The 52,376-nt window shown below is 72.2% G+C and carries 42 protein-coding genes (1 of these 42 only partly in view); 22 read left to right on the plus strand and 20 right to left on the minus strand.

All coding sequences use genetic code 11. The features are described from left to right. The 4 genes in view from ACIQKA_RS19000 to ACIQKA_RS19015 are tightly spaced (at most 5 nt apart) and all read left to right on the plus strand, a layout consistent with a single transcriptional unit that may run on beyond the window. Nucleotides 1-987, plus strand: partial view of a protoporphyrinogen/coproporphyrinogen oxidase gene (locus tag ACIQKA_RS19000; RefSeq protein WP_402541632.1) — the 3' portion only. 366 nt of this gene lie to the left of the window's left edge; 987 of the gene's 1,353 nt are visible here — the last part of the coding sequence; the start codon falls outside the window, past its left edge; it ends in the stop codon at nucleotides 985-987. Beyond that, complete coding sequence (locus ACIQKA_RS19005) at nucleotides 984-2,600, plus strand: AMP-binding protein (RefSeq protein WP_391094463.1); 1,617 nt, start codon at nucleotides 984-986, stop codon at nucleotides 2,598-2,600. Before ACIQKA_RS19000 ends, ACIQKA_RS19005 begins: the two co-directional genes overlap by 4 nt. A gap of 5 nt (nucleotides 2,601-2,605) precedes the next feature. Then, nucleotides 2,606-3,580 (plus strand): class I SAM-dependent methyltransferase, encoded by a 975-nt coding sequence (locus ACIQKA_RS19010; protein WP_402541633.1) that lies wholly within the window; start codon nucleotides 2,606-2,608, stop codon nucleotides 3,578-3,580. Further along, a complete protein-coding gene (locus tag ACIQKA_RS19015) occupies nucleotides 3,577-4,563 on the plus strand; it encodes a UbiA family prenyltransferase (protein ID WP_383155730.1) in 987 nt (328 codons plus the stop codon). The genes ACIQKA_RS19010 and ACIQKA_RS19015 overlap by 4 nt, the downstream gene beginning before the upstream one ends. A 13-nt stretch (nucleotides 4,564-4,576) precedes the next feature. On the opposite strand, the gene ACIQKA_RS19020 is transcribed toward ACIQKA_RS19015, so the two are convergent. Both ACIQKA_RS19020 and ACIQKA_RS19025 read right to left on the minus strand, forming a co-directional pair. Next, the gene (locus ACIQKA_RS19020) at nucleotides 4,577-5,404 is read right to left on the minus strand and encodes a PaaX family transcriptional regulator C-terminal domain-containing protein (RefSeq protein ID WP_402541635.1); all 828 of its coding nucleotides are present in this window, start codon (nucleotides 5,402-5,404) and stop codon (nucleotides 4,577-4,579) included. Between the two features lie 123 nt (nucleotides 5,405-5,527). Continuing rightward, entirely contained in the window at nucleotides 5,528-7,150 is a 1,623-nt protein-coding gene (locus ACIQKA_RS19025) for an AMP-binding protein (protein WP_383155735.1), read from the minus strand. Between the two features lie 264 nt (nucleotides 7,151-7,414). Between ACIQKA_RS19025 and ACIQKA_RS19030 the strand changes: the two genes are divergently transcribed. The 3 genes from ACIQKA_RS19030 to ACIQKA_RS19040 all read left to right on the plus strand — a co-directional run bounded on the left by ACIQKA_RS19030 (nucleotide 7,415) and on the right by ACIQKA_RS19040 (nucleotide 10,753). Beyond that, nucleotides 7,415-8,686 carry an acyl-CoA dehydrogenase family protein gene (locus tag ACIQKA_RS19030; RefSeq protein WP_402541636.1) on the plus strand — a complete coding sequence of 424 codons (1,272 nt, stop codon included), beginning with the start codon at nucleotides 7,415-7,417 and terminating at the stop codon, nucleotides 8,684-8,686. Then, nucleotides 8,683-9,096: a RidA family protein gene (locus ACIQKA_RS19035; RefSeq protein WP_121832529.1), complete on the plus strand. Its 414-nt coding sequence runs from the start codon at nucleotides 8,683-8,685 to the stop codon at nucleotides 9,094-9,096. Before ACIQKA_RS19030 ends, ACIQKA_RS19035 begins: the two co-directional genes overlap by 4 nt. Nucleotides 9,097-9,193: 97 nt before the next feature. Next, nucleotides 9,194-10,753 (plus strand): MFS transporter, encoded by a 1,560-nt coding sequence (locus tag ACIQKA_RS19040; protein WP_383155740.1) that lies wholly within the window; start codon nucleotides 9,194-9,196, stop codon nucleotides 10,751-10,753. A 17-nt stretch (nucleotides 10,754-10,770) separates the two neighbouring features. Here the strand turns inward: ACIQKA_RS19040 and ACIQKA_RS19045 are convergent, their stop codons facing one another. The 3 genes from ACIQKA_RS19045 to ACIQKA_RS19055 are packed head-to-tail and all read right to left on the minus strand — an operon-like array spanning nucleotide 10,771 to nucleotide 12,063. Continuing rightward, the gene (locus ACIQKA_RS19045; protein WP_402541637.1) at nucleotides 10,771-11,544 is read right to left on the minus strand and encodes a hypothetical protein; all 774 of its coding nucleotides are present in this window, start codon (nucleotides 11,542-11,544) and stop codon (nucleotides 10,771-10,773) included. A 49-nt stretch (nucleotides 11,545-11,593) separates the two neighbouring features. Next, the gene (locus ACIQKA_RS19050; RefSeq protein WP_383155745.1) at nucleotides 11,594-11,824 is read right to left on the minus strand and encodes a hypothetical protein; all 231 of its coding nucleotides are present in this window, start codon (nucleotides 11,822-11,824) and stop codon (nucleotides 11,594-11,596) included. Beyond that, on the minus strand, nucleotides 11,821-12,063 hold the full coding sequence (locus ACIQKA_RS19055; protein WP_383155747.1) for a hypothetical protein: 243 nt from the start codon (nucleotides 12,061-12,063) through the stop codon (nucleotides 11,821-11,823). The genes ACIQKA_RS19050 and ACIQKA_RS19055 overlap by 4 nt, the downstream gene beginning before the upstream one ends. Before the next feature lie 203 nt (nucleotides 12,064-12,266). Between ACIQKA_RS19055 and ACIQKA_RS19060 the strand changes: the two genes are divergently transcribed. Both ACIQKA_RS19060 and ACIQKA_RS19065 read left to right on the plus strand, forming a co-directional pair. Beyond that, nucleotides 12,267-13,109, plus strand: coding sequence for a helix-turn-helix domain-containing protein (locus ACIQKA_RS19060; protein WP_383437611.1), 843 nt, complete (start codon nucleotides 12,267-12,269; stop codon nucleotides 13,107-13,109). Continuing rightward, the gene (locus tag ACIQKA_RS19065; protein WP_383437608.1) at nucleotides 13,091-13,303 is read left to right on the plus strand and encodes a DUF397 domain-containing protein; all 213 of its coding nucleotides are present in this window, start codon (nucleotides 13,091-13,093) and stop codon (nucleotides 13,301-13,303) included. The genes ACIQKA_RS19060 and ACIQKA_RS19065 overlap by 19 nt, the downstream gene beginning before the upstream one ends. Nucleotides 13,304-13,366: 63 nt before the next feature. Here ACIQKA_RS19065 and ACIQKA_RS19070 read toward each other — a convergent pair whose 3' ends face one another. Then, nucleotides 13,367-14,896, minus strand: a complete 1,530-nt coding sequence (locus ACIQKA_RS19070; protein ID WP_353796556.1) for a UDP-N-acetylglucosamine 1-carboxyvinyltransferase — start codon at nucleotides 14,894-14,896, stop codon at nucleotides 13,367-13,369. Nucleotides 14,897-14,947: 51 nt separating this feature from the next. Further along, nucleotides 14,948-15,304 carry a VOC family protein gene (locus ACIQKA_RS19075; protein WP_383437604.1) on the minus strand — a complete coding sequence of 119 codons (357 nt, stop codon included), beginning with the start codon at nucleotides 15,302-15,304 and terminating at the stop codon, nucleotides 14,948-14,950. A 476-nt stretch (nucleotides 15,305-15,780) separates the two neighbouring features. Between ACIQKA_RS19075 and acnA the strand changes: the two genes are divergently transcribed. Continuing rightward, nucleotides 15,781-18,507 carry an aconitate hydratase AcnA gene (gene acnA / locus ACIQKA_RS19080; RefSeq protein WP_383155760.1) on the plus strand — a complete coding sequence of 909 codons (2,727 nt, stop codon included), beginning with the start codon at nucleotides 15,781-15,783 and terminating at the stop codon, nucleotides 18,505-18,507. A gap of 82 nt (nucleotides 18,508-18,589) precedes the next feature. On the opposite strand, the gene ACIQKA_RS19085 is transcribed toward acnA, so the two are convergent. Next, entirely contained in the window at nucleotides 18,590-19,498 is a 909-nt protein-coding gene (locus ACIQKA_RS19085) for an FG-GAP repeat domain-containing protein (protein WP_383155761.1), read from the minus strand. Nucleotides 19,499-20,064: 566 nt separating this feature from the next. Between ACIQKA_RS19085 and ngcE the strand changes: the two genes are divergently transcribed. From ngcE to ACIQKA_RS19135, 10 genes are all read left to right on the plus strand, one after another. Continuing rightward, nucleotides 20,065-21,507, plus strand: a complete 1,443-nt coding sequence (gene ngcE, locus ACIQKA_RS19090; RefSeq protein ID WP_391094721.1) for an N-acetylglucosamine/diacetylchitobiose ABC transporter substrate-binding protein — start codon at nucleotides 20,065-20,067, stop codon at nucleotides 21,505-21,507. Nucleotides 21,508-21,613: 106 nt separating this feature from the next. Further along, the gene (locus tag ACIQKA_RS19095; protein ID WP_383155765.1) at nucleotides 21,614-22,543 is read left to right on the plus strand and encodes a carbohydrate ABC transporter permease; all 930 of its coding nucleotides are present in this window, start codon (nucleotides 21,614-21,616) and stop codon (nucleotides 22,541-22,543) included. After that, on the plus strand, nucleotides 22,543-23,481 hold the full coding sequence (locus ACIQKA_RS19100; RefSeq protein WP_383155767.1) for a carbohydrate ABC transporter permease: 939 nt from the start codon (nucleotides 22,543-22,545) through the stop codon (nucleotides 23,479-23,481). Before ACIQKA_RS19095 ends, ACIQKA_RS19100 begins: the two co-directional genes overlap by 1 nt. A gap of 224 nt (nucleotides 23,482-23,705) precedes the next feature. Further along, nucleotides 23,706-24,917, plus strand: a complete 1,212-nt coding sequence (locus ACIQKA_RS19105) for an ROK family transcriptional regulator (protein ID WP_121831246.1) — start codon at nucleotides 23,706-23,708, stop codon at nucleotides 24,915-24,917. 122 nt (nucleotides 24,918-25,039) lie between these two features. Then, complete coding sequence (locus ACIQKA_RS19110; protein WP_383155770.1) at nucleotides 25,040-26,104, plus strand: sugar ABC transporter substrate-binding protein; 1,065 nt, start codon at nucleotides 25,040-25,042, stop codon at nucleotides 26,102-26,104. A 307-nt stretch (nucleotides 26,105-26,411) separates the two neighbouring features. Then, the gene (locus ACIQKA_RS19115) at nucleotides 26,412-27,200 is read left to right on the plus strand and encodes an ATP-binding cassette domain-containing protein (RefSeq protein ID WP_376232146.1); all 789 of its coding nucleotides are present in this window, start codon (nucleotides 26,412-26,414) and stop codon (nucleotides 27,198-27,200) included. Then, nucleotides 27,197-28,516: a sugar ABC transporter permease gene (locus ACIQKA_RS19120; RefSeq protein ID WP_383155772.1), complete on the plus strand. Its 1,320-nt coding sequence runs from the start codon at nucleotides 27,197-27,199 to the stop codon at nucleotides 28,514-28,516. Before ACIQKA_RS19115 ends, ACIQKA_RS19120 begins: the two co-directional genes overlap by 4 nt. A gap of 499 nt (nucleotides 28,517-29,015) precedes the next feature. Further along, on the plus strand, nucleotides 29,016-30,938 hold the full coding sequence (gene dxs / locus ACIQKA_RS19125) for a 1-deoxy-D-xylulose-5-phosphate synthase (RefSeq protein WP_383158908.1): 1,923 nt from the start codon (nucleotides 29,016-29,018) through the stop codon (nucleotides 30,936-30,938). A 200-nt stretch (nucleotides 30,939-31,138) separates the two neighbouring features. Continuing rightward, nucleotides 31,139-32,617 carry an amino acid permease gene (locus tag ACIQKA_RS19130; RefSeq protein WP_383158939.1) on the plus strand — a complete coding sequence of 493 codons (1,479 nt, stop codon included), beginning with the start codon at nucleotides 31,139-31,141 and terminating at the stop codon, nucleotides 32,615-32,617. A 97-nt stretch (nucleotides 32,618-32,714) separates the two neighbouring features. Continuing rightward, a complete protein-coding gene (locus tag ACIQKA_RS19135; protein ID WP_383447263.1) occupies nucleotides 32,715-33,797 on the plus strand; it encodes a hypothetical protein in 1,083 nt (360 codons plus the stop codon). Nucleotides 33,798-33,864: 67 nt separating this feature from the next. Here the strand turns inward: ACIQKA_RS19135 and ACIQKA_RS19140 are convergent, their stop codons facing one another. Next, complete coding sequence (locus ACIQKA_RS19140; protein WP_383158913.1) at nucleotides 33,865-34,929, minus strand: LCP family protein; 1,065 nt, start codon at nucleotides 34,927-34,929, stop codon at nucleotides 33,865-33,867. Nucleotides 34,930-35,075: 146 nt separating this feature from the next. Here ACIQKA_RS19140 and ACIQKA_RS19145 point away from each other — a divergent pair, with 146 nt between their 5' ends. After that, a complete protein-coding gene (locus ACIQKA_RS19145; RefSeq protein ID WP_391097145.1) occupies nucleotides 35,076-36,260 on the plus strand; it encodes a hypothetical protein in 1,185 nt (394 codons plus the stop codon). On the opposite strand, the gene ACIQKA_RS19150 is transcribed toward ACIQKA_RS19145, so the two are convergent. The 11 genes from ACIQKA_RS19150 to ACIQKA_RS19200 all read right to left on the minus strand — a co-directional run bounded on the left by ACIQKA_RS19150 (nucleotide 36,237) and on the right by ACIQKA_RS19200 (nucleotide 51,092). Further along, the gene (locus ACIQKA_RS19150) at nucleotides 36,237-37,841 is read right to left on the minus strand and encodes a glycosyltransferase (protein ID WP_383158917.1); all 1,605 of its coding nucleotides are present in this window, start codon (nucleotides 37,839-37,841) and stop codon (nucleotides 36,237-36,239) included. The genes ACIQKA_RS19145 and ACIQKA_RS19150 overlap by 24 nt on opposite strands. Beyond that, nucleotides 37,838-38,662 (minus strand): Ig-like domain-containing protein, encoded by an 825-nt coding sequence (locus ACIQKA_RS19155; protein WP_383158919.1) that lies wholly within the window; start codon nucleotides 38,660-38,662, stop codon nucleotides 37,838-37,840. Before ACIQKA_RS19155 ends, ACIQKA_RS19150 begins: the two co-directional genes overlap by 4 nt. A gap of 9 nt (nucleotides 38,663-38,671) precedes the next feature. Then, nucleotides 38,672-39,475, minus strand: a complete 804-nt coding sequence (locus ACIQKA_RS19160; RefSeq protein WP_383158921.1) for a rhamnogalacturonan acetylesterase — start codon at nucleotides 39,473-39,475, stop codon at nucleotides 38,672-38,674. A gap of 50 nt (nucleotides 39,476-39,525) precedes the next feature. After that, nucleotides 39,526-41,019 (minus strand): SDR family NAD(P)-dependent oxidoreductase, encoded by a 1,494-nt coding sequence (locus ACIQKA_RS19165; protein WP_402541643.1) that lies wholly within the window; start codon nucleotides 41,017-41,019, stop codon nucleotides 39,526-39,528. 67 nt (nucleotides 41,020-41,086) lie between these two features. Further along, entirely contained in the window at nucleotides 41,087-43,081 is a 1,995-nt protein-coding gene (locus ACIQKA_RS19170; protein WP_383184980.1) for a hypothetical protein, read from the minus strand. A gap of 267 nt (nucleotides 43,082-43,348) precedes the next feature. After that, entirely contained in the window at nucleotides 43,349-44,392 is a 1,044-nt protein-coding gene (locus ACIQKA_RS19175) for a signaling protein (protein WP_402541644.1), read from the minus strand. 147 nt (nucleotides 44,393-44,539) lie between these two features. Further along, a complete protein-coding gene (locus ACIQKA_RS19180; RefSeq protein WP_391097142.1) occupies nucleotides 44,540-46,669 on the minus strand; it encodes a 3-hydroxyacyl-CoA dehydrogenase NAD-binding domain-containing protein in 2,130 nt (709 codons plus the stop codon). After that, nucleotides 46,666-47,880 carry a thiolase family protein gene (locus ACIQKA_RS19185; protein WP_383158934.1) on the minus strand — a complete coding sequence of 405 codons (1,215 nt, stop codon included), beginning with the start codon at nucleotides 47,878-47,880 and terminating at the stop codon, nucleotides 46,666-46,668. Before ACIQKA_RS19185 ends, ACIQKA_RS19180 begins: the two co-directional genes overlap by 4 nt. Nucleotides 47,881-48,098: 218 nt before the next feature. Continuing rightward, nucleotides 48,099-49,382 carry an HRDC domain-containing protein gene (locus ACIQKA_RS19190; RefSeq protein WP_383158937.1) on the minus strand — a complete coding sequence of 428 codons (1,284 nt, stop codon included), beginning with the start codon at nucleotides 49,380-49,382 and terminating at the stop codon, nucleotides 48,099-48,101. An 81-nt stretch (nucleotides 49,383-49,463) separates the two neighbouring features. Continuing rightward, nucleotides 49,464-50,129, minus strand: coding sequence for a response regulator transcription factor (locus tag ACIQKA_RS19195; RefSeq protein WP_015037008.1), 666 nt, complete (start codon nucleotides 50,127-50,129; stop codon nucleotides 49,464-49,466). Between the two features lie 270 nt (nucleotides 50,130-50,399). Further along, nucleotides 50,400-51,092, minus strand: coding sequence for a DUF3000 domain-containing protein (locus tag ACIQKA_RS19200; RefSeq protein WP_383444424.1), 693 nt, complete (start codon nucleotides 51,090-51,092; stop codon nucleotides 50,400-50,402). A gap of 91 nt (nucleotides 51,093-51,183) precedes the next feature. Here ACIQKA_RS19200 and hemE point away from each other — a divergent pair, with 91 nt between their 5' ends. Continuing rightward, the gene (gene hemE / locus ACIQKA_RS19205) at nucleotides 51,184-52,260 is read left to right on the plus strand and encodes a uroporphyrinogen decarboxylase (RefSeq protein WP_383150925.1); all 1,077 of its coding nucleotides are present in this window, start codon (nucleotides 51,184-51,186) and stop codon (nucleotides 52,258-52,260) included. Nucleotides 52,261-52,376: the final 116 nt, after the last annotated feature.

Genomic DNA, 52,376 nt, shown 5'->3' on the forward strand with positions numbered 1-52,376 from the left:
CGCTTCCTCGCCCGGAGCGGCCGGCACCGGGCCGCCCTCGACCACGACCACCCCGAGGACACCCCGCTCGGCGCCGACACCGTGGCCGCCGCCGCGCGCCCGTACCACCCCGACCTCCACGACCGCCTGCTCCAGCCGCTGTCCGGGGCCTTCTTCGGCTGGGACGCCGAACGCAGCGCCGCCGCGCCCCTGGTCGGCCTGCTGCTCGCGGTCGGACCGGTCTCCGCCTGGCGCACCTACCGCGGCGGCATGGACCTGCTCGCCACCCGCCTCGCCGCCGGCCTCGACACCCGCTGCGGCCACCGCGTCGAGCAGGTCACCGACCGCGGCGACCACGCCCGGCTCACCGTCGACGGCACCCCCCTCACCGCCCGCGCGGTCGTCCTCGCCGTCCCCGCCCCCGTCGCGCTGCGGCTCACCGACGGCGCCGACCCGGACGCCACCGGCTACCCGGCCGCCTCCACGTACCGGCCCATGTACAAGGTGAGCTGCGCCCTGGACCGGCCGCTCGCCCCGCGCGGCGGCGCCTACGCGCTGCTCACCCCGGAGTGCGAGGAGCCGGTGCTGTCCTGCCTCATCGCCGACCACCTCAAGTGCCCCGACCGCGCCCCCGCCGGGCGCGGCCTGATCAGCCTGCTCGCCTCCCCGCGCCGCATCCCCGAACTCGTCGGGGCGGGCGAGGAGGAGGCCGTCCGCCGGCTCACCGCCGCGGCGGAGCGCTACGTACCCGGACTCGGCGCGTCCCTCACCGCCACCCACGTCCACCACTGGCCGCAGGCCATGCCCGAGCTCACCCCCCGGGCCCTCGCCCTGCGCGGCGCGTTCCTGCGCCGCCCGGCCCGCGCCGTCGAGTACGCGGGGGACTGGGTCGCCGCCCGCCCCTCCAGCGAGGGCGCCGCCCGCTCGGGCGCGCTCGCCGCCGCCCGCGCCCTCGCCCACCTCGCCCCGCGCCGGGGCCGTACCCTCCGGCAGGAGACCGCCGCATGACCCCCCACGACCTCGGCGTCCTCTTCGACGACCTCGCCGACGCCGGCGCCCCCACCCGCTACCACCTCGACCGCCCCTTCGACCTCGCCCCGGCGCGGACCGGGGCCGGCGCCACCGAGTGGACCGTCCCCGAACTCGCCCTGCTCGTGCGGGAGACGGCGGGCGCCCTCGCCGCCGCCGGGGCGGGGCCCGGCGAACGCGTCGCGATCGTCAAGGCGAACCACTGGGACTACGACCTGATCGCCTGCGCCGCCGTCCGCACCGGCGCCGTCCCCGTGAAGCTCTCCGACCACCTCCCTCCCGCCGCCCTGCGCGTCCTCCTGGACCGCTGCGCGCCCCGCGTCCTGGTCACCGACCCCGAGGTGCTCGGCCGGGACCCGTCGGCGGACCTCGCCGGGACGGCCCGCACCACCGTCGTCCTCGGCCCCGGCGGCGGCGGGCTCCCGCCCGGCACCGTGCACATCGACGACCTGGCCGGGCACCCCGACCCCGGCCCGCACCCCCGCGACGACGACGCGCCCCTGGTCGTCGTCCACACCAGCGGCACCACCGGCGTGCCCAAACTGGTCGCGCACACCACCCGCACCCTGATCCACCACCTCGCCCGGTTCGAGACCCGGCCGGTCCCGCGCATCGGACTGCGCCGCGACGACAGCCTCTTCAACGCCAGCTCCCACGCCCACGGCCGCACCATCTGCTGGACCGCCGTCGCCCCCGTCCGCGCGCCCCGCCACATCACCCTGGACTCCACCGGCCGCCCCGAGACGACCGACCTGCTGCTGCGCGCCCACCCGCCCACCGTCGTCGAGGCGCTCCCGGCCCGCTACGTGCGCCTGCGCCCGCTGACCCGGCGCCTGGACAACCCCTTCCGGGACGTGCGGACCTACATCAGCACCTACGACGCCGTGCACCCCCCGGTCGTCCGGGCCTACCTCGCGGCGAGCGCACGGCGCCGGCCGCTGTGGATGCAGGGCTGGGGCCAGAGCGAGACCGGCCCGCTGACCTTCGCCTTCCACACCCGCCGCTCCGTGGCGCGGGCCGCCGACGGCACCCCGACCACCGTGCGCGACCTCGGCCGCCCGATCCCCCTGAAGACCCGTCTGAAGGCCGTCGACCCCGCCACCTTCCGCCCGGTGCCCCCGGGCACCCCCGGTCTGATCCTGTGCCGCACCCGGGCGCTCGCCCCCGACTACCCCGGCGAGCGGGAGCGCTGGGAGGCCAAGGTCCACGACGGCTGGTGGAACACCGGGGACGTCGGGGCGATCGGCCGCGACGGCGGCGTCCGGCTGCTCGACCGCGAGGTCGACCACCTGCCCGGGTTCAGCTGCCTGCGGACCGAGGACGTCCTGGAGGACCGGCTGCCCGAGGCCCTGGAGTGCGTCGTCCTCGCCCGGCCCGACGCGGCCCCGCTGCCCGTCGTGGTCACGGAGGACGGCGTCCTCGAACCCGCCCGCTGGAAGGCGGCCGTCGCGGACCTGCCGCTGCTCGCCGACCCCGTCGTGCTCGGCTGGGACGAGGTCCCGCGCACCGCCACCGGGAAGGTCCGGCGCGTGCCCCTCCTCGAACGGCTGACGGGCAGCACGGAGACCTGCGGCACGGGCCGGTGGACGTGAGGCCGGTGACCGTGGGCCCGGCGGACGTGGTGGGGCCGGTGGACCCGGTGGGCGCCGGACCGCGGGAGCCGACGGCGGACCCGGCGGACCCGGTGGGCGCCGGACCGCCGGAGCCGACGGCGGGCCCGGTCCCGCCCCCCGCCACCCCCCGCGGCTACGTCTTCGACAACGACAGCCCGCACAGCGCCCGCCACCACGCCAGTCTCGAAGGGGCGCTCGACCCGCTGACGCTCGGTCACCTCCGGGACGCGGGCGTGGCCCCCGGCATGCGCTGCCTGGAGATCGGGGCCGGCGCGGGCAGCGTCGCCCGCGCCCTGCTCCGGCTCGTCGCCCCCGGCGGCACCGTCACCGCCACCGACCTCAAACCCGGCCGGATCGCACCGGAGCCCGGCCTCATCGTGCTCGCCCACGACGTCGTCACCGACCCGCTGCCCGGCAGCGGTTACGACGTCGTCGTGGCCCGCCTGGTCCTCCAGCACCTGCCCGAACGGCAGGCGGTCCTGCGGCGCCTCGCCGGCGCGCTCGCGCCCGGCGGCCTCCTCCAGGTCGACGAGTTCGACGCCGGACACGAACCGTGCCTGCTCGCGCCCACCGAGGACGACGCCCGGCTCTACGCGCGCTTCACCGACGCCAAGGCGGCCCTGATGCGCGCCTCCGGCGGCGACCCGACCTGGGGCCGCCGGGCGGCGGCCGCGCTCCGCGACGCGGGCCTGACCGGCATCCGGATCCGCCCGCACGTGCTGGTGCGCGCCCCCGGCACACCGGCCCTCGGCCTCCAGCTCCACCACCTCGCCCAGCTCGCGCCCCGGCTCCTCGACGGCGGCTTCGCCCCCGCCGAACTCGACCGGCTCGACGCGCTGATGCGCGACCCGGGGTTCGCCGCCGCGACCGGCGTCCTCTACTCCGTACAGGGCCGCCGTCCGGCCCCGTCGGGGCACCCACCGGAACACCGCACCACAGACAGCTCCGAGGCGACATGACCGACTCCACGCTCACGACGACCACCGCGCCCGCCGGACCGTCCGGGCCCCCCGTCCCCGCGGACGGCAGGCTCAGGACCTACGCGCGGCTCGGCAAGCTCGACGTGTACGACTACTACCTGGGCACCTTCATCGTCCTGTCCGCCGTCGTGCCGCTCGCCGGCGCGCTCACCGGGCGCACCGCCGCGCTCTTCGGCGTCTTCCTCGCCGGGCAGGTCCTCCTGCTGATGGCGATGACCGCCTTCGACGACGTCACGGGCTTCCGCGACGGCAGCGACATCACCAACTACGGCCCCGACCACCCGCTGCGCAACGTGCGCCGCAAGCCGCTGGTGGCCGGGGCGCTGACCGTCCCCGAGGCCCTGCGGTTCGCCTGGACCTGCGCCGTCCTCGCCGCCGCCCTGTTCGCGGTCACCGCCCTCCTCGCGCCGCACCGCCCGGCCTGGACCGCGATCGGGCTCGTCGTCCTGTGGGTGGTGACCCTCCAGTACTCCTACGGCGTCAAGCTCAGCTACCACGGCTTCCAGGAGGTCTACCTGGTCGCCCTGGGCTTCGCGCTGGTCGTCCTGCCGTACGGCATGGTCACCGGCCGGGCCACCGGCCTCCTCCTGGTGCAGGCCGTCCTCTTCGGCTTCGGCCCGCTGATGTTCGGGGTCTACTCCAACACCAACGACGTCGACGGCGACCGCGCCGTGGGCCGCCCGACCGTCGCCGCCCTGGTGTCGGAGCGGGGCAACGCCCGGTTCGTCGGCGCGCTGTCCCTGGCCGAGTTCCTGACGGTCGCGGGCGCGAGCGCGACGGGCGTCGCCCCCTGGTGGTTCGTCCTCCTGATGCTGCCCGCCTCGCTGCTGCGCCTCCGGCAGTACCTGCTCGGCTTCCGGAGCGGCGACGTCATGCGGGCCCGGCGCACCGGCTTCGCCGTGCACCGGCTGGGCGTCGTCCTGATGTGCGTGTCCCACCCGCTGGCGGCGGCCCTCGCGTGACGCGCCCGGCGTCCTACTCCTCGTACCCGGCCAGGAAGGGCCGGACGAACTCCGCCCCCCGGTCCCGCAGCAGTTCGTGCAGGGAGGCGAAGACCTCCGCCGAGCGGCGGCCCGGCCAGTCGCCGGGCAGGAGCTCCGCCGGGAGGACCGGGTCCGCGTAGGGGAGGCGGCGCCAGGAGTCGAGGGCGAGCAGGTAGTCGCGGTAGGCGTCCCCGGGGTCGCCCGGGGACGTCCGCCACGTGCGCAGGACCGGCTCGTGGACGGCCAGGAACTCCTCGTGGAGGGCGGCGATCGCGGGCAGGTCCCACCAGCGGGCCGCCGCCTCCGCCGTCGCCGCGTACCCCAGGTGGTCGCCCCGGAAGAGGTCCACGTACGGGGAGAGGCCGAGCCGCTCCAGGGTGTTGCGCGTCTCCTCGTACAGGCGCGCGGGCGCGATCCAGACGCCCGGCGCCGCCGTCCCGAAGCCGAGGCGGGCGAGCCGGGAGCGCAGCAGGTGCCGCTTGTGCCGCTCGGCCTCGGGCACCGAGAAGACGGCCAGGACCCAGCCCTCGGCCAGCTTCGGCTCGCTCCGGGCGTAGATCCGGCGGTCGCCGTCGTCCAGGAGCCGGCGGGCGTCCTCCGAGAGGGCGTACCCGGCGGCGCCGTCCGCCGTCCGGCGCGGCAGCAGCAGGCCGCGCCGCTTGAGGCGCGACACCGAGGAGCGCACCGAGGGCGCGTCCACGCCGAGGACGGCGAGCAGCCGGACGAGCGCGGCCACCGGCGTCGGCGAGCCGTCGGACGTGCGCCCGTAGGCGCCGTAGAGGGAGACGATCAGGGATCGGGGGGTGTGCTGCTCGGCCACGTGATCACTTTAAGCGGTGGGTGCGTGGGATGTGCACACGTCAGGTGAGGCCGCACCGGGTGCGGGCGGCGCCGGACCGCGCCGGACGCCGGCCGCACCGGCCCCGTCGGCCGCCGGACCGGGTCACACCGGCTCCCGCAGCCGGAAGCGCTGGAGCTTGCCCGTCGCCGTGCGCGGCAGCGCGTCCAGGAAGACGATTTCGCGGGGCGACTTGTACGGGGCGAGGCGGGCCCGCACGAAGGCCCGCAGCGCGGCGGCCGTGCTCGCGTCGCGCGGCACCCCGTCCCGCACCACCGCGTACGCCACGACGACCTGGCCGCGCAGCTCGTCCGGGCGGCCCACCACGGCCGTCTCCACCACGTCGGGGTGGTCGAGGAGGACCTCCTCGACCTGCGGCCCGGCGATGTTGTACCCGGCCGAGATGATCATGTCGTCGGCCCGGGAGACGTACCGGAACCAGCCGTCGGGCTCGCGGACGTACGTGTCGCCCGTGACGTTCCAGCCGTCCCGCACGTACTCGCCCTGGCGGGGGTCGTCCAGATAGCGGCAGCCGACCGGGCCGCGCACCGCGAGCAGCCCCTCCCGGCCGTCCGGGACCTCCCGGCCCTCCCGGTCGACGACCCTGGCGTGCCAGCCGGGGACCGGGCGGCCGGTGGTGCCGGGGCGGATGTCGCCGTCGGCGGCCGACAGGAAGATGTGGAGCAGCTCGGTCGCGCCGATGCCGTTGATCAGGCGCAGGCCCGTCCGGGCGTACCAGGACCGCCAGGTCGCCTCCGGCAGGTTCTCCCCGGCCGAGACGCAGCGGCGCAGCGAGCCCGTGTCCGGGGCGGCGCCCTGCGCCAGCTCGCCGAGCATCACCCGGTAGGCGGTCGGGGCCGTGAAGAGCACCGAGATCCGGTGCCGCTCGATCGCGGCGAGGAGCTGCTTCGGACCGGCCTGTTCGAGGAGGACCGCGCTCGCGCCGGCCCGCAGCGGGAAGACGAGGAGCCCGCCCAGGCCGAAGGTGAAGGCGAGCGGCGGCGAGCCGGCGAAGACGTCGTCGGGCAGCGGGCGCAGGACGTGCGCGGAGAAGGTGTCGGCGACGGCCAGGACGTCCCGGTGGAAGTGGACGCAGCCCTTGGGGCGGCCGGTGGTGCCGGAGGTGAAGGCGATGAGGGCCACGTCGTCGGCGGCGGTCGGCACGGCCTCGTACGGGCCGGGGCGGCGGGCGGCGAGGGCGAGCAGGTCGTCCGGTCCCGCTCCGCCGAACGGGGTGATCCGGAGGCCGGGGACACGGGCCGCGAGCAGCTCGTCGAGGGAGTGGGCGTCGCAGAGCGCGTGGGTGCAGCGGGCCGCGTCCGCCATGACGGCCAGCTCGGGGGCGCGCTGCTGGGCCAGAACGGTGACGGCGACCCCGCCGGCCTTCATCACGGCGAGCCAGCAGGCGGCCAGCCACGGGGTGGTCGGCCCGCGGAGCAGGACCCGGTTGCCGGGCACGAGCCCGAGGTCGGAGGTGAGGACGTGGGCGATCCGGTCGACCCGGTCCCGCAGCTCTCCGTAGCTCCAGACCACGCCGTCGCCGTCGTGGAAGGCGGGCCGGCCGGCGCCGAACCGCTCCACCGTGCGGTCGAGGAGTTCCGTCCCGCAGTTGAGCCGGTCGGGGTACGCCAGCTCCGGAAGGCCGAAGAGGAGCCGGGGCCACCGCTCCGGCGGCGGCAGCCGGTCGCGGGCGAAGGTGTCGAGGTGCGCCGAGGGTGTCAGCTCCATGAGTCCGTCCCCCTGTCGTGGTGGGGTCGCCCGTCGCTCCACGAGCGTATCGTGTCGGTGACGACAGTCAACGGTCCGCGACAAGGGTGGCCGGAGCCGCCGGGACGGGGGTGCCGGGAGGTGTCGGTGCGGGAGCGCCGGACACCACCGGGACGACGGCGCCCCGGGGCGCCGGTACGAGGGCGCCGGAAGGCGGCGCCGCGACGGAGGCGCCCGGAGGCGGCGCCGCGACGAGGGCGCCGCAGGGCGCCGGAGAGGGCCCGCATGCCCGCATTCTCGCTCGAACCGGAACAGACCACCTGGTGTGCGGAGCTCCGCGCCCTCGCCGCCGAGCACCTGAGGCCCCTCGCCGAGAGGGGCGAACCCGGCCGGGTCAACCGTCCCCTCGTCGCCGCCCTCGGCGAGCTCGGACTGCTCTCCCGCCTCTTCGGGGCCGGCGCCCTCGACCTCTGCCTCCTGCGCGAGTCCCTCGCCCGGGTCTGCACCGAGGCCGAGACCGCCCTCGCCCTCCAGGGCCTCGGCACCCACCCCGTCGCCGCCTTCGGCACCCCCGCCCAGCGCGCCCGCTGGCTCCCCGGGGCCACCGCCGGACGGGCCGTCGCCGCCTTCGCGCTCTCCGAGCCGGACGCCGGCTCCGACGCCGCCGCGCTCGCCCTCGACGCCGTCCCCGACGGGCGCGGCGGCTGGCACCTGCACGGCGAGAAGCGCTGGATCTCCAACGCCCCCGAGGCCGACTTCGCCACCGTCTTCGCCCGCACCACCCGGGGCGCCGGCGCCCGGGGCGTCACCGCCTTCCTCGTCCCCGCCGACCGCCCCGGCCTCGGCGGCGAACCGCTCGACATGCTCGCCCCGCACGCGCTCGGCACCCTCGTCTTCGACGGCGTCCCCGTCGGCCCCGACGACCTCCTCGGCGCCCCGGACCAGGGCTTCCGGGTCGCCATGCGCACCCTGAACCTCTTCCGCCCCAGCGTCGGCGCCTTCGCCGTCGGCATGGCGCAGGCCGCCCTGGACGCGGCCCTCGCCCACACCGCCGCCCGCCCCGCCTTCGGCGGCGTCCTCGCCGACCTCCAGGCCGTCTCCCACCGGATCGCCGAGATGGCCACCCGTACCGAGGCCGCCCGGCTCCTCGTCCACGCGGCGGCGAGCGCGTACGACCGGGGCGACCCGGACGTGCCACGGCGCTCCGCCATGGCCAAGCTCCTCGCCACCGAGACGGCCCAGTACGTCGTCGACTCCGCCGTCCAGCTCCACGGCGCCGCCGCCCTCCAACGCGGCCACCTCCTGGAACACCTCTACCGCGAGGTCCGCGCGCCCCGGATCTACGAGGGGGCCAGCGAGGTCCAGCGCACGATCATCGCCAAGGACCTGTACGCGCGTCACCGCGAGGAGGCCCGGGGCCACGAGGAGGCCCGTGGTCCCGGGGAAGCCCGTCCCTCCGGGGAAGCCCGTGGTCCCGGGGAAGCCCCTGGCCCCGGGGAAGTCCGTCGCGCCGGAGAACAGGGACACGCCTCCCCCCGGAAGGAGCCGGCCCCATGAGCCTGCACCGCCACAACCCCGCCGACCTCGCCCCGCCCACCGGCTTCAGCCACGCCGTCACCGCCACCGGCACCCGCTTCGTCTTCCTCGCCGGACAGACCGCGCTCGACTCCGACGGCACGGTCGTGGGGGAGACCCTCCCCGAGCAGTTCACCACCGCCCTCGCCAACCTCCTCACCGCCCTGCGCCACGCCGGCGGCACCCCCGCCGACCTCGCCCGGGTCACCGTCTACGCCACCGACGTCGAGGACTACCGCGCCCACGCCCGCGAACTGGGCGGCATCTGGCGGAGGCTGGCGGGCCGTGACTACCCCGCGATGGCCGTGATCGGAGTCGTACGCCTCTGGGACGAACAGGCCCTGGTGGAGCTGGACGGCTTCGCCGTCCTGGACGAGCCCGCGCACGCTTGATCAACTGGTCGCCCCCCGGGGCCGGGCTTAGTGTCGAAAGGGTGGGCCGACCGGCCCACGGCCCCTCCCGTGAGGGCGTTACGCGCCATGAACGCTCATGCCTAGCACCCCGAAGCCGACGGCCCCCGCGGCGACGGCACCCCGCGGAAGCGGCGGAGACGGCAAGGGCATCGCCCTGTTCGTGATCGCCTCCTGCCAGCTGATGGTCGTCCTCGACATCACGATCGTGAACATCGCGCTCCCGCACATCCAGAGCGCCCTCGACTTCTCGACCACCAGCCTGGCCTGGGTCGTCAACGCCTACACGCTCACCTTCGGCGGCCTCCTGCTCCTCGGCGGACGCTGCGGAGACATCCTGGGCCGCCGCCGGGTCTTCATGTTCGGCGTGCTGCTCTTCGGACTGGCCTCGCTCCTCTGCGGGCTGGCCCAGAGCGAGTGGCAACTCCTGGCCGCCCGCGCCCTCCAGGGCGTCGGCGGCGCCATCGCCTCGCCGACCGCGCTCTCCCTCATCACCACGACCTTCGACGAGGGCCCCGAACGCAACCGCGCCTTCGGCGTGTTCGCCGCCGTCTCGGCCGGCGGCAGCGCGATCGGCCTGGTGGCGGGCGGCATGCTCGTCCAGTGGCTCGACTGGCGCTGGATCTTCTTCGTCAACGTGCCCATCGCCCTCGTGATCGCCTTCCTGACGCCCCGCCACGTCAAGGAGTCGGAGCCGCGCCCCGGCCACTTCGACCTCGCCGGCGCGCTCACCTCGACGATCGGCATGGTGGCCCTGGTGTACGGGTTCATCCGCGCGGCGGACAAGGGCTGGCGCGACCCGTACACGATCGGCTCGTTCGTCGCGGCGGTCGTCTTCCTGGCCGCGTTCATCCTGGTCGAGCGCCGTTCCCGGCAGCCGATCACCCCGCTGCGCATGTTCGCCGACCGCAACCGCTCGGGCACCTACGCCATGATGCTCTGCCTGGCGGCGGCGATCTTCGGCATGTTCTTCTTCCTCACGCTCTTCGTGCAGCAGGTCCTCGGCTTCAGCCCGCTGCGGGCGGGCCTCGCGTTCCTGCCGGTCAGCGCGATCATCGCGGTCGGCGCCGGACTCACGTCGAACCTGCTGCCCCGGTACGGTCCGAAGCCCTTCATGGTGACGGGCTCGGTCCTGGCCGCGGCGGGCCTCTCCTGGCTGACCCTGACGGACGTGCACTCCACCTACCTGGGGAGCATCCTCGGCCCGATCCTGGTCTTCGGCATGGGCATGGGCCTGATCTTCGTCTCGCTGACCATCATGGCCCTCTCCAACGTCGAACCGCGCGACTCGGGCGCCGCGTCCGGCCTGCTCAACGCCATGCAGCAGGTCGGCGGTTCGCTCGGCCTGTCGATCCTGGTCACGGTCTTCGGCACGGCCAGCCGCAACGAGGCGGAGAAGCAGGTCCCGGCCTTCCTCTCCCAGGCGGGCCCCCTGGAGAAGGCCCGGTTCGCCGAGACCGGCCAGCTCCCGCCGCCCTGGGGCGACCAGGTGCTGACCTCCGGCGTCTCGGCGGGCTTCGTCACGGCGGCCGTCTTCGCCGTGGTCGGCGCCCTGGTCGCCCTCTTCGTCATCAAGGTCCGCCCCTCGGACATCGAACGCCTCAAGGGCGGCGGGGGCATGATGCCGGGCGGTGGCTGAGCGGCAGGGGGCGGCGGCTAGGGCCTCAGCCGGGCGTACGGCTCCTCGGGGCAGGCGGCGTCCGGCGGGGCTAGCTTGAGGTAGGCGGTCGCGTACTGCGGGTTCTCGATCTCCTTGCCGGGCGCCGGGTCCTGGAAGCAGACCCGCCAGGCGCTCGGGTCGGCGGGCAGCGTGACGTCGGTGTAGACGCTCTCGGGCCGGACCTTGCGGATCCCGACCTCCTTCAGCATCTCCCCGGCCCGCGCGAAGTCCGTCCCGGCGACCCCCGGCATCGACGGCCAGGAGACCTCCTCGCCGTCCGCGGCGGGGCAGGGCGAGTCGACGCGCACCACCCCGAGGTCGAGCACGGGCCGCCCTCCGCCCCGCTGCCCGCCCGCCGTCTGGAAGCACACCTTCCACCCGTCCGCGTCCCACTGCCCGTCGTTCCTGTCCGAGGCGTCGTGCGTCACGACGTCGTACCCGGCCCCGTCCGCGGCCTCCCGCGCCTCCTTGAGCACCTTCCCCACGAGCTGCGGTGGCCCGGTGGGCGTCGGCGGACCGGTGGAAGGGGCGCCGGTGTCCGCGGCCCCGGCGGAGGAAGGGGAGGCGGAGGCCTCCGGCCGGCCGCCCCTCTTGGCGTCCCCGGCACTCCCTCCCGGCTCCCCGGACGGACCGCCGAACAGCACGAGCCCGCCCGCGAACACCGCCAGCACCCCGAGGGCGACGGGCCCCGGCCGCCGCCACCAGGGGTGTGCGGCGGGCGGAGGGGACGGGGACGGGGACGGCGGGGGCACGGGCGCATAGGGGTCCACGCCGGGATCGTAGGCCCGCTCCCCGGACCACCGCCGACTTATGCCCGGATCAGCGGCCGCGCCGGCTGCGCGCGTTGGCCTCGGTGACGAGGGCGCTCAGCAACTCCGCGCCCGTGAGGGGATGGAGGTCCGCCGGGGAGACGTCCCACGGGATGCCGCCGGCGAGCGGACGGAGCCGGAGGCGCGGGCCGTCCGCACCCGTGACGCGGCCCACGAGGTTGCGGGCGGTGTCGAGGACGACCGCGCCGACGCGGGGGAGGTCGTGGTCCTCTCCGGTCACCGCGCGAGCCCGTTCAGGATCACCTCGGCGAGCGCGTGGGCGACGGGCGCGGAGCAGACCCCGAGGTGGACGAGGGCGTAGGAGGCCTCGCCCTCGCGCTCGTCCGGCCACGGGCTGCGGATGTCCATGGCGGGGAGCTGGACGCCGGCCCGGGAGAGGGCGGTTGCGAGGGCGTCCCGTGCGTCCAGGGCCTCCTGGATCTTGGGCGTGGTGCTCGGTTCGCGCGGGGTGGGTGCCATGGGTTCACTCCTCGTGGGTCGGTTCCGCCGTTTCGCGGACCCGTTGACGTGCGCCGGATTACGCTGCGTAGTCCAGGTGTGACGAGGATGTGCCCGGACGCGGGTGGGCCGGGTGTGGACGGGGGAGTGCTTCCGCGGCGCACGGCGCCGGTTCCACACCTTCCACACCGCCGGTCCGTACGAGCGACGCGGAGGGCGACGCAATGCCGCAGCGACGAGTGGTCAGCGGCCGGAGCCAGGAGCCGCGCCAGCGGTTCGCGGAGGAGCTGCACAGGCTCCGGACGGCCCGGAAGCTGAGCCTCCGGCAACTCGGCGAACGGGTGGGCTGGGACTGGTCCCTGTTCGGCAAGATGGAGAAGGGCGAGACGCTGGGAAGCCCGGACGTCGTCCAGGGCCTGGACACGTTCTACGAGACGCCGGGGCTGCTGCTGGCGCTGTGGGAACTCGCGGCGGGGGACAAGTCCCAGTTCAAGGAACGGTACCGGCGGTACATGACGCTGGAGGCCGAGGCGGTGAGCCTGTGGCACTTCGCGGTGAGCGTGCTGCCGGGGTTGTTGCAGACGGCGGGGTATGCGCGGGAAGTTCTGGCGGCGGGTGGATACAAGGGGAAGGAGCTGGAGCAGCAGGTCGAAGCACGAATGAGTCGGAAAGTGCTGCTGGAGGGGGAAGACGTTCCCCCGTTCCGGACGATCCTTTCGGAGGCGGTGCTACGGACGCCGGTGCGGGACGCGCGTGAGTGGCACGAGCAACTTGAGCACCTGTTGGAGGTGGCGGAGCGCTCGGACGTGACGTTGCAGATCCTTCCTCTGCGCGCCGGTGTGCACGGCCTGAACAGCACCGCCGTGATGTTCCTGCGGCTGCACAGCGGGCGTACCGTTGCGTACACGGAGAACGCCCACCACGGCGAGCTGATCGAGGAGAGCACTTCGGTCGAGCCCTTGCAGCGTGCGTACGATGCGATGCGTGACCTGGCGCTTTCTCCGGCCGAGTCGCAGAAGTTCGTTCTGGCCTTGTTGGAGGAAGTACCGTGCGACGCATCGACCTGAGTGCTGCTTCTTGGCGCAAGAGTTCCTACAGCAACTCCGACGGCGGCGAATGCGTCGAGGTCTCCGACGACTTCGCCCCCCTCGTCGTCCCCGTCCGCGACAGCAAGTCCCCGCACGGCCCGGCCCTCGTGTTCCCTGCGGGCGGCTGGTCCTCCTTCGTCGCGGCGGTCAGGGGCGGGCGGCTGAATCGCTGAGCGCGTGGCGACGGCCCCCGCGAACCTTCGGGAGCGCGGGGGCCGTCGGCGTGTCCGGGCCGGTCAGATGTCCCGGAAGATCTCGATCTGCGCCCCGATCGAGTTCAGCCGCTCCGCCAGGTCCTCGTACCCCCGGTTGATGACGTACACGTTCCGGAGGACCGACGTGCCCTCGGCGGCCATCATCGCGAGGAGGACGACCACGGCGGGGCGGAGGGCCGGCGGGCACATCATCTCGGCGGCGCGCCAGCGGGTCGGGCCCTCGACGAGCACGCGGTGCGGGTCGAGGAGCTGGAGGCGGCCGCCGAGGCGGTTGAGGTCCGTGAGGTAGATGGCCCGGTTGTCGTAGACCCAGTCGTGGATCAGGGTCTTGCCCTGCGCCGTGGCCGCGATGGCCGCGAAGAAGGGGACGTTGTCGATGTTCAGGCCCGGGAACGGCATCGGGTGGATCTTGTCGATCGGCGCCTCCAGCTTGGAGGGGCGGACCGTCAGGTCGACCAGGCGGGTGCGGCCGTTGTCGGCGTTGTACTCGGGCGAGCGGTCGTGGTCGAGGCCCATCTCCTCCAGGACCGCGAGCTCGATCTCCATGAACTCGATCGGCACCCGGCGGATCGTCAGCTCCGACTCGGTGACGACGGCGGCGGCCACCAGGCTCATCGCCTCGACCGGGTCCTCGGAGGGGGAGTAGTCGACGTCCACGTCGATCTGCGGCACGCCGTGCACGGTCAGGGTGGTGGTGCCGATGCCGTCGACCCGTACGCCGAGCGCCTCCAGGAAGAAGCAGAGGTCCTGGACCATGTAGTTGGAGGAGGCGTTGCGGATGACGGTCGTGCCGTCGTGCCGGGCGGCGGCCAGCAGCGCGTTCTCGGTGACCGTGTCGCCGCGTTCGGTCAGGACGATCGGGCGGCCGGGGGAGACCGAGCGCTCGACCTGCGCGTGGTAGATGCCCTCGGTGGCCGTGACCTCCAGGCCGAAGCGGCGCAGGGCGATCATGTGCGGCTCGATCGTGCGCGTGCCGAGGTCGCAGCCGCCGGCGTACGGCAGCCGGAAGCGGTCCATGCGGTGCAGCAGCGGGCCGAGGAACATGATGATCGAGCGGGTGCGGATGGCGGCCTCGGAGTCGATGGACTCCATGTCCAGCTCGGCCGGCGGCACGATCTCCAGGTCCACGCCCTCGTTGATCCAGCGGGTGCGGACGCCGATGGAGTTGAGGACCTCCAGGAGCCGGAAGACCTCCTCGATGCGGGCGACCCGGCGCAGGACCGTGCGGCCCTTGTTGAGGAGCGAGGCGCAGAGCAGCGCGACACAGGCGTTCTTGCTGGTCTTGACGTCGATGGCGCCGGAGAGCCGGCGGCGGCCGACGACCCGGAGGTGCATGGGGCCCGCGTATCCCAGGGACACGATCTCGCTGTCGAGGGCCTCGCCGATCCGGGCGATCATCTCAAGGCTGATGTTCTGGTTGCCGCGCTCGATCCGGTTGACGGCGCTCTGGCTCGTGGCCAGGGCTTCGGCGAGCTGCGTCTGGGTCCAGCCGCGGTGCTGCCGGGCGTCACGGATGAGCTTGCCGATGCGTACGAGGTAGTCGTCTGCCATGGCGTCACGTTATCTCAGATATGAGATGAAGATCGGACTCGGGGTGGGCCGTCAGGGTGAAAGGCCGTGGGCGGTCGGGTGACGCGGCTCGTACAGGGGGAGTTCGGTGCCGCTCGGCAGCCGGACGGCCGCGAGCAGCCCCCAGCCCCGGTCGCTGATGGCCCGTGAGATCTCCGCCCCCCGGTCCTCCAGGGCCGTCAGGGTCCGGGTGAGGTCGTCGCACATGAGGTACATCTCGTGCCTCGGCCCGTCCTCCGCGGGATGCATCGCGATCTCGGCGGGCGGCAGCTTGAAGACGAGCCAGCCGCCCCCCGCGTCCACGTGCTGGAACCCGAAGACGTCCTGGAGGAAGACGCGGTCCGCCTCGGCGTCCCGGCTGTAGAAGGTCACGTGCACGCCGCTGAACATGCTCCGATCGTCGGCGCCCCGCGCCGGGGCGGCCAGTCGTCCGCGTCCGTACGGGGCACGGCGGGACGGTCGCACGGGGCGCGGTGGGGCTGCCGGACGGGCGGGACGGGGCGTCCGTACGGGGTACGGCGGGACGGTCGTACGGGGCGCGGCGGGGCGGCCGGACGGGGCGGGCCCCGCGTGCCCGGCCCCGCCGCCTCCGGCGGTCCCGTCCTCCGGCCGTGGCGCCCGTCCCGCCCGGCGGGCGCGCGGCGGAGCGCCGCGCGGGGGCGACATCACGCACCTCGCGGGCGCCCGGGCATGACCGGGAGACCGGGATGCACTAGAGTTATCTCGACATCGAGATAACTGCTTACGGCGCACCGTGGCCGCCCGACTGGTAAGGGTTACCTAACTTAGCCCTACCTTAACGGATCCGCGAGGGGTCGTGGCGGCAGCATGACGGTAGTACGCGCACATTGATGAAGGAGACTGTCGTGTCGGCGAACAGCTTCGACGCCCGCAGCACGCTGCGCGTGGGCGACGAGTCGTACGAGATCTTCAAGCTGGACAAGGTCGAGGGCTCCGCGCGCCTCCCTTACAGCCTGAAGGTCCTCCTGGAGAACCTGCTCCGCACCGAGGACGGCGCGAACATCACCGCCGACCACATCCGGGCCCTCGGCGGCTGGGACTCGCAGGCTCAGCCGAGCCAGGAGATCCAGTTCACGCCCGCCCGCGTGATCATGCAGGACTTCACCGGTGTGCCCTGCGTCGTCGACCTCGCCACCATGCGCGAGGCCGTCAAGGAGCTCGGCGGCGACCCGGCGAAGGTCAACCCGCTCTCCCCGGCCGAGCTGGTCATCGACCACTCGGTCATCGCCGACAAGTTCGGCACCAAGGACGCCTTCGGCCAGAACGTCGAGCTGGAGTACGGCCGCAACAAGGAGCGCTACCAGTTCCTGCGCTGGGGCCAGACCGCCTTCGACGACTTCAAGGTCGTCCCGCCCGGCACCGGCATCGTCCACCAGGTGAACATCGAGCACCTGGCCCGCACGGTCATGGTCCGCAACGGCCAGGCGTACCCCGACACCCTCGTCGGCACCGACTCGCACACCACCATGGTCAACGGCCTCGGCGTGCTCGGCTGGGGCGTCGGCGGCATCGAGGCCGAGGCCGCGATGCTCGGCCAGCCGGTCTCCATGCTCATCCCGCGCGTCGTCGGCTTCAAGCTGACCGGCGAGCTGCCGGCCGGCACCACCGCCACCGACCTCGTCCTCACGATCACCGAGATGCTGCGCAAGCACGGCGTCGTCGGCAAGTTCGTCGAGTTCTACGGCGAGGGCGTCGCCGCCACCTCCCTGGCGAACCGCGCCACCATCGGCAACATGTCGCCGGAGTTCGGCTCCACCGCCGCGGTCTTCCCGATCGACGGCGAGACCCTGAACTACCTCAAGCTGACCGGCCGCTCCGAGCAGCAGGTCGCGCTCGTCGAGGCGTACGCCAAGGAGCAGGGCCTCTGGCTCGACCCGGCCGCCGAGCCCGACTTCTCCGAGAAGCTGGAGCTCGACCTCTCCACGGTCGTCCCCTCCATCGCCGGCCCGAAGCGCCCGCAGGACCGCATCGTCCTCGCGAACGCCGCCGAGCAGTTCAAGCAGGACGTCCGCAACTACGTGGACTGCGTCGACGAGGCGGGCCAGGAGTCCTTCCCGGCCTCCGACTCCCCGGCCATCGCGAGCTCCGCCCCGTCGAACCCGGTCCAGGTGACCGCCCCCGACGGCAGCACCTACACGCTCGACCACGGCGCCGTCACCGTCGCCGCGATCACCTCCTGCACCAACACCTCGAACCCGTACGTCATGGTCGCCGCCGCGCTCGTCGCGAAGAAGGCCGTGGAGAAGGGCCTGACCCGCAAGCCGTGGGTCAAGACCACCCTCGCCCCGGGCTCGAAGGTCGTCACCGACTACTTCGACAAGGCGGGCCTGACCCCGTACCTCGACAAGGTCGGCTTCAACCTCGTCGGCTACGGCTGCACCACCTGCATCGGCAACTCCGGCCCGCTGCCGGAGGAGGTCTCCAAGGCGGTCAACGACCACGACCTGGCCGTGACCTCGGTCCTCTCGGGCAACCGCAACTTCGAGGGCCGCATCAACCCCGACGTCAAGATGAACTACCTGGCCTCCCCGCCGCTGGTCGTCGCGTACGCCCTCGCGGGATCCATGAAGGTGGACATCACCAAGGACGCCCTGGGCACCGACCAGGACGGCAAGCCGGTCCACCTGGCCGACATCTGGCCGACCGAGGCCGAGGTCAACGACGTCGTCGCCAACGCCATCGGCGAGGACATGTTCAACAAGTCCTACCAGGACGTCTTCGCGGGCGACGCCCAGTGGCAGGCGCTGCCGATCCCGACCGGCAACACCTTCGAGTGGGACACCGAGTCCACCTACGTGCGCAAGCCCCCGTACTTCGAGGGCATGACGATGGAGACCACCCCGGTCTCCGACATCGCCGGCGCCCGCGTCCTGGCCAAGCTGGGCGACTCGGTCACCACCGACCACATCTCCCCGGCCGGCGCCATCAAGGCCGACACCCCGGCCGGCAAGTACCTCACCGAGCACGGTGTGGAGCGTCGTGACTTCAACTCCTACGGCTCGCGCCGGGGCAACCACGAGGTCATGATCCGCGGCACCTTCGCCAACATCCGCCTGCGCAACCAGCTCGCGCCGGGCACCGAGGGCGGCTACACCCGCGACTTCACCCAGGCCGCGACCGCCGACGCGGCTCCGGTGTCGTTCATCTACGACGCCTCCCGCAACTACATCGAGCAGGGCGTCCCGCTCGTCATCCTGGGCGGCAAGGAGTACGGCTCCGGCTCGTCCCGCGACTGGGCCGCCAAGGGCACCGCGCTCCTCGGCGTCAAGGTCGTCATCACCGAGTCGTACGAGCGCATCCACCGCTCGAACCTCATCGGCATGGGCGTCCTGCCGCTCCAGTTCCCGGAGGGCCAGTCGGCCGAGTCCCTCGGTCTGACCGGCGAGGAGACCTTCTCCTTCACCGGCATCGAGGAGCTCAACAACGGCACCACGCCGCGCACGGTGAAGGTCACCACCGACACCGGCGTCGAGTTCGACGCGGTCGTCCGCATCGACACCCCCGGCGAGGCCGACTACTACCGCAACGGCGGCATCATGCAGTACGTCCTCCGGAACCTGATCCGCGGCTGACGCCGCAGGACCCGGTGACACGAAGCGGGCCCCGCTCCTCCTCCCGAGGAGCGGGGCCCGCTTCGTGCTGTGCGCGGCGCGGTCAGAACAGCTCGCGGAAGCCGTTCCAGCCGGAGGTGCCGATCTTCACGCGGCCGCCGTACGGGGCCGAGGCCTTGCCGGTGCCCTTGTACAGCCACAGCGCGCCGGAGCCGTCGCGGGCGACGAGGTCCGCGATGCCGTCGAGGGACAGGTCGCCCGTGGACACGAGGGCGTTGAACGTGTTCCAGCCGCCGCCGATGTAGCTGCGGGGACCGAAGGGCGCCTTGTAGTCGCCCGTGCCCTTGTACAGCCACAGGTTGCCGGACTTGTCGCGGGCGACCAGGTCGGGCCTGCCGTCGCGGGTGAGGTCGCCCTTGCCCGCGATCTGGGTGTAGATGTTCCAGCCGGCGCCGATCTTGACGCGCTGGGTCAGGCCGCCGTTGCCGTAGCCCAGGTAGTGCCACAGCACGCCGGAGCCGTCGCGGGCGATCAGGTCGTCGGAGACGGCGCCGCCGGTGTTGCCGACGGAGACGATCTTGTTGTAGATCTGCCAGCCGCCGCCGAGGTCGCGCGGGGAGCCCACGTCGGTGTAGTGCAGGCGCCCGCTGCGGATGGCGTAGAAGCCGTTGGACGCGCCGTTGCCGTCCAGGTCGACCTGGGTGAAGTTCTTGTGCGCCGTCCAGCCCGTGCCGGAGTTGTCCGCCAGGCGCTGGATGGTGCCCCCGCCGACCGGCTTGTAGCCCCAGATGGTGCCCGCGCCGTTGACGCCGTAGAGGTGGTTCCGCGGCGTCGTGACGGCCGAGGCCGTGAAGGCGGTCGCGTCCGGGGCCTGCTCGGCGCCGGGGGTGAAGGACGGCGGCGCGTCGGCCGCGACGGCGGCGGTGGTCGTGCCGACGAGCGCGGCGGTGATCGCGGCGACGGTCACGCGCGCCAGGACGCCTCTGCGGTTCAGGCCGGAAGTCTTTGCCACGTAGAACTCCAGATCCGTGCGGAATGGGGAGGGCGCCGCCGTCCTCCACCGTGGGCGGGGCGGCGGCGGGAGCCCCATGATTGCGGATCGCCCGCGTCGAACATCCCTCGAACGGGAGGTCTGTGACACGACTGTTTCGCTCCGGACACAACTGTTTCGCAGGGAGGGCGCGACCGGCCGGGGCCGACGGTATGTCATCTTTGTCCCGGGTGGAACCGGGCGGCGCCGCCGGGACCGCGCCGGGGCTTCCGTACGGGTGTTCCGAGGTCGGTGTCAAGGGTGTCGACGGACGGATGGTTGGACGAAACGCCGCAGATCCAGCGTGCTTATCCCGCAGGTCTCAACTCGGGAAAGATGGCCGTCGAAACCTGCTTTCGATCTTGCTCAGGCGAAGGGAAGTGGACTATACCTGTCGGCGTCCAGCCCGTCGTATCCATCGGCGACGGCCCGACGTGTGCACGACCCGGCTGCAAATGACCGCGGTGGCGGGGCCCTTCGCCTGTGGCGAGTTGAGAACGGGCGACCGGTACACCGCCTGAGTCCTGAATGAAGGCGAGGACTTGAGCATGGGATCCACCTCCGCACAGACCAATGGGGGCCTCGGCCGTCGCGATCTGATCAAGCGTTCCGCCGCTATCGGTCTGATCTCCGTACCGACCATGGGGTTCCTGTCCGCCTGTGCGAGCAGTGACAGCGGTGGCAACGGAAAGGTCGAGAAGGGTACGAAGTCCGACAAGAACCCGCTCGGCGTGAACGAGTCGGCACCGCTCGACTTCGTCCTCTTCGACGGCGGATTCGGACAGCAGTACGCCAAGGACGCGATCAAGGTCTACGAGACCAATTACCCCAAGGCCAGCGTCAAGTTCACCCCGACCCAGAAGATCACCACCACGCTGCAGCCGCGCTTCAACGGCGGCACCCCGCCGGACCTCATCGACAACTCCGGCGCCGAGCAGATGGACATGGGCGTCCTCGTCGGCCAGAAGCAGCTCGCGGACCTCACCCCGCTGCTCGACGCGCCCTCGGTCGACGACCCGAGCAAGAAGGTCCGCGACACGCTGCGGCCCGGCATCGTCGAGATGGGCCAGTTCGACGGCGAGCAGTGCTGGATCCTCAACTACGCCTACACCGTCTACGGCGTCTGGTACTCGCAGAAGCTCCTCGACTCGCTCGACGCGAAGTACCCGGAGACCTGGGACGAGATGCTGGCCGTCTGCGAGAAGGCCAAGCGCAAGGGCATCGCCGCCTGGACGTACGCGGGCAAGCACCCGTACTACGTCCCCTTCTCGCTCTACCCGATGATCGGCAAGGTCGGCGGCCGCGAGGTCCTGGACGCCATCGACAACCTGGAGCCCAAGGCCTGGGAGCACCCCGCCGTCAAGGCGTGTTTCGATGCGTACTACGAGCTGGTCCAGAAGGGCTACATCCTCAAGGGCACCCCCGGCCTCGACCACATCCAGTCGCAGACCGCCTGGACCGAGGGCAAGGCGCTGTTCATCCCGAACGGCTCCTGGGTCGAGAACGAGGCCGCGAAGACCATGCCGGCCGACTTCGGCCTGGCCGTCTCCGGCCCGACCGGCCTCGACGCCTCCGACAAGATGCCGTTCGGCACCATCTGGGCCGCCGGCGGCGAGCCCTTCATCGTCCCGGCCAAGGCGAAGAACGCCGAGGGCGGCATGGAGCAGCTCCGCATCATGCTCAGCGAGGCCTCCTCCAAGAACTTCACGCAGTCCGTGAAGTCCCTGACCGCGCTCAACGGCGGCACCGACGGCATCGACCTCTCCCCGGGCCTCAAGTCCGGCGTCGCCGCCCTGGAGAAGGCCGGCCAGAACGTCGTCAACCCGCGCCTCCAGGACTGGTACGTCGCCCTCCAGAAGGAGAAGATCGGCGTCGCCGGCATCGGCGAGATGATGGCCGGGCGCGCCACCCCGGCCGAGACGATCAAGAAGATCCAGAAGTTCGCCGACGAGGCGGCCAAGGACTCCTCGATCAAGCACTACAAGCACTGATGAGCAGTGCCGGGGCCCCTTCCCGCCGACCGGGAGCGGGCCCCGGCCCCTCGGCACGCGGCACGAGCGGCGTGCCCGGCGCGGGAAAGATCGGGGTCGGTAGGAAATGCAACACGGCAAGTACCGTTTCATCGTGGGGTTCCTGGCGACCCCCCTCGCGCTCTACGCGCTGTTCGTCATCTGGCCGTTCATCCAGTCCATCTACTACTCCCTGACGGACTGGACCGGACTGAGCCCCGAATTCGGAATGATCGGATTCGACAACTACAGCAGGATGCTGGACGACGAGATCTTCTGGAAATCCCTCCAGCACAGCCTGACCTTCGCGGTGGTGCTGCCGCTGGTGACCGTCGGCCTCGCGCTGTTCTTCGCCTTCATGCTCAATGTCGGCGGTCGGCGCCGCAAGGGCGCGGCCATCGCCGGCGTGCGCGGGTCCTCCTTCTACAAGATCGTGTATTTCTTCCCGCAGGTGCTGTCGATCGCGATCGTCGCGCTGCTCTTCCAGTTCGCGTACAACCCGAACAGCGGAGCCATCAATTCCGTGCTGAAGGGCGTCGGTCTCGGCAGCGTCCAGCCGGACTGGCTCGGAGACCCGGACCTCGCCCTCATCTGCGTGATGGTCGTCCTCGTCTGGTCCACCGTCGGATTCTTCGTCGTCCTCTTCTCGGCCGGCATGGCGTCCATTCCCAAGGACTTCTACGAAGCGGCCCTGCTCGACGGCGCGAACCGCTTCACCACCTTCTTCAAGATCACCCTGCCGCTGCTCTGGGACACCGTGCAGTCCGGCTGGATCTACATGGGCATCCTCGCCCTCGGGGCCGAGTCCTTCGCCGTCGTCCAGATCATGACCGTCGGCCCCAGCGGCGGCGGGCCCGACTACTCGACCATCGTCCTGCCGCTGTACGTGTACCAGAAGGCGTTCCGGGACGGTCAGGCCGCCTACGCCACGACCATCGGCGTCGCCCTGCTCCTCGTGACGCTGGCCTTCGCGGCCGTCGTGATGAAGCTGGGCCGGCGCGAGCGCCTGGAGTTCTGATGAAGATCACCGACACGACCCCCGCCGGAGTGGACGGCTCCGGCTCCCCGGCGGCACCGGACCCCGTGGTCACCAAGACGACCGCCCCCGCGCCCCGCAAGGAGCCGAAGGGCGAGGGGACCACCCTCAACGTCTTCTCCCACGGCATCCTGATCCTCTGGGCGGTCATGGTCGTCATGCCGCTGCTCTGGGCGGTCATGACCTCCTTCAAGACCGACCGGGCGATCTTCACCTCCCCGTGGTCGCTGCCCGACAGGCTGCACTTCGAGAACTGGTCGCGCGCCTGGACCGAGGCGCACATGAGCGACTACTTCCTGAACACCATCCTGGTGGTCGGCGGCTCGCTGATCGGCACGCTCCTCCTCGGCTCGATGGCGGCCTACGTCCTGGCCCGCTTCGAGTTCCCGGGCAACCGCTTCATCTACTTCCTCTTCATCGGGGGGATGAGCTTCCCGATCATCCTGGCGCTCGTGCCGCTGTTCTACGTGATGCAGAACATGGCCCTGCTCAACACGCTGCACGGCCTGATCCTCGTCTACATCGCGTACTCGCTGCCGTTCACGGTCTTCTTCCTCACGGCCTTCTTCCGCACCCTGCCGACCTCGGTGGCGGAGGCGGCCTTCGTGGACGGTGCCTCGCACACCCGGACCTTCTTCCAGGTGATGCTGCCGATGGCCAAGCCGGGCCTCATCAGCGTCGGCATCTTCAACTTCCTGGGTCAGTGGAACCAGTACCTGCTGCCGACCGTGCTCAACACCGAGCCGGAGCGGAAGGTCCTCTCGCAGGGCCTCGTCCAGCTCGCGGTCAGCCAGGGCTACAAGGGCGACTGGTCGGGCCTCTTCGCCGGCCTGGTGATGGCCATGCTCCCGGTCCTCGTGGCGTACATCGTCTTCCAGCGGCAGGTGGTGGCCGGTCTGACCGCCGGCGCCGTGAAGTGACGCCCGGGCCGCACCGGCCCCGCCACCGCTCCCGAAGGGCCCCCGGCGCACCGCGCGCCGGGGGTCCTTCGGGTCGTGCGGGACCGGGGGAGGACGGCCCGGGAAACCCGGTGCGAACACCGTGTGACCCTCACCTCCGACACTCAAGGTCTTGACGGGGAGCAAGCCGAAAGCGTCCCCTTAGAGTTCACATGTTGGAGAAAACGGTGGGAGTGAGTGAGTCGATGGAGACTCCGGGTTCGCAGACTTCTCTGCACAGGGCCAATCTCGAACGGGTCGTCCGGGCGGTGCGCATGGCCGGCTCGCTCACCCAGGCGGAGATCGCCCGGGCGACGGGCCTCTCCGCCGCCACGGTCTCCAACATCGTGCGGGAGCTGAAGGACGGCGGCACCGTCGAGGTCACGCCCACCTCCGCCGGGGGGCGCCGGGCCCGCAGCGTCTCGCTCTCCGGCGACGCCGGCATCGTGATCGGGGTCGACTTCGGCCACACCCACCTCCGGGTCGCGGTCGGCAACCTCGCCCACCAGGTGCTCGCCGAGGAGGCCGAGCCGCTCGACGTCGACGCCTCCGCCGCGGAGGGCTTCGACCGGGCGGAACAGCTGGTCAAACGGCTCGTCCTGACCACCGGGATCGGCCCCGACAAGGTGATCGGCGTCGGCCTCGGCGTACCGGGGCCGATCGACGTCTCCTCCGGGACGCTCGGCTCGACGTCGATCCTGCCGGGGTGGAGCGGCATCAACCCCGCCGAGGAGCTCTCGGGCCGCCTCGGGGTCCCCGTGCACGTCGACAACGACGCCAACCTCGGCGCGCTCGGCGAGCTGGTCTGGGGCGGCGGCCGGGGCGTCAAGGACCTGGCGTACATCAAGGTGGCCAGCGGCGTCGGCGCCGGCCTGGTCATAGACGGACGGGTCTACCGGGGCCCCGGCGGCACCGCGGGGGAGATCGGGCACATCACCCTGGACGAGTCCGGTCCGGTCTGCCGCTGCGGCAACCGCGGCTGCCTGGAGACCTTCACGGCCGCCCGCTACGTCCTGCCGCTGCTCCAGCCCAGCCACGGGCCCGACCTGACCATGGAGCGGGTCGTCCAGCTGGCCCGGGAGGGCGACCCCGGCTGCCGCCGGGTGATCGCGGACGTCGGACGGCACATCGGCAGCGGCATCGCCAACCTCTGCAACCTCCTCAACCCCAGCCGGGTGGTGCTCGGCGGGGACCTCGCGGAGGCCGGGGAGCTGGTCCTGGCGCCCATCAGGGACTCCGTCTCGCGGTACGCGATCCCCAGTGCCGCCCGGCAGCTCTCGCTGGCCCAGGGGGCCCTCGGAGGGCGCGCCGAGGTCCTGGGCGCGCTCGCCCTCGTGCTGAGCGAAATGGGCGATTCGACCCTGTTGGAGAGCGCCCTGCCCGCCGCCGCCCCGGCCTCCCGGCTTGCCTTCACTTAGATAACGAACACCACCGTTGTCATCTCGTTAAGAATTTACTTCTTGACGTCAACGTTGCGGCCGAGTTGACTTCGTGCCACCTCGGCCGCAACGTCGCGGCCTCGTCAGGGAGGCAACCCCAAATGAACGCAGTGACGCGTCGCGCCGTCATAGCCACGGCCGCGGTGTCGATGGCCCTCTCGCTCGCCGCCTGCGGCCAGGCCGGCGGCGACGACAGCGGCGACAAGGGCAGCTCGACCAAGATCGGCCTGCTCCTGCCCGAGAACAAGACCTCGCGCTACGAGGCCCTGGACAAGCCCCAGTTCGAGAAGGCCGTCACGGCCGCGTGCGGCGACTGCGAGGTCGTCTACAACAACGCCGTCTCCGACGTCGTCAAGCAGAAGCAGCAGTTCGACCAGTTCATCGCCGACGGCATCAAGGTCATCGCCCTCGACCCGGTCGACGCCACCAAGGCCGAGAGCTGGGTCAAGGACGCCAAGGCCAAGGGCGTCAAGGTCGTCGCGTACGACCGCGCCGTCAAGGGCGCCGACGCCTACGTCAGCCACGACAACAACAAGGTCGGCGAGCTCCAGGGCCAGGCCCTCCTCGCCGCGCTCGGCGACAAGGCCGCCGCCGCCAACGTCGTGATGATCAACGGCGACGAGAAGGACCCGAACGCCGCCCTGTTCAAGAAGGGCGCCCACACCGCGCTCGACGGCAAGGTCGGCAAGATCGCCTACGAGGCCTCCGGCGAGTGGGACCCGAAGATCGCCGGCGAGAAGATGTCCGCCGCGATCTCCTCGGTCGGCAAGGACAAGATCGGCGCCGTCTACTCGGCCAACGACGGCATGGCGGGCGGCATCGTCACCTCCCTGGAGAACGCCGGCATCAAGGGCATCCCGGTGGGCGGCCAGGACGCCGAGGTCGCGGGCGTCCAGCGCATCATCGCCGGCACCCAGACCTTCACGATCTACAAGTCGCCGCTCCAGCTGGCCCCCGAGGCCGCCAAGTTCGCGGTGAACCTGCTCCAGGGCAAGGACCTCGGCGCCCAGGGCGACACCGACGGCGTGCCGTCCACGCTCTTCCCGCCGGTCGTGGTCGACAAGACCAACATCCAGGACACGGTCGTCAAGGACGGCATCTACAAGGCCGCCGACCTCTGCACCGCGGACCTCGCCGCCAAGTGCACCGAGCTGGGCGTCAAGTAATCCCGGCTCCACCCCGCCGGGCCCCCCGAGGGCCCGGCACCACGGATCCCGGCCCGGCCCCGCCCGGCCCCCGGCCGTCTCCCGACCGAGACGGCGCCGGACGCGCGGCCCCGCCGCTCGCGTACAGAGGGTGAAGACCCCGTACGACGCACGGCGACGGGCCGGGATCCCTCCCCCCGAGCCCGTCCGGTCCCCGGCCGACCCAGACCCCGCTGTCGGTCCGGGGACCGGACGAAGCCCACCCCCAGAACTTTGTTGGCGCTGCACCGGCGGCGCGACGTGCCGCCGTCCGCGGGCGGCGAAGGAGTTGGTTCACGTGTCCCAGACGCCCGTGCTGGCGTTGCGCGGGATCTTCAAGCGATTCGGAGCGGTCCAGGTCCTCTCCGGTGTCGATCTCGAAGTCCACGCAGGTGAGGTCGTCGCGCTCGTCGGCGACAACGGAGCGGGAAAGTCCACGCTGGTCAAGACGATCGCCGGCGTGCACCCCATCGACGAGGGCGCCATCGAGTGGGAGGGCGAGCGGGTCGAGATCTCCCGTCCGCACGACTCCCAGAACCTCGGCGTCGCGACCGTCTACCAGGACCTCGCGCTCTGCGACAACCTCGACGTCGTCGCCAACCTGTTCCTCGGCCGCGAGATCAAGAAGGGCGGCGTCCTCGACGAGGTCGCCATGGAGAAGCGCGCGAAGGACCTGCTCTCCACCCTCTCCATCCGCATCCCCAGCGTCCGCATCCCCGTCGCCGCCCTCTCCGGCGGCCAGCGGCAGGTCGTGGCCATCGCCCGCGCCCTGGTCGGCGACCCGAAGATCGTGATCCTCGACGAGCCGACCGCCGCCCTCGGCGTCGAGCAGACCGCCCAGGTCCTCGACCTGGTCGAGCGGCTGCGCGAGCAGGGCCTCGGCGTCATCCTCATCAGCCACAACATGGCCGACGTGAAGGCCGTCGCGGACACCGTGGCCGTCCTCCGCCTGGGCCGCAACAACGGCACCTTCCCGGTCGCCACCACCACGCACGAAGAGATCATCGCCGCGATCACCGGTGCCACGGACAACGCCGTGACCCGCCGCCAGGCCCGCAACGCGGAGGTAGCGAAGTGAGCAACACCCCTCCCGCCGCGAGCGAAGAGGCCGCGGTGCCCGAGCCCCGCACCCCCGACGCCGACGCGCCGGCCACCGAGACCCCGGCCGCCGCGGCGATCCCCGCCGTCGACCCCCGCCTCCTCGTCCGCGAGCAGGGCTTCAAGGGCTACGTCGACGAGTTCAAGCGCAAGATCCGCTCCGGCGAGATCGGCTCGCTGCCCGTCGTCGTCGGCCTCATCGTCATCGGCATCGTCTTCCAGGCCCTCACCGGCAACTTCATCACCTCGTACAACCTCGACCAGATCACGCTGTACGCGGTCGGCCCCGGCATCATGGCCGTCGGCATCGTCTTCGTGCTGCTGCTCGGCGAGATCGACCTCGCCGTCGGCTCCGTGGCCGGTCTCGCCGGCTCCGTCTGGGGCGTCCTCGGCACCGACATGCCCGACGGCCTCGCCATCCTCCTCGGCATCCTGTCCGGCACCCTGATCGGCGCCTTCCACGGCATCGTGTTCGCCAAGATCGGCGTGCCCGCCTTCGTCGTCACCCTCGCCGGCTTCCTCGGCTGGGCCGGCCTGCAGACCTGGGTGATGGGGGAGCGCTCCACCATCTCCACCCCGATCGGCAGCTTCGTCAACGACCTCACGAAGTACTACTTCTCCGACGTCGCCGCCGCCTACGGCCTGGCCGTCGCCGTGATCGCCGCCTTCTACCTGGCCCAGTTCCGCGACGCGCACCGCCGCAAGGCCGCCGACCTGCCGCACCGCCCGCAGAGCGAGATCATCCTGCGCACCGCCGTCCTGGCGGTCCTGGTCCTCGTCGCCGCGTACGGCTTCAACCAGGAGCAGGGCCTGCCGCTCTCCCTGGTGATCTTCCTGGTGATCCTGCTGGTCACCGACTTCGTCCTGCGCCGCACCACCTACGGCCGCCAGGTCTTCGCGGTCGGCGGCGGCATCGAGGCCGCCCGACGCGCCGGCATCAACGTCTCCTGGATCCGGATCTCGGTCTTCATGGTCTCCGGCACCATGGGCGCCGTCGGCGGCCTGTTCCTCGCCTCCGCGACCGGCGGCGCCGACCGCTCCCTCGGCGGCGGCAACCAGCTCATGATGTGCATCGCCGCGGCGGTCATCGGCGGCACGTCCCTCTTCGGCGGACGCGGCAAGGTCTGGTCGGCGCTCCTGGGCATCCTGGTCATCCAGTCCATCGTCCAGGGTCTCAACCAGATGAACCTGTCCTCCAACGCGATCCAGTACATGATCACCGGAGCCGTCCTGCTCATCGCCGTGATCATCGACTCCGTCTCCCGCAAGACCCAGAAGACGGCCGGACGCGCCTAGGGCGTGTGTCGAAAGTCCCGCCTGCCCGGCGGCGCCCGGCACGCACGCTCGCCGCGTTGTCGGGATCACCCCGATACAACCAGTATCGGGGCGACCCTCCGCCTTGCGATCGCACGCACCGGACACCGCCGGGCCTGCCCTCCGGGCAGACGGCGCTACTTTCGACACACGCCCTAGGGGCCCGGAAGACCGGCCGGACGCGCCCGGCCCCGGAAGACGGCCGGACGCGCCCGGCGCCCGGGAAACGGCGGGGCGCGCCCGGAGAAAGGCCCCGCCACGCGCGCGTAACGCTCGCCACACCTGCCCGGCGCCGTGAAACCGGCGCCGGGCACCGGTGCGTCCGGACCAGTGCACACGCCCGCACGGAGCCGTACGGATCACCGGCCCGTAGACCGTCGGAGTGACGCCTCACTCCCCGGCCCGCTGCCCACGATCCAAGACGGAACATTAGACTCGACAAATCGGCAAGCTCGACCAGCTCAAACGCAAGGAGGAACGGGTGGCTCTGCTGACCCGTATCAGGGGACCGCGAGACCTGGACCGGCTCTCCCCGGAACAGCTGGACCAGCTGGCCGACGAGATCCGGACGTTCCTCGTGGACGCCGTCTCCAAGACCGGCGGGCACCTCGGGCCCAACCTGGGCGTGGTCGAGCTGACCATCGCCCTGCACCGGGTGTTCGACTCCCCGAAGGACAAGGTCCTCTGGGACACCGGCCACCAGAGCTACGTCCACAAGCTGCTCACCGGCCGCCAGGACTTCTCCAGGCTCAAGATGAAGGGCGGCCTCTCCGGCTACCCCTCGCAGGCCGAGTCCGAGCACGACGTCATCGAGAACTCGCACGCCTCCACCGTCCTCGGCTGGGCCGACGGCCTGGCCAAGGCGAACGAGGTCCTGAAGAAGGACGACCACGTCGTGGCCGTCATCGGCGACGGCGCCCTCACCGGCGGCATGGCCTGGGAGGCGCTGAACAACATCGCCGCCGCCAAGGACCGCCCGCTGGTCATCGTCGTCAACGACAACGAGCGCTCCTACGCGCCCACCATCGGCGGCCTCGCCACCCACCTGGCGACCCTGCGCACCACCGACGGCTACGAGCGCTTCCTCGCCCGCGGCAAGGACATCCTGGAGCGCACCCCGGTCGTCGGGAAGCCGCTCTACGAGACCCTGCACGGCGCCAAGAAGGGCCTCAAGGACTTCATCGCCCCCCAGGGCATGTTCGAGGACCTCGGCCTCAAGTACGTCGGCCCCATCGACGGCCACGACATCGAGGCCCTGGAGTCCGCCCTGACGCGCGCCAAGCGCTTCGGCGGCCCCGTCATCGTCCACTGCCTCACCGAGAAGGGCCGCGGCTACCAGCCCGCCCTCCAGGACGAGGCGGACCGCTTCCACGCCGTCGGCAAGATCCACCCCGACACCGGCCTGCCCGTCGCCACCTCCGGCGCCGACTGGACCGGCGTCTTCGCCGAGGAGATGGTCGCCCTCGGCGAGGAGCGCCCGGACGTCGTCGCCATCACCGCGGCCATGCTCCAGCCCGTCGGCCTCGACAAGTTCGCCAAGGCCTTCCCCGAGCGGGTCTTCGACGTCGGCATCGCCGAGCAGCACGGCGCGGTCTCCGCGGCCGGCCTCGCCACCGGCGGCCTCCACCCGGTCTTCGCGGTGTACGCCACCTTCCTCAACCGCGCCTTCGACCAGGTCCTGATGGACGTGGCCCTGCACAAGTGCGGCGTCACCTTCGTCCTCGACCGGGCCGGCGTCACCGGCACCGACGGCGCCTCCCACAACGGCATGTGGGACATGTCGATCCTCCAGGTCGTGCCCGGCCTGCGGCTCGCCGCCCCGCGCGACGCCGACCAGGTCCGCGCCCAGCTCCGCGAGGCCGTCGAGGTCACCGACGCCCCCACCGTGGTCCGCTTCTCCAAGGGCGCGGTCGGCCCCGCCGTCCCCGCCCTGCGCCGCGTCGGCGGCATGGACGTGCTCCGCGAGCCGGGCACGGACAGGCCCGACGTCCTCCTGGTCTCCGTGGGCGCCCTGGCGCCGATGTGCCTGGAGATCGCCGACCTGCTCGACCGGCAGGGCATCTCCACCACCGTGGTCGACCCCCGCTGGGTCAAGCCCGTCGACGAGGCCCTCGCCCCGCTCGCCGCGCGCCACCGGGTCGTCGTCACCGTCGAGGACAACAGCCGCGTCGGCGGCGTCGGCTCGGCCGTCGCCCAGGCGCTCCGCGACGCCGGCGTGGACGTCCCGCTGCGCGACTTCGGCATCCCGCCGCGCTTCCTCGACCACGCCTCCCGCGCCGAGGTCCTCGCCGAGATCGGCCTGACCGCCCCGGACGTCGCCCGGCAGGTCACCGGCCTCGTCTCGCGCCTCGACGGCAGGTACGAGGAGAGCGACGCCAAGGCCGTGGAACCCGCCCGGGACTGACCCCGCGGCACCTCCGCACCACCCTTTGGGCCGGTCGGTTCACCCTCCCGGGTGCCGACCGGCCCGTTCGCGTGCATTCTGGCTCTGTCCGGGCAGACGTCATCACAGCCTCCGACCCGCGGAGGCACCGAGACCGACGTCGGGCTGAGCGCGGAGGTGCCACGGTGAGTACGGACCAGCAGCCACGGGCGAACTCCGGGGTGTTCCGGACCAAATCGGTCGAGCAGTCGATCCGGGACACGGAGGAGCCGGAGCACGCCCTCCGGAAGTCCCTGTCCGCCTGGGACCTGACCGTCTTCGGCGTCGGCGTCATCATCGGCACCGGCATCTTCGTCCTCACCGGCAAGGTCGCCAAGGAGAACGCCGGCCCGGCGACGGCCCTCGCCTTCGTCGCCGCCGGCATCGTCTGCGCCCTCGCCGCCCTCTGCTACGCCGAGTTCGCCTCGACGGTGCCGGTGGCGGGATCGGCGTACACCTTCGCGTACGCCTCCATCGGCGAGCTGCCCGCCTGGATCATCGGCTGGGACCTCGTCCTGGAGTTCGCGCTCGGGACGGCGGTGGTGGCCGTCGGCTGGTCCGGCTACGTCCGCTCGCTCATGGACAACATCGGCTGGCACCTGCCGGCCGCCCTGGAGGGCCCGGACGTCGAGGGCGGCACCTTCGACGTCCTGGCGTTCCTGCTCGTCCTGGTCATCACCGTGGTCCTCGTCCTGGGCATGAAGCTCTCCGCCCGGATCACCGCGCTCGTCGTCGCGATCAAGGTGACCGTGGTGATGATCGTGATCGTCGCCGGCCTGTTCTTCATCGTCGGCGACAACTACAAGCCCTTCGTCCCGCCCGCCGTCACCCCCGAGGGCGGCGGCTCCGGCTGGGACTCCCCGATGGTCCAGCTGATCTTCGGCTACGAGCCGACGAACTTCGGCGTCATGGGCATCTTCACCGCCGCCTCCGTGGTCTTCTTCGCCTTCATCGGCTTCGACGTAGTGGCCACCGCCGCCGAGGAGACCAAGCTGCCGCAGCGGGACATGCCCCGGGGCATCCTCGGCTCGCTCCTCATCTGCACCGTGCTCTACGTGGCCGTCTCCCTCGTCGTCACCGGCATGCAGAACTACAAGGAGCTGTCCGTCAGCGCCCCGCTCGCCGACGCCTTCAAAGCCGCCGGCCACCCCTTCTACGCGGGCGTGATCAGCTTCGGCGCCGCCGTCGGCCTCACCACGGTCTGTCTGATCCTGCTCCTCGGCCAGACCCGCGTCTTCTTCGCGATGAGCCGCGACGGCCTGCTGCCGCGCTTCTTCTCCGTCACGCACCCCCGGTTCAGGACCCCGTACCGGCCGACGATCCTGCTCGGCGTGATCATCGCGATCGTCGCCGGCTTCACCAGCATCAACGAGCTGGCGACCCTGGTGAACATCGGCACCCTCTTCGCCTTCGTGATGGTCGCGGCCGGCGTCATCGTCCTCCGCCGCACCCGCCCCGACCTGCCGCGCGCCTTCCGCACCCCCTGGGTGCCCGTGCTGCCGATCCTCTCCATCGCCGCCTCGTTCTGGCTGATGCTCAACCTGCCGGGCGAGACCTGGTTCCGGTTCGGGGTCTGGATGGCGATCGGCATCGTCGTGTACTTCCTGTACGGGCGGAGTCACAGCCGGTTGGGCCGGGAGGGCCGGGAAGCCCGGTACTGAGGGGCCGCCGGGAGCACGGGGAGGGCGGGTCGGGAGGGGCCGCTACAGTCGGCTCGTACCCGTCCCGCATCCTGATTGACCGGAGCGCTGCACTCCCATGGCGAATCGATCCGAGGCCCCCGTCACCCACCTCCACGGCTCTCCCGACACCCCGCAAGTGAGGGGTTCCTGGCTGGCCCGGGGGAAGGACGGCAGGCTCAGCGTCTACCTGCCCCGGAACGGCGGGGCGGTGCGCTGGACGGAGGGGGCCGACGGCGGCTGGAGCGGGCCCGAGCCGATCGGCGGCAGCGGCGGGCTGCTGCCCAGCCTCTCGGTGGGCCAGGGCGCCGACGGGTACGTCCACCTCGTCGGCCTGCGGCCCGTGGCGGGCGGCGAGCCGGACCGCGTCGAGCTGGTGCACAGCACCCAGTACCAGACGGGCCGCCCGGCCCTGGAGTGGCGCTCGATCACCCACCCCAACGGCGCCGCCTTCCGGTGGACCGGGACCCCGAGCGTGACCGTGGACGGCATCGGGCGGGCGTACGTCTTCTGCCGGAACGGCGGCGGCGGCATCAGCGTGCGGGCGCAGAAGGACGCGGGCGGCTGGCACCCGTGGTGGGACCTGCTCGGCTCCAAGACCGACCCCCTGCCGGTGGCCGTCACCAACGGTTCGGGCTTCGTCGAGCTGTACTCCTCGCACGCCGCGGGGCTCGTCCGCTACGTGCAGCGCGAGTCCGGCGCGAAGCCGCTCCGCGAGGAGCTCCTGCCCGCCCAGGTCACCATGGGCACCATGGCGGCCGTGCGGGGGCCCTCCGGGCACGTCACGGCCTTCTACCTGGACGGGGAGGGGAGGGTGTGCGCCTGGTCGCCCGAGCGGGACCTGGCGCCCACGCCCCTCGTCGACGCGGCCGGCGAGGGCCCGCTGACCGTCGTCAGCCGTACCGTCGACGGCGCCGACCACACGCTGATCGCCCAGCGCGACGCCTCGGGGCGGGTGGTGTTCGCCTCCTACCCGGCGGAGCGGGAAGGGGCCGGGCCGCGCTGGTCCCCGCCCGGCCCCGAGGTCCAGGGCCCCCCGGCCCTGGGGAGCGACGCCTCCGGCGGTGTCGTCGCCGCGGCGGTCGCGGCGGGCGGCGAGCCGATAGTGGCGCGCGGGAAGGGCGGCACGGACGCCGCCCCGGGGGCCTGGGAACGGATCTGACCCCGGACGCACCGGTGCCCCGGATCCCCTTCCGGGGCCCGGGGCACCGTCGTGCCGGGGCGCCCGGTCAGCCGCCCGTGGCGGGGGACTTCTTCGCGGACGCGGGGATCTCGGCGTCCTCGCGGATCGCCTTCCAGAGCTGGGAGGCGTTCGGCTCGGCGGCGACGACGCGGTTCGGGTCCTTCTTGTCGTAGGCGACCGGCAGCATGATCGTCTCCATGTTCTGCGGGTCGACCCCGTTCAGGCTCCGGCCGAACTCGCTGAGCGCGGTCAGGGAGGCCAGCGCGGAGTCGGTGGTGAGCGCCTTGGTCGCCGAGTTGGCGATCTTGTAGCTCTTGGCAGGGCTGCCGAGCAGGTCCTGCTTCTTGACCTCGGAGAGGAGCGAGGTCAGGAACTGCTGCTGGAGGCTGATGCGGCCGAGGTCGCTGCCGTCGCCGACGCCGTGGCGGGTGCGGACGAAGGCGAGGGACTGGGTGCCGTCGAGCCGCTGCTCGCCGGCGGCGAGGTGGAGGCCGCTCTGCTTGTCGTCGATCGGCTCCTTCACGTCGACCGTGACCCCGCCGATGGTGTCGACCAGGTCCTTGAAGCCGGCGAAGTCGATCTCCAGGAAGTGGTCGAGCCGGACCCCGGACATCGCCTCCACGGTCTTGACCACGCAGGCCGGGCCGAACTGGGCGTAGACGGAGTTGAACATGACCCGCTGGGCCGAGGGCGCGGCCGAGCCGTCGCGGCGGGTGCACTCGGGCCGGGTGACCAGGGTGTCGCGCGGGATGCTCACGGCGACGGCCTCGGTCCGCCCCTCGGGCACGTGCACGACGAGCGCGGTGTCCGAGCGGCTGCCGCCGACGTCGCCGCCGGCCAGGTCGCCGTTGGCGCCCGCCCGCGAGTCGGAGCCCAGGACCAGCAGGTTCTGGCCGGTGGTGGGCAGCTTCTCCGGACGGTCGTCGCCGAGCGCCTTCTCGATGTCGACGCCCTTGATGTTGCCGTCCAGGCTGTTGTACATCCAGTACAGGCCGCCGCCCGCTGCCAGGACCAGGACGAGGAGCGTCAGCAGGACGGTCCGCAGCGGACGGCGCCGCTTGGGCGTGTTCCTGCGCCGGCTGCCGCCGGCCGGGGTGTGGAGGTCGGTCATGAGTGGTCGAGTCTCTTCCGTTGAAAATGAAGTGAATACTATGAAGTTCTTGTGTTGCCGGGGGCCGTGGGTCGGTGCCCACTCGTGATCGCGTGGTGGAGCGCGGGACGGGCCCCGGCGCGACCGGAGAGGCGTAGGGGCGGACGATGGTCATGATCCGTGGCAGGAACAGGGGCGGGGCCCCGCGGGCCGGTACGGCCGCGGACCGGGCCCCGGCTACCGGAGGGGCCCCTTCGGCCCCGGCGGGTCGCTGGCTGTTCACCGGCGGCGACGGCCGGCTGACCGCGTACGCGACCTCCGCCGCCGGGCCCGTCCGGTGGACCGAGGCCGCGGACGGGACCTTCGACGGACCGCACGTGAGCGAGACGCCGGGCTGGGTCGGGCCGCTGTCCCTGGCGAGCAGCCGCGAGGGCTACGTGTACTTCGCCGGCCTGTGCGCCCCCGGGGACGGCGGCCTCCCGGGCGTCGTCGTCAGCACCCAGTACCAGACCGGCCGCCCGCTGGCCGACTGGTACGACCTCGGGGCGCCCGGCCTGTCCCCGGAGGAGGGCGGCGCCGTCGCCGACACGGTCGTCTCCGGCCCGGTCGTGGTGGTGAACCAGGTGTCCGGTTCCGTGCACGTCCTGGTGTCCCTGCTGCGCACCGGCATCCTCCGGCGCAGCCGCACCGGCGAGGGCCGCTGGGGCCGCTGGAAGCGCGTCACCGACCACGCGTACGCCGGGGAGTTCACGGCGGCGATGCCCACCGGCGGCCCCCTGGAGGTCGTCGCCGTGGGCCACCAGGGCTCGGTGGACCGGTGGGCGGGGGCCGGAGGCGGCCGGTTCGAACTGCGGGATCGTTTCGGCATGGCCGTGGTCGACGGCACCCGGACCGCCCTGGAGACCGGTCGCAAGCGCGTCACGTACGTCTGGCGCCACCCGGGCGACGACTCGGTCGTCGCCTGGCGAGCCCGGGGCGGCGAGCCCGGACCGGTGCTGCCGCTCGGCGGCGCCGGCGGCCGGGGACGGCCGGGCGTGACGCGCGCCCCCATCGGCGGTTACGACTGCACGGTGCTGGCCCAGACCGGCGCCCACGGCACCGTCGAGGTCAGCGCCTACGTGACCGAGAACGAGGGCTACGGCACCTGGTGGGCGCCCGTCGGCGACCCCACGACGCCGCTCGTCGCTCCCCAGCCGGGGGTGGACGGCGCGGGCCGCGTGGTCGTCGCCGCGTTCGACGGGACCGGGGCCCTGATGCTGACCCGTCAGGACCTCGCCCAGGACGGCCTCGCGTTCGGACCGTGGAACCGAGAGGGCACGCATGTGCCGTCAGCGGCCGGAGGGCAGTGGTAGCCGCTCCGCCACCTCGAGGGAGAGGTCGCCCTCCGGGGTGTAGAACGGCGTCGCCGCCAGCTCGTGGCCCGGCGTCGTCGCGGAGGGCGCGAAGACCACCGGCGCCCGGCTGACGACGTCGACGTCGTCGGAGCGCCGGCGGCCGAGCCGGACCTCCTGGGTGACGCCCTCGAAGCTCACCGCCAGGTGGACGTCCCAGACCCCGGTGGCCAGCGGCCAGCCGTCGGACATCTGCCGCAGGTTGATCCGCGCGGAGAACCGGCCCATCGCCCGGGTCTTGCCCTTGGAGTTGACCAGCGTCTCGTCCCGCCGCGCGGTCACCGAGAAGCGCTCCTCCGCACCGGTCAGCCGGTGCCGCAGCACGACCTTCGTGGCCCGCTCCCGGGTGCTGAGCTGCTCGAAGAAGGCGTGGCCGTCGAGCAGCAGCAGGGACCCGTTCCACCGCGCCCCGGTGAGCTGCTGGTTCACCGTCATCCTGCCGGTGATGTCGAAGAGTTCGTCGGGCAGCCCCACCGAAGGATCGCGGAAGTACGGCAGCAGGGTGTAGACCCGGCCGTTCTCGACGGTCTTCTTCGGCGCCGGGCGGGAGGTGTCCGCCTCGTACGCCGCCATCTGCTCCGCCTCGGCGGTGCGGCCGGCCGCGATCAGCGCGTACCGGACGGCGAGCGGCCGCGGCAGCAGGGCCAGCGCGCTCGGGGGGACGGTGTTGCGCAGCAGCTCGGCGGCCCCGTGCAGGGCGCGCTCCCGGTCGGCGGGCCGGTCCGAGGCGAGCAGCAGACGGCCGGTCGCCTTGCCCAGGTCCTCCTCCAGGTGCCGCGAGACCAGCAGGTCCCGGCCCGGGCCGGGGGGCAGCACGGAGCCCAGCAGCGCCAGCATCCGGCCGACCAGCGCGACCCGCTGCGCCAGGGGCACCGCCGCGGTGGCCGGCGGTCCCTTGACCACGCACGGCTCGTCGGCGACCACCGCGATGTTGTCGGCGCGGACGTACGCGGCGGCGGTGAACGCCTGGTCCTCGCCGAAGGCCATGTCCATGGGGAACTCCAGGCCGCAGCGGCGCACCATGCTGGTCCGGAACAGCTTCTCCGGCGTCAGCGACCAGTACACGCGCGAGCCGTAGAGGTCCACCGAACCCTGGGTCCTGCGGAACATCGAGGTCGCGACGGAGTGCCGGCCCGAGCTCTCCAGGCGGCCCAGCACCACGTCCGCCTCGTTGTCGTCGGCCGAGGCCACCATCAGCTCCAGCGCCCGCGGCGTGAGCCGGTCGGCGCCGGTCAGGAACAGCAGGTAGCGCCCGGTGGCCTGGCTCATGGCCCAGTTGCGGGCCTCGGCGGTCGTCAGGCCCCGCCGGAACTGGCCGGCCCGCAGCCAGCCGGAGTGGCGCTGCTCCGCTCCGGCCAGCAGGGACGCGCTGGCGTCCGTGGAGCCGTCGTCGACGGCGATGACCTCGATGCGCTCGGCGCCGAGGGACTGGCCGAGCAGCGAGTCCAGGCACGCCTGGAGGGTGGCCGCCTGGTCCCGGACGTGGAGGACGACGGTGACGTCGCGCAGGTCGCCCGGGCGCACGGGGGAGGGGTGGGTCATGCCGGCGCCTGTCCGTTCTGAGGGGGTCGGGTGGTGCCGGGCCACGGCATCGCGCCGGTCAGCTCCGGCCACTGCCAGCTGCGGAACTCGGTGGTGAACTGGTGCTCGGGGAAGACCCCGGCACGGCCCTCCAGACCGCCGACGTACACGTTGACGGGGGCGGTGACCTTCTCGCCGTTCGGTCCCGCGACGGTGTACTCGAACCGGTCGTAGCCGGCGAAGCCCTGGTACGGGAGGTAGGTCAGGGTCCCGTCCGGATCGAACCGCGCGGTGCCCTGGCGGGGCTGGGTCACCTCGACCGGCGCGCTGCCGGGCGGGACGGCGGCCAGCGCGTTCGCCGTTCCCGGGACGCCGGGGCCGGTGACGATCCGCAGTCCGGGCGCGAACATGGAGCGGATGAGCAGGGAGCGGTCGCGCAGCGACGCGGTCCGCACCCTCTTGCCGCTCTCCCGCCCCGGTACGGCCACCGCGATCTGCGGGCGCAGCCGGGGCTCCTTCTTCCGCGGCTGCTTGACCCGGACGGAGAGGAACCCGACCCCGTTCTGGCCGGGTTCGGCCCGCACCCGGTACCAGCGCTGCCGGGGGAAGTGCTCCATCTGCTGGAACGCGAGGACCTCCGCCGAGTCGGCGAAGTACTTCTCGTGCAGGTAGGCGTAGCCGAACGGGGCGTTCTCCACGGCCACCGACAGCGCGAGCTGCACGACGTCACCCGGGGCGACGCCGCTGAAGGGAGGGACGGAGCAGTAGAGCGCGGCGTGCGCCACGCCGGGACGGTCCTCTTCGGTGCCGACGGCCTTGCCGCTGCACAGCAGGTGGTTCATGGGCCGGCCTCACAGATCACGGGCGGGAGCGACACGGGACTTGGTGCGGTGCTGGAACGTGGCGTCGTCGAGCCAGCCCAGCTCGTCGTAGGAGAAGGTCCGCCGGTCGAGGTCCTTCACCCAGTGCGGGGGGATCAGCTGCTGCGTCACCATCGCCCGGGCGACGAAGCGGGCCACCTCCACGGCCCCGTCGGCCCGCAGGTGGACGTTGTCGGCGTCCTGCACGACCGGCATGAGCGGCTCGCCGGGGCGCAGGTAGGTGAAGACGTGCTTGGTCTCCTCGGGGCCGAGCTCCTCCCACCACTGCAGGCTCTGGCCGTACACGTCGATGAGCGGGACGAACTCCTCCTGGGCCAGCTGTCGCATGGCCAGCGGGTAGTCGCCGAGGAAGCGGCTCACGTTGCCGTGCCGGTCGATCCGCCGCCGCTCGAACGGCATCATCAGGACCGGGTGGCCCTGGCGCTCCCGGGCGCCCGTGACGTACGCCCGCAGGTGCTCGATGAAGTCCTCGAACGGCTCGGTGTGCAGGCCGGGGTCGGGCTTCCAGTCGATCTGGCCGAAGGCCATGACCAGGTAGTCGCCGGGGGCCATGGCGTCGAGGATCCACTGGAGCCGCCCCCGCTCCCGGAAGCTCTTCGTGCTCGCCCGTCCCCGCGAGCAGTTGACGACCTCCACCTCGTCGGTGAGGAACAGGTCGAGGGCCTGTCCCCAGCCGGCCATGGGCAGATGGCTCACCGGCCGGGTGACCGTTCCGGAACCGCCGGACAGGAAGATCCTGGTCCGGTGGCCCGCGCGTTCGTCGGTGTACGTCATGTTCCTGCGTTCCTCCCGTGTCCCGCCCCGTCGAGGCGGCGGCCCGGAGCTCAGAGCTCCTGGATCTCCTGCCGGCTCAGCACCGACGCGATCGCCCGCTCGAAGCCCGACTGGGCGGAGGCCGGGTCCTGCTGCCGCACGTCGACGACGTGGCCCGTCATCCGGGACAGCAGCACGTCGAGGGCGCTGCGCGCGACGGTCTCCGAGGACAGCAGGGTGCCGACGGGCTCCTGGCCGAAGGCCGCGGTGCGCATGGGGGTGGCGGTCCGCTCGGGATTCACGCAGTTGACCCGGACGCCGTCCTCCGCCCACTCCTCGGCGAGCGCCTGGGTCAGGTTGACCACCGCCGCCTTGGTGGAGGAGTAGAGGCTGTACTCGGAACGGCCGCGGGTGTAGCTGCTGGAGGTGAACAGCAGCAGCTGGCCCTGGGACTCGGCCAGGTACTTGTACGAGGAGCGGGCTATGTTCACCGGGGCGACGTAGTTGACCTCGGTCGCCTCGCGGATGGTGTCGGCGTCGGTGTCGGCGAGGCGGCCGGTGCGCAGGACGCCCGCCGTGTTGATCACGTAGTCGATCCGGCCGGTCTCGGCGTACGCCTCGGCCAGCGCCGCCTCGATGTGCTCCGGGTTCTCCACGTGGGTGCCCGTGGTGGACCGGCCCAGGGCGTACACCGTCGCGCCGTACCCGTCGGCGAGCCGGGCGATGTCCGCGCCGATGCCGTACGAGCCGCCGAAGACCAGCACGGTGCGGCCGGTCAGCGCCTCGCGGTAGGACTCCTCGCCGGCCGGCACCGGGGCCGTCGACGAGGCCAGCTGGAACAGCTTGTCGGCGATGAAGACGTCGACGGGCTGGGTGACCTTCATGTTGTACTCGTCGCCCATGACCACGTGGACCGGGACGTGCGGCAGGTACTTGATGACGACCGAGCAGTCGTCGGTGGCCTCGAACGACGGGTCCGCCAGGGCCCGCTCGTAGGCCTGCCGGATGGTCGACAGGTGGAAGCCCTGCGGGGTCTGGCCGCGGCGCAGGCGCGAGCGGTCCGGGACCTCGGTGATGAACTCGCCGTCGATGCCGTGGGTCCGGGTCACGATGATGGTGTCCGAGGACGGGATGGCGACGTCCACCGCCTGGTAGCGCTCCAGCGACTCCACGCACTCCTTCACCACGCGCTGCGAGAGCAGCGGGCGCACGGCGTCGTGGAACAGCAGGCTGACGTCCTCGCCCTCGGCGAGGCCCTCGGAGAGGTGCCGGATGGCGATGCTGGTGGTCTCGCTGCGGGTCGAGCCGCCCGGCAGCACCCGGGAGACCTTGCGGAAGCCCGCCCGGTCGACGATCCGCTCGGCCTCCGCCGTGTGGTCGGCCGCCATGAGGACGATGATCTCGTCCACCTCGGGGGAGTTCTCGAAGACGCACAGCGTGTGTTCGATGATCGACTTGCCGGCGATCTTCAGGAGCTGCTTGGGGATGGCGAGTCCGACGCGCTGACCGGTGCCGCCGGCGAGGACGACGGCGACGGTACGGCGGCGGGGGGCGGGAGTGGTCACGGCTCCGGTCTCCAAGGTGAGGGTGATGCCGACGGGCGAGGTGAGGAAGAGGGGATGCCGGCGCGGACTAGACGTCGACCCGGGTGTGGTCCGGGTACTCGATCGGGAAGTCCTGGAGCCCGCGCGCGTAGAGGTCGTTCGCCGCGGCGTTGAAGCGGACGACGGACGGCGGGTGGTCCGGGCCGAGCAGGTACTCCTTGAGCTGCTCCCGGTACGGCGCCATGGTGTCGCGCCTCGGGTCCAGCATCGCGTCCAGTGCCTCGCCGAGCCCGTTGCACTCCAGGTCCAGCAGGTACGAGGCGGAAGCGGTGCGCTGCTCGTTGCGGAACTGGTCGTCCGGCAGGCCTTCCAGGTTGAAGATCGCGTAGGGCTTGCGGGTGGCGACGAAGTCCGACACGACGCTGGACATGTCGCCGATGAGCAGGTCCGAGTGGTTGAAGCAGTCGTTGAGCGACGGGATGCGGTCCAGGACCACGTGGTGCGCCTCGTCGGGCGTGGCGCTCCAGTAGAGGTCTCCGGCCTGGTTGCGGCTGCGCCGGATGCGGGCGGTCCGCTCGGCCTCGGTGAGGTCGGGGTACGGGGAGCGGACGCCGCGCTCGGACAGGGCGGCGATGCGCTTGTCGATCCGCTCCAGCTTGCGCGCGGCGGCCTTCGAGTCGGTCATCTGACGGCCGAACCGCCGGACGTTGTCCTCCTGGAGGAGGGCGATGATGCGCCGGTGCGCCGCGCCGGCCGCGGGGGACCGGGTGCCGGTGAGGGGGTGCGGCTTGTAGATGACGCGCAGCCGGGTCTTGTGCGCGAGGAGCTTCTCGATCAGCTTCTCGCCGGCCGGGATCACCGAGGTGTAGCAGGCGTCGTCGGTCCAGCCCTCCCAGGTCGGCGCGTAGACGACGGTGGGTATGGACTGGGCGGGCTGCCCGGTCCAGCGGTGCAGGGACATCAGCTGCGGGCGGCCGACCTCGACGATCTGGTCGTGGCGCACGGCGTGCCTGATGCGCTCGTAGCGGTCGCGGCCGGCGCGGCCGGCCACCCAGATCTCGTCGAAGACCTTGCTCACGCGGTTGCTGCTGGCGGCCTTGTCGCTGTCGCCGTGGCCGATGAAGACGTGCTTGACCTCGTGGCGCTGGAGCATGTGCACGTTCTTGCCGGCGTTGCCGGGGTAGAGCGTGACCCGCAGCTCCGGCATCTCGACCCGGGCCAGGTACTCGGCCTTCGGCACGCAGATGACGGGGACGGAGGTGGCGTCCAGGTAGCGCAGGGTGGCCCGTTCGCGCAGCACGATGACGGGACGCAGGTCGAGCGCCTCCAGGGACTCCAGCCACATGTTCACCTGGTACATGAAGTCCCGGGATATGGCGGCGAAGGTGAAGTAGAGGGCGACCTGCGGACGGTACTGGGCGAGCTCCTCGTTCAGCTCGTCGATGGCCTCGTCGGCCGAGGGCAGGATCAGGGCGTTGCGGGCGCCCGGCAGCAGCACGAGCACGGCCAGGTAGGCGGCGGACACCGAGAGGATGCCGCCGTAGGTGACGTACTGCCACTTGTCGGTCGCCATCGTGCCGAGGGCGCCCGCGAACAGCGGGATGTCCAGGTGCAGCGTCTTGCGGACGTGCTTGTCCATCAGGAAGGGGTGCGGCATGCGCCGGATCCCCAGCCCCTCCATGTCGAGGCCGCGGGTGGTGTACGGGAGCTCCTGGCGCTTCTTGCGGACGTGCTTGAGCAGCGCGCCGTACACCAGCTGGAGGGCGAACAGCATGAGCAGCCCGATCGCGGTCATCTGCACCACGAAGGAGTCGATGTCCACCATCGCCCCGCAGAGCCCGAGCAGCAGGAACTGCCGGATGATGAAGCGGATCGTGAGGCCGAAGCGGGAGTCGCGCAGCCGTTCCAGGGTCGTGGACTGGACGCTGTGCAGCAGCATGTCGGCCAGGTAGCTGACGGCGGCCGACACGGCGAAGACCTTCAGGGACGGCATCACGACCGCGACCATCATGCCCAGGAAGCCGAGCATGAGGGCGGTGGAGATCAGGACACCCAAGAGGGCCTGGCGCTTCTGCTTGTTCATGGCTGTATGGCCCTCCCTGCCGTGTACGCGACGCGTGTCGTTGCGCGCTGAGACTGCGCCACGGTGGGGCGTGCCAGTCGACTTGTGAAGACGCGGTAAAGCGTCGACAAATCATAGGCCGGTGAAGGCGGGAAACGTACCCGAACGATCAGGAAAGTAAACCTAGTGAGAAAGGTCATTGAATAGTTATCAAGATCTTCCGCAAGCGCGCCCTCTCCGCCTACAACCACTCACCGAAAGTGTTCTCCCGGTCACCCGGTGCGCCGGTCACGCGCGGGGCGCGAAGCCGTAGAGGGCGAGTTCGCGTCGGTCCGCCGCCTTGACCGAGAAGCCCATGCAGAGCACCGGATCGGGGGCCAGCCGCACGGCGATGCCCTCGGGCTCCCGGTAGCGCAGCCCGGGGTCGACGGTCACGAGCTGCCGGCCGGCCGAGGTGCCGGTCCGCACGTCGACGGCCGAGACGAAGGTGTTTCCGCCCGCATCGCGGGGGTTCCTCCCGTCGGCCTTGCTGTAGGGGTTCCCGGTCAACTGGTAGACGTGGTTCCCGTACAGCGCGCACCCCTGGAAGGTCTCGTCCTCCAGGTGGGGCGTGCGGGCGATCCGGTGCGCGGGGGTGTAGTCGTCCGCGACGACGTCCCGCAGGCGGTGCACGGTGTACCCGTGCCCCGTGGCGTGCCGGTAGCTGACCAGCAGCCGCTCCCCGGCCATGTCGACGGCCGGGTGGACCCGGGTGGAGCCCTTCGGGGCGATCGGGTGGTGCCGCACCGCCGGGTCGTCGCCGTCGAGCACCGCGCCGTCGGCGAAGCGCACCCGGGCGACGGCCTGCCCGTACCCCGACTTCGGGCGGGACTCGACCCACAGCCAGACGACGTCGCCGCGCGGCTCCACCCCCATCGACACCCCGTGGCCGAAGCCCCGCAGGTACATCCGCCCCAGACGCTCCCCTGACCGGGAGAACCGGGTGACGCACAGGTCCCCGTCGCGCTTGCGCCGGTCCGCGTCGACCGGCTCCTCCTCGTCGTCCTCCAGGGTCAGCCCGCCCTGCGCCAGCTGCACCGCGTACACGTCCCGGCGCACGTCGTCGAAGGCCAGCGACTGCGGCCCCGTGGTGTCGTTCAGCGCGGTGGGCCGCCACAGCCGGGTCGGGCGGGCGATGTCGAAGCCGCCCGCGATCGCCGGCGCCGCGTTCTTGGCGTCCTCGGTCCTGCCGTCGCCCCACAGGGCGAGCCCGCCCAGCCCGCCGGCGGCCAGCGCGGCCGTGCCGGCGATCAGGAAGGTACGGCGGCTGGGACCGGAACCGGGGTGCGCCATGGTGCGGAAACCGTTCTTCCGAGGACAAGATCCACCATTCTGTCACCCCGGAAACGGAGGTCGAACGGCCGTGCCCCCTCCTGCGCGCGAACGGCGGATGCCGGCGACCCCGGGAAGGGGCCGCCGGCATCCGCCGTCCGGTGTGCGCTACGCCGGGACGCTCGCCACGCCCTGCGCCAGGAAACGCTTCCCGTTGACGCGCTCGGAGACGCCCTCGCGGTCCAGGTACGGCGTGATGCCGCCCAGGTGGAAGGGCCAGCCCGCACCCGTGATCAGGCAGAGGTCGATGTCCTGCGCCTCGGCGACGACACCCTCCTCCAGCATCAGGCCGATCTCCTGCGCCACCGCGTCCAGGACGCGGTCGCGGACCTGCTCCTCGGTCAGGACGGTGTCGCCCTGCTCGAGGAGGGCGGCGACCTCGGGGTCGAGCTCCGGCTTCCCGGAGTCGTACACGTAGAAGCCGCGCTTGCCGGCCTCGACGACCGCCTTCAGGTTGGGGGAGACCGTGAAGCGCTCGGGGAAGGAGCGGTTCAGGGTCTCGGAGACGTGCAGGCCGATCGCCGGGCCGACCAGCTCCAGGAGGACCAGCGGCGACATCGGCAGGCCGAGCGGCTCGATGGCCTTCTCCGCGGTCTCGACGGGGGTGCCCTCGTCGATGACGTTCTGGATCTCGCCCATGAAGCGGGTCAGGATGCGGTTCACGACGAACGCCGGGGCGTCCTTGGTGAGGACCGCGGTCTTCTTCAGCTTCTTCGCCACGCCGAAGGCGGTGGCGAGGGAGGCGTCGTCCGTCTGCTCGCCGCGCACGATCTCCAGGAGCGGGAGGATCGCGACCGGGTTGAAGAAGTGGAAGCCGACCACGCGCTCGGGGTGCTTGAGCTTGGAGGCCATCTCCGAGACGGACAGCGAGGAGGTGTTGGTGGCGAGGATCGCGTGCGCCGGGGCGACCGCCTCGACCTCCGCGAACACCTTCTGCTTGACGGACATCTCCTCGAACACGGCCTCGATGACGAAGTCCGCGTCCGCGAAGCCCGCGGCCTTGTCCAGGACGCCGGAGACCAGGCCCTTGAGGCGGTTGGCCTTGTCCTGGTTGATGCGGCCCTTGCCGAGCAGCTTCTCGATCTCGGCGTGGACGTAGCCGACGCCCTTGTCGACGCGCTCCTGGTCGATGTCGGTCAGGACGACCGGCACCTCCAGGCGGCGCAGGAAGAGCAGGGCGAGCTGGGAGGCCATCAGACCGGCGCCGACGACGCCGACCTTGGTGACCGGGCGGGCCAGCGACTTGTCCGGGGCGCCGGCGGGGCGCTTGCCGCGCTTCTGCACCAGGTTGAAGGCGTAGATGCCGGAGCGCAGCTCGCCGCCCATGATCAGGTCCGCGAGGGCCTGGTCCTCGGCGTCGAAGCCCTTCTGGAGGTCCCCGTCCTTGGCGGCCTCGATGATGTCGAGGGCGCGGTAGGCGGCCGGGGCGGCGCCGTGCACCTTGGAGTCGGCGACGAAGCGGCCCTTGGCGACGGCCCGGTCCCAGGCCTCGCCGCGGTCGACCTCGGGGCGCTCGACGGTGGTGGTGCCGTTGAGGACGGAGGCCGTCCAGATCAGCGACTGCTCCAGGAAGTCCGCGCCCTCGAACAGGGCGTCGGCGATGCCGAGCTCGAAGACCTGCTTCCCCTTGAGCTGGCGGTTCTGGTTCAGCGAGTTCTCGATGATGACCGAGACGGCCTTCTCGGCGCCGATCAGGTTCGGCAGGAGGGCGCAGCCGCCCCAGCCGGGCACCAGGCCGAGGAAGACCTCGGGCAGCGAGAAGGCCGGCAGGGCCTTCGACACGGTGCGGTAGGTGCAGTGCAGACCGACCTCGACGCCGCCGCCCATGGCCGCGCCGTTGTAGTACGCGAAGGTCGGCACGGCGAGGGAGGACAGACGCTTGAAGACGTCGTGGCCGCCCTTGCCGATGGCGAGCGCCTCGTCGTGCTTCTTCAGCAGCTCGACGCCCTTGAGGTCGGCGCCGACGGCGAAGATGAACGGCTTGCCGGTGATGCCGACGCCGACGATCTCGCCGTTCGCGGCCTCCGCCTCGACCTGGTCGATCGCCGTGTTCAGGTGGGCGAGGGACTGCGGGCCGAAGGTGGTCGGCTTGGTGTGGTCGAAGCCGTTGTCCAGCGTGATCAGCGCGAACCGGCCCGCACCCGCGGGCAGTTCGAAGTGCCGTACGTGGGCGCTGGTGACGACCTCGTCCGGGAAGAGCTCGGCGGCGCCCTTCAGAAGCTCGGCGGTGGTGCTCACTTGCCCTCCCAGTGGGGGTTCTCCCAGATGACCGTCGCGCCCATGCCGAAGCCGACGCACATGGTGTTGAGGCCGTAGCGGACCTGCGGGTTCTCCTCGAACTGGCGGGCCAGCTGCGTCATCAGACGGACGCCGGAGGAGGCCAGCGGGTGGCCGTAGGCGATGGCGCCGCCGTACTGGTTGACGCGGGCGTCGTCGTCGGCGATGCCGTAGTGCTCCAGGAAGGCGAGGACCTGGACGGCGAAGGCCTCGTTGATCTCGAAGAGGCCGATGTCCTCGATGGACAGGCCGGCCTGCGCGAGGGCCTTCTCGGTGGCCGGGATCGGTCCGTAGCCCATGACCTCGGGCTCGACGCCGGCGAAGGAGTACGAGACCAGGCGCATCTTGACCGGGAGGTCGTTCTCCCGGGCGAAGTCCTCGGAGGCGATGATCGAGGCGGTGGCGCCGTCGTTCAGGCCGGCCGCGTTGCCCGCGGTCACGTTGCCGTGGACGCGGAACGGCGTCTTCAGGTTGGCCAGCGACTCCAGGGTGGTGCCCGGACGCATCGGCTCGTCGGCGGTGACCAGGCCCCAGCCCGTCTCGCCGCCCTCGGGGGAGGTGCGGCGGACCGAGATCGGCACCAGGTCCTGCTGGATCTTGCCGTCGGCGTACGCCTTGGCGGCCTTCTCCTGCGAGCGCACGGCGTACTCGTCGGCGCGCAGCTTGGTGATGCTCGGGTAGCGGTCGTGCAGGTTCTCGGCGGTCATGCCCATGAAGAGGGCGGACTCGTCGACGAGCTTCTCCGACACGAAGCGCGGGTTCGGGTCGACGCCCTCGCCCATGGGGTGGCGGCCCATGTGCTCGACGCCACCGGCGATGACGGCGTCGTAGGCGCCGAAGGCGATCGAGCCGGCGACCGTGGTGACGGCGGTCAGCGCGCCGGCGCACATGCGGTCGATGGAGTAGCCCGGCACCGACTGCGGCAGGCCGGCGAGGATGCCCGCCGTACGGCCGAGGGTCAGACCCTGGTCGCCGATCTGCGTGGTCGCGGCGATGGCGACCTCGTCGATCTTCGCGGGGTCGAGGCCCGGGTTGCGGCGCAGCAGCTCCCGGATGGCCTTCACGACGAGGTCGTCGGCGCGGGTCTCGTGGTAGATGCCCTTCGGGCCCGCCTTGCCGAACGGGGTGCGGACGCCGTCGACGAAGACGACGTCCCTGACGGTACGAGGCACGATGGCTCTCCTCCAGGGTGCGGGATGGCACTGCTGCGGCGCACGGCTAAGCGTGCGCTTGCTCCCCCATGCTACTTGCGGGTAACCATGCTGCCCACCCCCTGGGGGCCAAGCGGCGAAGGTCACACCGGGAACTCTGCCGCAGATGACCGGAAACGGCGGAGCCCCCGTCACCCTTCCGGGTGCGGGGGCTCCGCGCGGGAGTTCCGCCCGCGCGGTTACGCGGTCGCCGCCAGCGCCTTCACCAGGAGCGGGGTCACCAGCTCCACCTGCCAGGGGCGCGCGCCGTGACCCGTCAGGGCGGCGGCGACGCGGTCGGCGTCGGCCGGGGACGGCGGCTCCCAGCAGACCCGGCGCACGGTGTCCGGGGTGATCAGGTTCTCCTGCGGCAGGTTCAGCTCCTCCGCGAGCGCCGAGACCGCCGCGCGCGCCGCCGACAGGCGGGCCGCCGCGACCGGGTCCTTGTCGGCCCAGGCGCGCGGCGGGGGCGGCCCCGCCGGCTGCTGGCCCGGCTGGGGCAGCTCGTTCTCCGGCAGTGCCCTGGCCCGGTCCACCGCCGCCTGCCACTGCTCCAGCTGGCGCCGGCCCGTCCGATGGCCGAAACCGGACAGCGCGGTCAGCGCGGCCAGGTTCACCGGCACCGCGAGCGCCGCCTCCACGATCGCCGCGTCGCTCAGCACCTTGCCCGGGGAGACGTCGCGCCGCTGGGCCACCCGGTCGCGGGCCGTCCACAGCTCCCGTACGACCGCCATCTGGCGGCGGCGGCGCACCTTGTGCATCCCGGAGGTCCGGCGCCACGGGTCCTTGCGCGGCGGGGCGGGCGGGGCGGCGGCGATCGCGTCGAACTCCTGGTGCGCCCACTCCAGCTTCCCCTGCCGGTCGAGCTCCTCCTCCAGGGCGTCCCGCAGGTCGACGAGCAGCTCGACGTCGAGCGCCGCGTACCGCAGCCAGGGCTCGGGGAGCGGCCGGGTCGACCAGTCCACGGCGGAGTGGCCCTTCTCCAGGGCGTAGCCGAGGACGGACTCCACCATCGCGCCGAGGCCGACGCGCGGGAAGCCCGCGAGCCGCCCGGCCAGCTCGGTGTCGAAGAGCGAGGTCGGCCGCATGCCTATGTCGCGCAGGCAGGGCAGGTCCTGGGTGGCCGCGTGCAGGATCCACTCGGCCCCGGCGAGCGCCTCGCCGAGCCCGGAGAGGTCGGGGCAGCCCACGGGGTCGATCAGGGCGGTGCCCGCGCCCTCGCGGCGGAGCTGGACGAGGTAGGCGCGCTGGCCGTAGCGGTAGCCGGAGGCGCGCTCGGCGTCCACGGCCACGGGGCCGGTTCCGGCGGCGAAGGCGGCGATCACCCGGGCGAGGGCGTCCTCGGTCTCGACGACGGGCGGAACGCCCTCGCGGGGCGCCAGCAACGGGATCGGAAGCCCAATCGCAGGGACGTCGTCGTCCGGGGGGCCGCCCCCGGTGGTGCGCGGTGCCGCGTCTGCTGCGGTCTCTTGGGCGTCGGTCACCCGTCAAGGGTATCGGTGAACGGCGGGCACCTGTCGACGGAACGTTCCGTCGACAGGTGCCCGCCGCCTGTCCACCGCAGGTCAGTGGATGATCCCCGTCCGCAGGGCCACCGCGACCATGCCGGCGCGGTCGCCGGTGCCCAGCTTGCGGGCGATGCGGGCGAGGTGGCTCTTGACGGTCAGGGCGGACAGGCCCATGGAGACGCCGATCGCCTTGTTCGACTGGCCCTCCGCGACGAGCCGCAGCACCTCGACCTCACGGCCGGAGAGCTCGCGGTAGCCGCCCGGGTGGCTCGGGGCGCCCGGGGGGCGGCGGTGGCCCAGACGGGCCGCCGCGGCGCCGATGGGGGCGGCGCCGGGGCGGGTGGGGTGACCGATGTTGGTCCGGGTGCCGGTGACGACGTAGCCCTTCACACCGCCCGCGAGGGCGTTGCGCACGGCGCCGATGTCGTCGGCGGCCGAGAGGGCGAGGCCGTTGGGCCAGCCCGCGGCGCGGGTCTCGGACAGCAGGGTCAGGCCGCTGCCGTCGGGCAGGTGGACGTCGGCAACGCAGATGTCGCGCGGGTTGCCGACGCGGGGGCGGGCCTCCGCGATGGACGACGCCTCGATCACGTCACGTACTCCGAGGGCCCACAGGTGACGGGTCACGGTGGAACGGACGCGCGGGTCGGCCACGACGACCATGGCCGTCGGCTTGTTCGGGCGGTAGGCGACCAGGCTTGCGGGCTGCTCGAGGAGAACGGACACCAGGCCTCCTGGGGGGAAGGTGGGGGACGGAGCCGGCTCGGGGAAGAAGCCGGGGGCGGGACCCGTGCTGCGAAGGGGGTCACTGACTCCTTCGGCAGCAGGGCCGCCCGCCTTTAGGGAAAGATCACGATTTGGTGAGTAACAATTAGGGCAATTCGGACGCCTGATCGATCATCCTACGAGCGGGCCCCGATCCTTCACCCTCCCGGGGGAGGCCCGGAGCGTCTTTCCGAACGCCCTGTACAACGCGCCGGGGCGCCCCGGGAAACGTCAGACCTGCTGCGGGCCCCGCCGCTGCGGCAGCGAGACGACGCCCGCCCCCGCGGTCGTCCCCGCCCCCGGCTCGGCGGGCGCGGGCGGCAGCCCCGCGATCTGGCAGAGCAGGTCGCACCAGGCGGCCAGGTGCGCCCCCGTGTCCGGCGCCCCGTTCGGGCCCTCGCGCGGCGTCCAGGACGCCCGGATCTCGATCTGGGTCGCCGGCCGCCGGTCCGCGAGCCCGCCGAAGTAGTGCGAGCCCGCCATCGTCACGGTCCCGCTCGCCTCCCCGTACACGAGCCCCCGCGCCTCCAGGGCCCCCGTCAGCCAGGACCAGCACACCTCCGGCAGCAGCGGGTCCGCCGCCATCTCCGGCTCCAGCTCCGCCCGCACCAGCGTCACCAGGCGGAACGTTCCCTTCCAGGCCTCGTGCCCGGCCGGATCGTGCAGCAGCACCAGCCGTCCGTCCGCCAGGTCGTCCTCGCCGTCGACGACCGCCGCCTCCACCGCGTACGCGTACGGGGCCAGCCGCTGCGGCGGCCTGGTCGGGTCCACCTCGATCTCGGACCGCAGCCGCGCCGCGCGCAAGGCCTCCACCGCCCGCCGGAAGGCCGGTGGCACCGGGTTCGCCTCCGTACTGCCCGCCGTTTCGTCCGTCCCTCGATCGCCGTCGGAATGATCGGAAAAGTGTCCCTGAGCCGCAGCCATGCGGGGAAGAGTAGGCGGAACGGGGCCTCCGTGCAGGGAGGGACACCCGGCCCGGACGAGCGGCTTCCCGCCACATGCGAAGATTCTGGGCGTGAGTGCCAACGACGGCCCGCAGGGCCAGCAGACCAAGCAGCAGTCGCGGACGCACGACTCCGCGTTCCTCAAGGCGTGCCGGCGCGAGCCGGTGCCGCACACCCCCGTCTGGTTCATGCGGCAGGCCGGGCGCTCCCTCCCCGAGTACCTGAAGGTCCGCGAGGGCATCCCCATGCTGGAGTCGTGCATGCGGCCCGAGCTGGTCACCGAGATCACGCTCCAGCCGGTGCGCCGCCACGGGGTCGACGCCGCCATCTACTTCAGCGACATCGTCGTCCCCCTCAAGGCCATCGGCATCGACCTCGACATCAAGCCCGGCGTCGGCCCGGTCGTCGCCGAGCCGATCCGCACCCGCGCCGACCTGGCCCGGCTGCGCGACCTGACCCCCGAGGACGTCCACTACGTCACCGAGGCCATCGGCATGCTCACCGGTGAGCTGGGCGACACGCCGCTCATCGGTTTCGCCGGCGCGCCCTTCACCCTCGCGAGCTACCTCGTCGAGGGCGGCCCGTCGCGCAACCACGAGCACACCAAGGCGCTCATGTACGGCGACCCGCAGCTCTGGGCCGACCTCCTCGACCGCCTCGCCGGGATCACCTCGGCCTTCCTCAAGGTCCAGATCGAGGCCGGCGCCTCCGCCGTGCAGCTCTTCGACTCCTGGGTCGGCGCCCTCGCCCCGGCCGACTACCGCCGCTCCGTGATGCCCGCCTCCGTGAAGGTGTTCGACGCGGTCGCCGGCTACGGCGTCCCGCGCATCCACTTCGGCGTCGGCACGGGCGAGCTGCTCGGCCTCATGGGCGAGGCGGGCGCGGACGTCGTCGGCGTCGACTGGCGCGTCCCGCTCGACGAGGCCGCCCGCCGCGTCGGCCCCGGCAAGGCGCTCCAGGGCAACCTCGACCCCGCCGTCCTCTTCTCCTCCCGCGAGGCCGTCGAGGCCAAGACGGACGAGGTCCTGGCCGCCGCGAAGGGCCTGGAGGGACACGTCTTCAACCTGGGCCACGGCGTCCTGCCGACCACCGACCCGGACGCGCTGACCCGCCTCGTCGAGCACGTGCACACCCACACGGCCGTCTGACCCGGCCGCCGGGGAGCACCGCCTAAAGGGTGTTGCAGAAGGCTCAGTTCTGGGCATTTTGCCTGTATGGGCGGGGTGTTGCGGGCTGAGCCGTTGTGGGTGGAGACGTTCACGGG

The sequence above is a fragment of the Streptomyces sp. NPDC092045 genome (genome assembly GCF_044756005.1).
Classification (GTDB): domain Bacteria; phylum Actinomycetota; class Actinomycetes; order Streptomycetales; family Streptomycetaceae; genus Streptomyces.

Coding starts and splice junctions, on each gene's coding strand:
- ACIQKA_RS19035 (WP_121832529.1), top strand. CDS start 8,683: ATGAGCCTGCACCGCCACAACCCCGCCGACCTCGCCCCGCCCACCGGC.
- ACIQKA_RS19175 (WP_402541644.1), bottom strand. CDS start 44,392: ATGGCGCACCCCGGTTCCGGTCCCAGCCGCCGTACCTTCCTGATCGCC.
- ACIQKA_RS19075 (WP_383437604.1), bottom strand. CDS start 15,304: ATGTTCAGCGGCGTGCACGTGACCTTCTACAGCCGGGACGCCGAGGCG.
- ACIQKA_RS19110 (WP_383155770.1), top strand. CDS start 25,040: ATGAACGCAGTGACGCGTCGCGCCGTCATAGCCACGGCCGCGGTGTCG.
- ACIQKA_RS19170 (WP_383184980.1), bottom strand. CDS start 43,081: ATGAACAAGCAGAAGCGCCAGGCCCTCTTGGGTGTCCTGATCTCCACC.
- ngcE (WP_391094721.1), top strand. CDS start 20,065: ATGGGATCCACCTCCGCACAGACCAATGGGGGCCTCGGCCGTCGCGAT.
- ACIQKA_RS19100 (WP_383155767.1), top strand. CDS start 22,543: ATGAAGATCACCGACACGACCCCCGCCGGAGTGGACGGCTCCGGCTCC.
- ACIQKA_RS19150 (WP_383158917.1), bottom strand. CDS start 37,841: ATGACCCACCCCTCCCCCGTGCGCCCGGGCGACCTGCGCGACGTCACC.
- ACIQKA_RS19095 (WP_383155765.1), top strand. CDS start 21,614: ATGCAACACGGCAAGTACCGTTTCATCGTGGGGTTCCTGGCGACCCCC.
- ACIQKA_RS19105 (WP_121831246.1), top strand. CDS start 23,706: ATGGAGACTCCGGGTTCGCAGACTTCTCTGCACAGGGCCAATCTCGAA.
- ACIQKA_RS19160 (WP_383158921.1), bottom strand. CDS start 39,475: ATGACGTACACCGACGAACGCGCGGGCCACCGGACCAGGATCTTCCTG.
- ACIQKA_RS19055 (WP_383155747.1), bottom strand. CDS start 12,063: ATGGCACCCACCCCGCGCGAACCGAGCACCACGCCCAAGATCCAGGAG.
- ACIQKA_RS19155 (WP_383158919.1), bottom strand. CDS start 38,662: ATGAACCACCTGCTGTGCAGCGGCAAGGCCGTCGGCACCGAAGAGGAC.
- ACIQKA_RS19140 (WP_383158913.1), bottom strand. CDS start 34,929: ATGACCGACCTCCACACCCCGGCCGGCGGCAGCCGGCGCAGGAACACG.
- ACIQKA_RS19025 (WP_383155735.1), bottom strand. CDS start 7,150: ATGGAGCTGACACCCTCGGCGCACCTCGACACCTTCGCCCGCGACCGG.
- ACIQKA_RS19015 (WP_383155730.1), top strand. CDS start 3,577: ATGACCGACTCCACGCTCACGACGACCACCGCGCCCGCCGGACCGTCC.
- ACIQKA_RS19200 (WP_383444424.1), bottom strand. CDS start 51,092: ATGGCTGCGGCTCAGGGACACTTTTCCGATCATTCCGACGGCGATCGA.
- ACIQKA_RS19030 (WP_402541636.1), top strand. CDS start 7,415: ATGCCCGCATTCTCGCTCGAACCGGAACAGACCACCTGGTGTGCGGAG.
- ACIQKA_RS19040 (WP_383155740.1), top strand. CDS start 9,194: ATGCCTAGCACCCCGAAGCCGACGGCCCCCGCGGCGACGGCACCCCGC.
- ACIQKA_RS19070 (WP_353796556.1), bottom strand. CDS start 14,896: ATGGCAGACGACTACCTCGTACGCATCGGCAAGCTCATCCGTGACGCC.
- ACIQKA_RS19135 (WP_383447263.1), top strand. CDS start 32,715: ATGGCGAATCGATCCGAGGCCCCCGTCACCCACCTCCACGGCTCTCCC.
- ACIQKA_RS19145 (WP_391097145.1), top strand. CDS start 35,076: ATGGTCATGATCCGTGGCAGGAACAGGGGCGGGGCCCCGCGGGCCGGT.
- ACIQKA_RS19005 (WP_391094463.1), top strand. CDS start 984: ATGACCCCCCACGACCTCGGCGTCCTCTTCGACGACCTCGCCGACGCC.
- ACIQKA_RS19060 (WP_383437611.1), top strand. CDS start 12,267: ATGCCGCAGCGACGAGTGGTCAGCGGCCGGAGCCAGGAGCCGCGCCAG.